The 57,671-nt window shown below is 56.5% G+C and carries 54 protein-coding genes (2 of these 54 cut by a window edge); 20 read left to right on the top strand and 34 right to left on the bottom strand.

What is annotated here, in order from left to right:
- From K5845_RS18875 to K5845_RS18860, 4 genes are all read left to right on the top strand, one after another.
- A protein-coding gene (locus K5845_RS18875; RefSeq protein ID WP_078527637.1) for an IS1380-like element IS1247 family transposase crosses the window boundary here: on the top strand, nt 1-1,122 show its 3' portion. The gene continues 234 nt to the left of window position 1, outside the view; 1,122 of the gene's 1,356 nt are visible here — the last part of the coding sequence; its start codon lies off the left edge, out of view; the stop codon is at nt 1,120-1,122.
- Between the two features lie 228 nt (nt 1,123-1,350).
- Nucleotides 1,351-2,253, top strand: a complete 903-nt coding sequence (gene aac(3) / locus K5845_RS18870) for an aminoglycoside 3-N-acetyltransferase (protein WP_099547404.1) — start codon at nt 1,351-1,353, stop codon at nt 2,251-2,253.
- A complete protein-coding gene (locus tag K5845_RS18865) occupies nt 2,250-2,828 on the top strand; it encodes an AAA family ATPase (RefSeq protein WP_099547403.1) in 579 nt (192 codons plus the stop codon). Before aac(3) ends, K5845_RS18865 begins: the two co-directional genes overlap by 4 nt.
- A gap of 746 nt (nt 2,829-3,574) precedes the next feature.
- Nucleotides 3,575-4,723, top strand: coding sequence for a GGDEF domain-containing protein (locus K5845_RS18860; RefSeq protein ID WP_046478557.1), 1,149 nt, complete (start codon nt 3,575-3,577; stop codon nt 4,721-4,723).
- 28 nt (nt 4,724-4,751) lie between these two features.
- On the opposite strand, the gene K5845_RS18855 is transcribed toward K5845_RS18860, so the two are convergent.
- The 5 genes from K5845_RS18855 to K5845_RS18835 are packed head-to-tail and all read right to left on the bottom strand — an operon-like array spanning nt 4,752 to nt 10,012.
- A complete protein-coding gene (locus K5845_RS18855) occupies nt 4,752-5,855 on the bottom strand; it encodes a glycosyltransferase family 4 protein (RefSeq protein WP_046478556.1) in 1,104 nt (367 codons plus the stop codon).
- The gene (locus K5845_RS18850; RefSeq protein WP_287959692.1) at nt 5,852-6,970 is read right to left on the bottom strand and encodes a glycosyltransferase family 4 protein; all 1,119 of its coding nucleotides are present in this window, start codon (nt 6,968-6,970) and stop codon (nt 5,852-5,854) included. Before K5845_RS18850 ends, K5845_RS18855 begins: the two co-directional genes overlap by 4 nt.
- 2 nt (nt 6,971-6,972) lie before the next feature.
- Complete coding sequence (locus tag K5845_RS18845; RefSeq protein ID WP_046478555.1) at nt 6,973-7,941, bottom strand: glycosyltransferase family 2 protein; 969 nt, start codon at nt 7,939-7,941, stop codon at nt 6,973-6,975.
- Complete coding sequence (locus tag K5845_RS18840; protein ID WP_046478554.1) at nt 7,938-8,909, bottom strand: glycosyltransferase family 2 protein; 972 nt, start codon at nt 8,907-8,909, stop codon at nt 7,938-7,940. Before K5845_RS18840 ends, K5845_RS18845 begins: the two co-directional genes overlap by 4 nt.
- Nucleotides 8,906-10,012 carry a glycosyltransferase gene (locus tag K5845_RS18835; RefSeq protein WP_287959691.1) on the bottom strand — a complete coding sequence of 369 codons (1,107 nt, stop codon included), beginning with the start codon at nt 10,010-10,012 and terminating at the stop codon, nt 8,906-8,908. Before K5845_RS18835 ends, K5845_RS18840 begins: the two co-directional genes overlap by 4 nt.
- A gap of 825 nt (nt 10,013-10,837) precedes the next feature.
- On the opposite strand from K5845_RS18835, the gene K5845_RS18830 reads away from it, so the two are divergent.
- Nucleotides 10,838-11,230 (top strand): sulfotransferase, encoded by a 393-nt coding sequence (locus K5845_RS18830; RefSeq protein ID WP_287959695.1) that lies wholly within the window; start codon nt 10,838-10,840, stop codon nt 11,228-11,230.
- A 58-nt stretch (nt 11,231-11,288) separates the two neighbouring features.
- Here K5845_RS18830 and K5845_RS18825 read toward each other — a convergent pair whose 3' ends face one another.
- From K5845_RS18825 to K5845_RS18780, 10 genes are all read right to left on the bottom strand, one after another.
- Nucleotides 11,289-12,197, bottom strand: coding sequence for a sulfotransferase (locus K5845_RS18825; protein WP_287959690.1), 909 nt, complete (start codon nt 12,195-12,197; stop codon nt 11,289-11,291).
- A 71-nt stretch (nt 12,198-12,268) separates the two neighbouring features.
- The gene (locus K5845_RS18820; RefSeq protein WP_287959689.1) at nt 12,269-13,192 is read right to left on the bottom strand and encodes a glycosyltransferase family 2 protein; all 924 of its coding nucleotides are present in this window, start codon (nt 13,190-13,192) and stop codon (nt 12,269-12,271) included.
- 3 nt (nt 13,193-13,195) lie between these two features.
- Nucleotides 13,196-13,891, bottom strand: a complete 696-nt coding sequence (locus K5845_RS18815; RefSeq protein WP_287959688.1) for a class I SAM-dependent methyltransferase — start codon at nt 13,889-13,891, stop codon at nt 13,196-13,198.
- Between the two features lie 22 nt (nt 13,892-13,913).
- Nucleotides 13,914-15,086, bottom strand: coding sequence for a hypothetical protein (locus tag K5845_RS18810; protein WP_287959687.1), 1,173 nt, complete (start codon nt 15,084-15,086; stop codon nt 13,914-13,916).
- Between the two features lie 55 nt (nt 15,087-15,141).
- Nucleotides 15,142-15,942 carry a sulfotransferase domain-containing protein gene (locus K5845_RS18805; protein WP_287959686.1) on the bottom strand — a complete coding sequence of 267 codons (801 nt, stop codon included), beginning with the start codon at nt 15,940-15,942 and terminating at the stop codon, nt 15,142-15,144.
- Between the two features lie 19 nt (nt 15,943-15,961).
- On the bottom strand, nt 15,962-17,749 hold the full coding sequence (locus K5845_RS18800; protein WP_287959685.1) for an ABC transporter ATP-binding protein: 1,788 nt from the start codon (nt 17,747-17,749) through the stop codon (nt 15,962-15,964).
- A 501-nt stretch (nt 17,750-18,250) separates the two neighbouring features.
- Nucleotides 18,251-18,634, bottom strand: coding sequence for a hypothetical protein (locus tag K5845_RS18795; protein ID WP_287959684.1), 384 nt, complete (start codon nt 18,632-18,634; stop codon nt 18,251-18,253).
- 23 nt (nt 18,635-18,657) lie between these two features.
- Nucleotides 18,658-21,774 carry an efflux RND transporter permease subunit gene (locus K5845_RS18790; RefSeq protein ID WP_287959683.1) on the bottom strand — a complete coding sequence of 1,039 codons (3,117 nt, stop codon included), beginning with the start codon at nt 21,772-21,774 and terminating at the stop codon, nt 18,658-18,660.
- A 12-nt stretch (nt 21,775-21,786) separates the two neighbouring features.
- Nucleotides 21,787-23,496 carry an efflux RND transporter periplasmic adaptor subunit gene (locus tag K5845_RS18785; protein ID WP_287959682.1) on the bottom strand — a complete coding sequence of 570 codons (1,710 nt, stop codon included), beginning with the start codon at nt 23,494-23,496 and terminating at the stop codon, nt 21,787-21,789.
- A 709-nt stretch (nt 23,497-24,205) separates the two neighbouring features.
- Nucleotides 24,206-24,481, bottom strand: coding sequence for a metal-sensitive transcriptional regulator (locus tag K5845_RS18780; RefSeq protein WP_287959681.1), 276 nt, complete (start codon nt 24,479-24,481; stop codon nt 24,206-24,208).
- A gap of 80 nt (nt 24,482-24,561) precedes the next feature.
- Between K5845_RS18780 and K5845_RS18775 the strand changes: the two genes are divergently transcribed.
- From K5845_RS18775 to K5845_RS18760, 4 genes are all read left to right on the top strand, one after another.
- Nucleotides 24,562-26,955 (top strand): heavy metal translocating P-type ATPase, encoded by a 2,394-nt coding sequence (locus tag K5845_RS18775; protein ID WP_287959680.1) that lies wholly within the window; start codon nt 24,562-24,564, stop codon nt 26,953-26,955.
- 617 nt (nt 26,956-27,572) lie between these two features.
- Nucleotides 27,573-27,953 carry a hypothetical protein gene (locus tag K5845_RS18770; RefSeq protein ID WP_287959679.1) on the top strand — a complete coding sequence of 127 codons (381 nt, stop codon included), beginning with the start codon at nt 27,573-27,575 and terminating at the stop codon, nt 27,951-27,953.
- Nucleotides 27,954-28,087: 134 nt separating this feature from the next.
- Nucleotides 28,088-29,107: an LAPAL motif-containing putative phage structural protein gene (locus K5845_RS18765; protein WP_287959678.1), complete on the top strand. Its 1,020-nt coding sequence runs from the start codon at nt 28,088-28,090 to the stop codon at nt 29,105-29,107.
- A 671-nt stretch (nt 29,108-29,778) separates the two neighbouring features.
- A complete protein-coding gene (locus K5845_RS18760) occupies nt 29,779-30,090 on the top strand; it encodes a GIY-YIG nuclease family protein (protein ID WP_046480405.1) in 312 nt (103 codons plus the stop codon).
- 476 nt (nt 30,091-30,566) lie between these two features.
- Here the strand turns inward: K5845_RS18760 and K5845_RS18755 are convergent, their stop codons facing one another.
- Entirely contained in the window at nt 30,567-31,187 is a 621-nt protein-coding gene (locus tag K5845_RS18755; protein WP_090230721.1) for a PRC-barrel domain-containing protein, read from the bottom strand.
- A gap of 213 nt (nt 31,188-31,400) precedes the next feature.
- On the opposite strand from K5845_RS18755, the gene K5845_RS18750 reads away from it, so the two are divergent.
- The 3 genes from K5845_RS18750 (at nt 31,401) to pip (ending at nt 33,205) form a co-directional block, all read left to right on the top strand.
- Nucleotides 31,401-31,778, top strand: a complete 378-nt coding sequence (locus K5845_RS18750; protein WP_046478540.1) for a VOC family protein — start codon at nt 31,401-31,403, stop codon at nt 31,776-31,778.
- A gap of 137 nt (nt 31,779-31,915) precedes the next feature.
- On the top strand, nt 31,916-32,125 hold the full coding sequence (locus K5845_RS18745; protein WP_287959677.1) for a hypothetical protein: 210 nt from the start codon (nt 31,916-31,918) through the stop codon (nt 32,123-32,125).
- A gap of 114 nt (nt 32,126-32,239) precedes the next feature.
- A complete protein-coding gene (pip, locus tag K5845_RS18740) occupies nt 32,240-33,205 on the top strand; it encodes a prolyl aminopeptidase (RefSeq protein WP_287959676.1) in 966 nt (321 codons plus the stop codon).
- 46 nt (nt 33,206-33,251) lie between these two features.
- Here pip and K5845_RS18735 read toward each other — a convergent pair whose 3' ends face one another.
- From K5845_RS18735 to arsH, 5 genes are all read right to left on the bottom strand, one after another.
- Nucleotides 33,252-33,806, bottom strand: a complete 555-nt coding sequence (locus tag K5845_RS18735) for a DUF1269 domain-containing protein (RefSeq protein WP_046478538.1) — start codon at nt 33,804-33,806, stop codon at nt 33,252-33,254.
- 89 nt (nt 33,807-33,895) lie between these two features.
- Nucleotides 33,896-35,110, bottom strand: coding sequence for an MFS transporter (locus tag K5845_RS18730; protein ID WP_287959675.1), 1,215 nt, complete (start codon nt 35,108-35,110; stop codon nt 33,896-33,898).
- 162 nt (nt 35,111-35,272) lie between these two features.
- On the bottom strand, nt 35,273-36,346 hold the full coding sequence (locus K5845_RS18725) for a helix-turn-helix domain-containing protein (RefSeq protein ID WP_287959674.1): 1,074 nt from the start codon (nt 36,344-36,346) through the stop codon (nt 35,273-35,275).
- An 11-nt stretch (nt 36,347-36,357) separates the two neighbouring features.
- Nucleotides 36,358-37,119, bottom strand: coding sequence for a hypothetical protein (locus K5845_RS18720; RefSeq protein WP_287959673.1), 762 nt, complete (start codon nt 37,117-37,119; stop codon nt 36,358-36,360).
- 7 nt (nt 37,120-37,126) lie between these two features.
- Nucleotides 37,127-37,819, bottom strand: a complete 693-nt coding sequence (gene arsH / locus K5845_RS18715; protein WP_287959694.1) for an arsenical resistance protein ArsH — start codon at nt 37,817-37,819, stop codon at nt 37,127-37,129.
- 367 nt (nt 37,820-38,186) lie between these two features.
- Here arsH and K5845_RS18710 point away from each other — a divergent pair, with 367 nt between their 5' ends.
- The 3 genes from K5845_RS18710 to K5845_RS18700 all read left to right on the top strand — a co-directional run bounded on the left by K5845_RS18710 (nt 38,187) and on the right by K5845_RS18700 (nt 40,458).
- Nucleotides 38,187-39,362, top strand: a complete 1,176-nt coding sequence (locus tag K5845_RS18710; protein ID WP_348270690.1) for an MFS transporter — start codon at nt 38,187-38,189, stop codon at nt 39,360-39,362.
- 110 nt (nt 39,363-39,472) lie between these two features.
- Nucleotides 39,473-40,024: a 2OG-Fe(II) oxygenase gene (locus K5845_RS18705; protein WP_287959672.1), complete on the top strand. Its 552-nt coding sequence runs from the start codon at nt 39,473-39,475 to the stop codon at nt 40,022-40,024.
- 74 nt (nt 40,025-40,098) lie between these two features.
- Entirely contained in the window at nt 40,099-40,458 is a 360-nt protein-coding gene (locus K5845_RS18700; protein WP_046478533.1) for an SPW repeat protein, read from the top strand.
- Nucleotides 40,459-40,506: 48 nt separating this feature from the next.
- On the opposite strand, the gene K5845_RS18695 is transcribed toward K5845_RS18700, so the two are convergent.
- Nucleotides 40,507-40,914, bottom strand: a complete 408-nt coding sequence (locus K5845_RS18695) for a response regulator (protein ID WP_052743969.1) — start codon at nt 40,912-40,914, stop codon at nt 40,507-40,509.
- Between the two features lie 434 nt (nt 40,915-41,348).
- The gene (locus K5845_RS18690) at nt 41,349-41,534 is read right to left on the bottom strand and encodes a DUF3008 family protein (RefSeq protein WP_046478532.1); all 186 of its coding nucleotides are present in this window, start codon (nt 41,532-41,534) and stop codon (nt 41,349-41,351) included.
- A 539-nt stretch (nt 41,535-42,073) separates the two neighbouring features.
- Here K5845_RS18690 and K5845_RS18685 point away from each other — a divergent pair.
- The gene (locus tag K5845_RS18685) at nt 42,074-42,316 is read left to right on the top strand and encodes a helix-turn-helix domain-containing protein (RefSeq protein ID WP_090230735.1); all 243 of its coding nucleotides are present in this window, start codon (nt 42,074-42,076) and stop codon (nt 42,314-42,316) included.
- Nucleotides 42,317-42,346: 30 nt separating this feature from the next.
- Here the strand turns inward: K5845_RS18685 and K5845_RS18680 are convergent, their stop codons facing one another.
- The 3 genes from K5845_RS18680 to K5845_RS18670 form a co-directional block, all read right to left on the bottom strand.
- Entirely contained in the window at nt 42,347-42,628 is a 282-nt protein-coding gene (locus tag K5845_RS18680) for a hypothetical protein (RefSeq protein ID WP_090230738.1), read from the bottom strand.
- A 19-nt stretch (nt 42,629-42,647) separates the two neighbouring features.
- Nucleotides 42,648-42,806: a hypothetical protein gene (locus K5845_RS18675; RefSeq protein WP_287959671.1), complete on the bottom strand. Its 159-nt coding sequence runs from the start codon at nt 42,804-42,806 to the stop codon at nt 42,648-42,650.
- A gap of 114 nt (nt 42,807-42,920) precedes the next feature.
- Entirely contained in the window at nt 42,921-43,373 is a 453-nt protein-coding gene (locus tag K5845_RS18670) for an MgtC/SapB family protein (protein ID WP_076605324.1), read from the bottom strand.
- 170 nt (nt 43,374-43,543) lie between these two features.
- Here K5845_RS18670 and K5845_RS18665 point away from each other — a divergent pair, with 170 nt between their 5' ends.
- Entirely contained in the window at nt 43,544-44,155 is a 612-nt protein-coding gene (locus K5845_RS18665) for a hypothetical protein (RefSeq protein ID WP_046478528.1), read from the top strand.
- Nucleotides 44,156-44,215: 60 nt separating this feature from the next.
- Here K5845_RS18665 and K5845_RS18660 read toward each other — a convergent pair whose 3' ends face one another.
- From K5845_RS18660 to K5845_RS18640, 5 genes are all read right to left on the bottom strand, one after another.
- Nucleotides 44,216-44,539 (bottom strand): hypothetical protein, encoded by a 324-nt coding sequence (locus K5845_RS18660; RefSeq protein WP_139165393.1) that lies wholly within the window; start codon nt 44,537-44,539, stop codon nt 44,216-44,218.
- Between the two features lie 111 nt (nt 44,540-44,650).
- On the bottom strand, nt 44,651-45,154 hold the full coding sequence (locus K5845_RS18655) for a DUF992 domain-containing protein (RefSeq protein ID WP_287959670.1): 504 nt from the start codon (nt 45,152-45,154) through the stop codon (nt 44,651-44,653).
- Between the two features lie 248 nt (nt 45,155-45,402).
- Nucleotides 45,403-46,620, bottom strand: coding sequence for a formate dehydrogenase subunit gamma (locus K5845_RS18650; RefSeq protein ID WP_090230740.1), 1,218 nt, complete (start codon nt 46,618-46,620; stop codon nt 45,403-45,405).
- Between the two features lie 11 nt (nt 46,621-46,631).
- Nucleotides 46,632-47,234: a formate dehydrogenase FDH3 subunit beta gene (gene fdh3B, locus K5845_RS18645; RefSeq protein ID WP_046478525.1), complete on the bottom strand. Its 603-nt coding sequence runs from the start codon at nt 47,232-47,234 to the stop codon at nt 46,632-46,634.
- A gap of 25 nt (nt 47,235-47,259) precedes the next feature.
- A complete protein-coding gene (locus K5845_RS18640) occupies nt 47,260-50,433 on the bottom strand; it encodes a formate dehydrogenase subunit alpha (protein ID WP_287959669.1) in 3,174 nt (1,057 codons plus the stop codon).
- A gap of 754 nt (nt 50,434-51,187) precedes the next feature.
- Here K5845_RS18640 and K5845_RS18635 point away from each other — a divergent pair.
- Together K5845_RS18635 and K5845_RS18630 are read left to right on the top strand one after the other, a co-directional pair.
- Entirely contained in the window at nt 51,188-51,619 is a 432-nt protein-coding gene (locus tag K5845_RS18635) for a hypothetical protein (protein WP_052743972.1), read from the top strand.
- Between the two features lie 191 nt (nt 51,620-51,810).
- Complete coding sequence (locus tag K5845_RS18630; RefSeq protein ID WP_046478524.1) at nt 51,811-52,065, top strand: hypothetical protein; 255 nt, start codon at nt 51,811-51,813, stop codon at nt 52,063-52,065.
- A 319-nt stretch (nt 52,066-52,384) separates the two neighbouring features.
- On the opposite strand, the gene K5845_RS18625 is transcribed toward K5845_RS18630, so the two are convergent.
- From K5845_RS18625 to K5845_RS18615, 3 genes are all read right to left on the bottom strand, one after another.
- Entirely contained in the window at nt 52,385-52,756 is a 372-nt protein-coding gene (locus tag K5845_RS18625) for a hypothetical protein (protein WP_139165394.1), read from the bottom strand.
- Nucleotides 52,757-53,058: 302 nt separating this feature from the next.
- Complete coding sequence (locus K5845_RS18620; protein WP_076605323.1) at nt 53,059-54,216, bottom strand: porin; 1,158 nt, start codon at nt 54,214-54,216, stop codon at nt 53,059-53,061.
- An 861-nt stretch (nt 54,217-55,077) separates the two neighbouring features.
- Complete coding sequence (locus K5845_RS18615) at nt 55,078-56,253, bottom strand: porin (protein WP_287959668.1); 1,176 nt, start codon at nt 56,251-56,253, stop codon at nt 55,078-55,080.
- Nucleotides 56,254-56,666: 413 nt separating this feature from the next.
- Between K5845_RS18615 and K5845_RS18610 the strand changes: the two genes are divergently transcribed.
- Nucleotides 56,667-57,671, top strand: the 5' portion of a protein-coding gene (locus tag K5845_RS18610) for an FAD-dependent monooxygenase (RefSeq protein WP_287959667.1). The gene runs 258 nt beyond the window's last position; 1,005 of the gene's 1,263 nt are visible here — the first part of the coding sequence; the start codon lies at nt 56,667-56,669; its stop codon lies off the right edge, out of view.

Raw genomic sequence — 57,671 nt, 5'->3', positions numbered from 1 at the left:
GGGCGGCTGGCCGGATACGAGGATGTCAACGACGCCAACCGTCTCGCCTGCGATCCGGTCATGCGCCAAGTTGTCGGCGGCAGAGCGGTCGATGCACAAGCGGCCTCGGCATCGCAGATGGGACGGTTCGAGACCGAGACGCTGGCTCTGGCCGGGAACCGTGCCGCGCTGGCCGACCTGAACGGGCAATGGATCGACCGGTTCCATGACCGTAACGGGCTGAAGTACATCGTTCTGGACATGGACAGCTCGGTCAGCCCGACCCATGGCGACCAGGAAGGGTCCGCCTGGAATGGCCATTTCGACTGTAGCTGCTATCACCCCAACTTTCTGTTCAACCAGTTCGGGATGCTGGAACGCTGCGCCCTGCGCCATGGCAACGTCCACAGCGCCGATGGCTGGCGTGATGTTCTCGACCCCGTCATTGCGCGCTACGCGGAGCGCGACCTTGGTGGCAGGTTCTTCCGGGCCGATGCTGCCTACGCGATCCCGGCGATCTATGAGCGATTGGAAGAAGCGCGGTTCTTCTACGCCATCCGGCTGCCCGCAAACGCGGTCCTCAAGGACAAGATCGCGCATCGGCTAACGCGCCCTGTCGGGCGGCCGTCACTGACCAAGGTCAAGCGGTTCTTCGAGGAATTCGAGTATCAGGCGGCGTCCTGGGACAAGGAACGCCGGGTGATCGCCAAGATCGAATGGCATCCGGGCGAACTGTTCCCGCGTGTCGGCTTCATCGTCACCAACCTGCCGATGGAGCCGGACTGGGTGGTGCGGTTCTACAACCAGCGCGGCACCGCCGAGCAGCACATCAAAGAGGGCAAATACGCCTTTCGCTGGACGCGGCTGTCGTGCCGGAAGTTCCGCGACAATGAGGTGCGGCTGCAACTGCACGCCCTGGCGTACAACCTGGCCACCTTCTTGCACTGCATCGAGCTGCCCGAGGCCATGGCCGACTGGTCGTTGACCAGCCTGCAACTGAAGCTGATCAAGATCGGGGCACGTGTGGTCCGTCACGCCCGCACCATCACCTTCCAGCTGGCCGAGGTCGCTGTCACCGGCACGATGGTACGCGCCATCCTCGCCGCTATCCGCCGATTGCGAGCGCCACCGCTATGCGCATGATCGCGATCCACGCTCAAACTGAACGAAAGCGGCTGGACAGATCTGTCCGCTGCGCTGAAAAACGCCGCCCCTGGGCAAGGAAACAGCGGCTTCGCGGTCTGATCCGTCCAGATCCAGCAGTCTGCGCGACCGCAGGTGCCGCTTGCGGCAGAAAATCCTTGTCTAGCGCTCGGATACAGGCGATCTTCACCTCAAACGACACGCCACTTGGGGAATGCAGGCTGAAACATGAAGAGCAGAGCCTCGGTCATCGCTGACCTTCACCGGATGGGCGTCCGGCCCGGCGACCTGTTGATGGTGCATGCGTCGCTGAAGGCACTGGGTCCTGTCGAGGGAGGGGCGGCAGGTCTCGTCGCTGCGCTGCTTGAGGCTGTGGGCCCGACAGGCACCCTGATGGGTTATGCCTCGTGGGACCGCTCCCCTTACGAAGAGACCCTGAACGGCGCGCACCTCAACGAGGAGAAGCGCCGCGCGTGGCCCGCTTTCGATCCGGACACGGCCGGCACCTACCGCGGCTTCGGCCTGCTCAACCAGGTCCTCGCCGACACTCCCGGTGCGCAGCGCAGCGCACATCCCGACGCCTCCATGGTTGCGCTCGGCGCCCGTGCGCGGGAACTGACCAAGCAGCATCCGCTGGGTCAGGCTCTGGGGCGCGGTTCGCCCTTGGAGCGTTTTGTTCATCTCGGTGGCAGAGTCCTGCTGCTGGGCGCTCCGCTCGATGCGGTCACTGTCCTGCACTATGCCGAGGCGATCGCGGACATTCCCGGCAAGCGTCGGGTGACCTATGAGATGCCGCTGCGTGGCCCGGACGGCGGGACTGTGTGGGTGAAAGTCGAGGACTTCGACAGCAATGGCATCCTCGACTGCTTTGCCATTGAAGGCCAACCCGATGCGGTCGAAACGATCGCCAAGGCCTATGTGGACCTGGGCCGCCATCGCGAAGGCCGGGTGGCAGAGGCGCATTGCCATCTGTTCGAGGCCCGCGAGATCGTCGCGTTCGGCGTGACCTACCTGGAGCAGCGCTTTGGCCACCAACCAGCCGTGCCCGCCCGGCGGCTGCCGGGAGGCGTCAGTATTTCTCGTGGTCCCGGGAATGGCGAGGCAGGCGGTGAGAGCGGAGGCACGCCATGATCCTCTGGCTGAACGGACCTTTCGGAGCTGGAAAGACCACGCTTGCCGACCGGCTCCGCCTGCGGAAACCGGACCTGCTGATGTTCGACCCCGAGGAGATCGGCTTTGTCGTGAAGGCGACGGTCCCGCCTGCGGCCAGCGGTGACTATCAGGATCTGCCTCTCTGGAGAGCCCTGACTATCGCCGCGCTGGCGGAGCTTCGCAGACATTACCCGCAGGACATTGTCGTGCCGATGACAGTGGTCCGGCCGGACTATCTGGATGAGCTATTGGGTGGCGCCCGGCGCATCGGCGATCAGCTGCTCCATGTGTTTCTCGATCTCGACGCCGATCTTTTGCGCGACCGCATCGAGCGGCAGGTGATGCACCCCGATCCTGCCCGCAATCGCGAGATACGCCAGTGGCGCCTGACGCAGATGGAACGCTGCCTGTCGGCACGGGAGCGTCTGCCGGATGGCACCCTGGTTCTCGACAGCGGCACTCACGACCCTCATACGCTTGCCACTATCGTGCTCGACAGGATGAACGCCGCCGGAGTCGCCGCCTCGAGCAGTCTGGATCGACCCTCGGAATGACGGCGACGTAAACGGGGCCGTCTGTCACCCCCCGGATGATCGGCGTGAGTGCAGCGGACTGTGGCTTCGGCCTCATGAGATCGGAACCGCATGCTGGCTGCAGTCTCCCGATGGATTCCGGCGCTGTTGCGCCTGCGGAGTGATGGGGGCGCGGCAGAGCGCCATAGGCTGCCTGTCGCCAACCGACGCTCCGCATGGTGGATGAGGATTTGTACGAATCGCAGGATAAAAATCCTCATTGCTTCAAGTAGTTAAATGTGATTTTCAGGTTTCATTTTGGAGGGGTATAGCGTAGGTGTAGTTCTCTGTTTCGTCGGCTTCGGCCCGCCACTACTCTATAATGTGGCGGCCTTTCTCGGCGCTTTCCACTTCCACGAATATACAGCCAATGCGCAATGTCTGCGATCCGGGCAAAGCGCGAACTCGCTGCAACTGCGCGAATGGCGGACGGGCCTACTCGCCCAGCATCAGTCTATTGATCTCCGAGGATCGGTTGGCAGAGGCCGGGAAACACCGATCTATCTTCCCCAATCTCATGGACGTCGAGAAACAGGCTGTCGCGGCCTTTTGCAAAGCGCAGGGCCATGATCCGTTTCAGACCAGGCTAGTCGAAAGTACCGACGTCCTGCCGCTTTGTAGGAGGTGGGCTCGAAGCCGTTCTCAACCTCAAAGAAATATTAGAAACTCGTGATCTCTTCCCCCAATTGACGCCGCTGCTCAGAGACGAAAGATAAGATTCGAAGAAAATGGATGCGGATCCGTTCACATTGTTTGGAGCCAACGCGGTCATTCTGATCGTAACTGCGTTTGCGTTCCTCGCAGCGTGGGAAAGCCACCCTCAAGAAGTCTACTGGAGCTCCTGGAGTTCCGCCAACATGACGCTCGCCCTCGCCGTAATTCTATTCATGATCGCACTCGGCGGGCAATCGCTCCTGCCGATGATATTGGCCAACTGTCTGCTTGTTCTGGGGTACGGTCTACGTTGGCAGGCCGCACGCCAGTTTAGCGGCCGTCCAAGCCCCCTTGCAGTGATTATCGTGCCTACGGTTCTGACGTTGGGTTTGTTTGCGTTACCGGCAATATTCGCATATCGCACCACCTACATCGCCGTAAATATCATCCTTGCCATCCAAACTATCGTGATCGCCTACGAATTCTGGCGTGATAGAGGTGATGGCTTGCCATCACGCTACGGACTTATGCTGGCTTACGGCTTGATCGCAGTATCGTTCTCCGCACGTGTCGGTCAGGGCATTCTGACAAGCAATGGCCTAACGAGCTACCTCCCGCAGGACGCTTGGCTCCAGATCCACCTCTTCGTAGCCTTGTTTCACACTACGGCGAGCGGCGCCTTTGCCCTTTCAATCGCTTATGAACGCAGCACAAGGGAACTACGTGATGCCGCACTACGAGACCCGCTAACCGGCATCCATAATCGCCGTGCATTCGAAGCAAGACTGCAGGAACATCTGGACAGTGGAGCCAGCACAAATCTCGCCGTGATATTTTTTGACATCGACTACTTTAAACGCATCAATGATCAATACGGTCATGCAGCAGGCGACGCGGCTCTACGCACATGCGCTGAAATCTGCACAAAGAATCTTCGTCCCACGGATTTTGTAGCGCGCATAGGTGGAGAAGAATTCGCCGTCATACTGCCGGACATATCACCACGTGCGGCCTTAGAGGCGACGGAGCGCATACGCCGAGCGGTAGAAAAAACTGTCATCACACACGATGCGAGGCTGTTCAAAGTTACGATGAGCGCCGGCCTCGTTCACTCATCAACGGTTTCCTGTGTCGACATCGACAAACTGATGAAGCAAGCCGATACCGGCCTCTACCGCGCTAAAAACAACGGGCGCAACAGAACGGAAAGCGTCGCTGCTTAATTGACATCGGCTACATCCGGAAGCTCACTCATCGGCGGCCATATTTTTCGAGCAGCACTTCCCACCGATCCACCACACGCTCAATGTCGCATTCCTCAGGAACTGCCGTTGACGGCGCGACCAAACGAACACGTGTATCGCTATCTTGCATGAGCGAACGCAGAACCTCCGCGAACGCACCAACTCTGTCTTTCCCCGAAACCAACGCACCGTTGAGGCCAGGCTTGATGAGGTCATTAACACCGGGACAATCAGCAAAACCCACGGATGGCAATCCGTGAGCCAGAGCCTCGATCACGACAAGTCCCAAGCTTTCATAAAGCGACGAAAGCGCAAACAACTGCGCATTCTCATACTCGACATAAATCTTGTCAGTAGCCCCAGGCAATTGTACGCGCTGGCCCAAATTCAGTTCATGGATCTGCTTTTCCAGATCCGAGCGTAGCTCGCCCTCGCCAACAATGCGCAGATCCCAGTCAGGCACATCCGACGCAATCTTCGCAAACGCCGCGATCAAAGTGCGGTGATCTTTCTGCGGAACCAATCGTCCCACAGACAGCAGAATTTTGCGCTTGCTCGCCTCCCCAACAACGTCAGCACGCGCCGTAATATTCAGCTGTACAGGGTTGGGAATAACCGTGATGTGTCGACGGTCCTTCTCAGAATACTGAGAAAGAATCTGATCGGAGACCACTGTCATCTGCCGGGCCAACCATGGCGTGAATTGCACCAAGACGCGCTGCATCGGCCGCGTATCATAGTGGGCTGGTGCGCTGTGCTCACTCGCAATCAACGGGATACGCGTGCCAACAAGCGAAACACCAAGCGGGACAAACATGCTGTGTAAAAAACCAACCACAACTGCCGGATCAAGCGACAGAATCGTACGTCGGAGAGCTCTAATACGCGCCAGAGTTTCTCCCATCGTAGAGGGTTCATCGATACGTCCGAGCCCCAGTCGCACCCATTCGATACGGGGATCAAGCTCATAGAACGAGCCCTGAGAGGGACGATCATATGAGATGATACCAACGTTGTGCCCGCGGGCCGTCAAGCCGTTTGCGACGTCGACGAGCACGCGCTCTGCTCCACCACCGGGCCTATCCAATCCTTTGATAGCGAAGAGCTTCATTGGCGCTTAGCACTCCTCGCAAACAAACTCTCCCAACGGTCCATGATGCCATCCGGCGCAAAAGTCTCTGTCAAATCACGCGCCGAAGAACCCATCCTGGACCGCAACGAAGGATCTCTCATCAGCGTGGCAAGCGCCGAAGCCAAGCTGGCACAATCTCCATTTCCCTGAGCCAACAGCCCATTTTTTTTAGTATCAATAAGTTCGTTCGTGCCTGCGCAATCTGCAAACCCGATAGCAGGAAGACCATGAGCTTGTGCTTCCGCCAGCGCATTGGGAAATCCTTCCCAGCGTGAAGCGAGACAAAAAAGGTGGGCGTTTGCATAGTGTGGATTGGGATCCGACACGGTCCCGGGCAAGAGAATGCGATCTGATAGACTTAAGGCCGCAATTTTGTCTTCCAGTTTCTCGCGCAGCTCACCATCACCTAGAATAACCAAATCCCATTTAGGGAACCCGTCGGCAACCTGCCCAAACGCATCAATCAGACATTCAGGGTTTTTCTGATAGCTCAACCGTCCAACCGAGAGCACCCGATATCGACCTGCTTTATCAGCACACTCAGGTTGAGCCCTAAGCACTGCAGGAGGCACAGGATTGGGAATCGTGACGATATGTTTATGCAGATAAGACGGATAACCGTGACGATACCCTTCGCATTGAACAACAACTGATTTTGCAAAACGAAACGCATTGAATACGATGAAACTTCGTCTTGCTCCTTGCCGGGTGTGCTCAAAACGCGTAGGCGCATTTCGCTCAGCAGCAATCACGGGAATTCCAAGTCCTATGCAATAGGACCACAAGGCGCGAAAAGGCCCGTCTTGGAACGCGACAATAACGTCTGGCCGCCGCTTGCTTAAAAGAGCACGCACGGTGGTGGCCCTTTTAACAACCATGGACAAATCAGCCTTGACCATGGGATCGCCGATGTTCAGTCGATGCCAGACAATCCGGGGATCCATCGCGTAGAAGGCCTTTGCTCCTTCAACGTCCCACGTGATCAATTCTACGTCGTGTCCACGGGCAACCATCGCATTCATGATCGTAATGATCATGCGCTCGACACCACCGGCCATCCGGTCAATGGCGCGCGCGGCAAACAATAACCGCACGTTTATCCCCCTCGCTTGATACGGTATTCATGAAGCAAACGTCGCGGCCCCGTTGAAAGAAGATGACGGGAAGCCGTGAGGGGATGACGAAGAAGCACATTCAAAAACTGAACGATAAATCTCCCGTACCGACGCTTGAAATGCCAATAGCGAAGCTTCGGCCAGTTCGCCGCGTAATGATACCGACCGATGGACTCTAGATACGGCCGGTGCTTTCCCACCAGCATCAGCTCTGATTCAAGGTTCCGCTCCGGCGACTTATCTTGCGCGCTAGTGGAATGCTGCACAAACAAAGGCTCTGCCGTGCCAATGAAATGCCCGCCCTTCAACGCCAGCCGCACCGCAAAATCGACGTCTTCAACGCGGCGTAAACCTGCATCAAAACCGCCAACTGCTTCAAACGTGCTACGCCGAGCCAGCAGCGAACACGAGGGTGTGCCGGTTCCAAAAAACCAACCAGTTTCTTTCCGGTAAAGCAGTAAGTAGTCAGCAACACCTCGCCCATGAGGTGCAACATCCCCGCGCGAACCAATGGCAGCCAGCTGCATTTCATATCCACTGGAGTATCGCCGCTTGCCGGATGCATAGCAGGCTACAAGTGAAGCACCTGTTCGCTGCTCATAATCCCGCAGATAATCAATTTGTTGCCGAACACGCTCTGGAAGTGCTTCGTCATCATCGTCAAAAAAAACCAAGAACGAGCCCTTCGCCGCACTGAGCAACGTGTTCCGGGCTGCCGCCGGCCCCGCATTCGTCTCATGACGGATAAGACGCGCATTTGGCCTGCCATCGATCACACGCGCAACAACTTCGGCGGAATTGTCTGTCGAAGCATCATCAACAATCAGGATTTCGACATTGGGCCAATCCTGCACGAAAGCACTCGTCAGGGCCCGCTCGATCGTATCCGCCGCATTGTAGCAAGTCAGCCCGATCGTCACCAAGCCGTCGTCGTGAACTGCCGCCGTCATTGCGGGTGCCGCGCGCTATGAAATTGGCGAAACGCCACATTGAGACCAACGTGCGGAACGGCCTGCATAAACCGCTGGCTCGTAAGCACCGGACGCGTAAGAGCTAGCCAAGACATAGCCCAGCCAAACGTCAAATAACGTCGTTCGAGCCAAGCCTGCTTGGCAGACATCCAGGACCGGCAGAATTCATATTGGCCCTGCTCTTCGATCACTTGCCGATGCTTTTCAATAATCCGAAGCAAGTTCTCATATTCTGCCGCAAGAGACTTATCTGACGTCGCCGTCATCGTTTGCTCAATAAGCGGCCGTGCGACACCGACGAAATGCCCCCCACTCAGCGCCAAACGCACATTAAAATCCGTATCCTCACTCCTCCGCAAAACCGGATCGAACCCCCCAATATGACGATATGTGGAGAGCCGCGCGCACTGGCTACAGGTTGCGCAAGCACCATACCCATTCTTTAGCGGCGTACCCATCAAGATACGATGGGCGACAGGCTTACCGGAGGGAGCTAAAGCGCCCTCTACCTCTCCCATCGTGCCTGCGATTTTTTCCGTGCCATCGGGATAAAGAACGCGCCGAGCGGCATGACAAATGACGGGCGCACCATCAGCAAAATCACGTTCGTAATCGACGATGCGCTCAATCTGAATTGCTAAACGCTCCGGAAGGCTTTCGTCATCGTCATCGAAGAACGCAACAAATTCCCCACGGGCCTCAGCGAGGATACGGTTACGCGCGACAGCAACACCGCCGTTTTCTTCGAGCCGGAACACCCGCACTTCTGGATGGACCTTCGCAAAGTTTTCAAGGACATGCACCGTATCATCGTCAGACGCGTCATCGACGACGACAACCTCCAGCGGCCGCCACGTCTGCGCCAGGACCGACATCAAGGCCCGCTCAATCGTCTCGGCAGCGTTAAAAGCCGTAACGCCACATGTCACCAAGGGCTGCTGCGTCATACTCTCTCCCCATCCAGACACGTCCGGATCAGGTTCTCCCACCTGTCATACTGAATTTCTGGCGAATAAGCGGCCATAGCAAGGCCTGCCTTGCTACCGCGACGCACCCGCTCACTGGCGTCCCCCATGGCGCGCGAAAGCTCCACAGCCAGCATTTGCGGGTCGTGGAGCCCTTCTGCCAGCCAACCGGAAGCACCGTCTTCTATGAGCTGAGCGACGCCATCAGCACCGCGATATCCGACGGCCGGCAGTCCATGGCTCATGGCCTCTGCCAAAACGTTCGGGAACCCCTCCCACAACGATGGAATAGCGAACAGGTGCGCTTCAGAATAAGCCTGAAAGATATCGAGCGTGGTCGCTTCCAACTTCACGCGGTCCTGCAAGCTGTGTTCCCTGATCAGCTTCCGGAGTTCGTCCTCCTGCGGCCCGCCTCCGACAATGCGTAAGTCCCAATCACGATGCCGCTCGGCGATCGCAGCAAACGCTTGCACGAGATGATCGAAGCGTTTCTGCAAAGGATCAAGCCGGCCTGCCGCCAACAGCGTGTAACGTCCATCTGCACTTGACACACCAGGACGCGCCAAAGTGTCAGCAGATCCGACCGGATTACCGATCACCTCCATGCGACGACGCAAACTGGCGGGATAACCGGCCATGTAGTCTTTGAATTGAACCGCAATGCGATCACACAAACGCAGGGACGCGAAGCTGATCCGCCGTTGCAATGCACTGTAGCGCAGCCGATACATCGAAGGACTGTTACGCTCGGCCGCGATCAGCCGCACACCGGATAACTTAGCCGCAGCGTAAACGGTTTTGTCGCCACTCATCACGAAACCAACCAGCGCCCGCGCACCGGCTTTGCGCAACACGGACGCGAGGGCCCGCGTCCGGCGCAATTTGTCCCTCGCTCCTGGGCGAAATCCAAGGCGATGCCAACTAACACTGGACCGAAGTGGATAAAACGTCTGCGCCCCCTCAGCGTCCCACGACACGAGGTGGACTGTGAAACCGCGCAAATCCAGCGCATTGGCAAGCTGGCAAATCATCCGCTCCGCCCCACCGGCATTGCTCAGCCCATAGAAGTAGAGCGCAACGACCATCCCCCTCCCCTATGACCATGACGTTTTCCGCTTCGTTCAAAAAGCACAAAAACAACATCAATCCAACGATTTACTGATGTTTATCGAAGGCAGAAGTGGCAGGAAGTATGGGCTCGCCGGCTAGGACTGCAGTGCCACACAGAAAGTAGCAACGGCGAGACATCGCAATCCATCATCACGTTCGTGAGCACCCTCATGCGCATGAAAGTGACAGCGCAAAGCTTTACGGACGTACTTCTACCATACGCTAGTGTCCCCGAGCGGCCTATTCTCTCGCTGGAAAGCGCTTGATGAGACCGTTGGATGTTCATCGCACCGCATTGATATACGCAACCGTCCCCAATATGCTAAGCGAAGCAAAAGGGGGCCCAATGTCACAAAAAGTTATTTATATCGCGGGCCGTGGCCATAGCGGGTCAACGCTACTGGACATGGTCATTGGATCGCACCCCAATGTAGAGAGTGTCGGAGAGGTAACAAAAAAATCTCTTAACTTGCTTTTCGGACACGATACGTCTCTACCATGCACATGCGGCCGAAATTTTTCCGATTGCGCTTACTGGAGTAAAATCCTCAAACTTTGGTCCAGTCGCGGCATCAGCACTCCCGAAGATCTCCTGACTCCGAAAGAGCCATCACTGACGAAAGACGCTATTTCTGATATTCTTTCAGCTACCAATCGATCAATCTATGCCGAAAGCACAAAATCAATCCCTCGCCTTGAAACCTTATTATCCACGCCCGGTCTCGACGTTCATGTTATCCATCTTATAAGGGACCCACGCGCCGTAGCTTTGAGTTTATACAAAAAAAACGGGAAATTACATAAACCATGTGCGCGGCTGGAATTTTATTCAAGACAAAATCGCGGAAATTATGCGCAAACACCCGCACCGGCTGCTGCGCATACGATACGAAGATTTCGTCGCAAATCCGGAGAACGAATTAAGAAAAATAATGGAATTTTGCGGAGAAAAGTTTAATCCGCAGCAAATACAGTTCTCAACCCGAGAACATCACAACATCTCCGGAAACAACATGCGATTCAGCGCCTCAGAAATAAAACCCAACACCAAATACCTGGAACAGGTAAATTTCCTCTCCTGGTACACCGCAACCAGCCTCACCTCAAATACCCTGAAGAAGTACGGATACACACTATCTAAAAACGGAATGAGAAAACAGCTATCGAGAAAAAATGCAATCTCTGCCCAATAAGAACAACCTTACCACATTGCGCTCAACACAGGCCACACACAACGGAAATAATAGCATACTAAACTACGTATTTTAATGATTCCAAGTCGTACCCAGTTCTTTCTTGTAATTTTCTATTATCCTCCTTATAGTATTCGCCAAGAACGCCATCAAGAAAGCGAATCATTTCCACTTTACGGCGCTTAACAAAGCGCCCGGACAAAAGCTTCCCTCCGCTCTCAAATGCCGCCTGCACGGCTGGATGACCTGAATTGAGTCTCGGCATTAGACTGATTGCAATAGCATGACTGACATTTCGAGCATTCTCCGGCCGAGACGAAAAGCTCTCAGGAGCCGTTAGATCTAACGCCGCAAAAATGGGCTCAACAAAAGATTCTGTGGATTTAGTAATAAGCTCGAACGGCACAACCACAACACGATCGCGACCGAATAATTCGTCATAATATCTGATGACATTCATGTAATTCAAATGGCTAAGCGTAAAAGATGGGCGGTGAAACCATTTTACAGGACGAATAAATTCGTCGAGCGTAAGATTCCCCCCCTCCTGCGTCAAAAAGTGAAGATAGGCCGACACGATCATATCCAACTGATTACGCACAATTATCAGTATCGTTGCCTCAGGCAGCACTGCGTAAATTCGATCTGAAAAAGCCTTTCCCGTAACCCCCCCGGCAAACGGGTGCCCACACCAACCTTCATTGGATAACACCGTCACCTGCGCGGCCGGATCGGTTAACGATTTTATCTTTTTTCGGACATCGACCGCATTAAAATTAAACACATTCAGAAAACACCCAAAATCATCGTGATCGTAAAACATTCCGCCGCCGGACTTCACGTAGGAGCGGTTCTTTTTCCCGCTGGCAAGCAAAGGACGCATTGAGGGAATTGTCCCAGAGAAAAGATGTGTCTGCAGCCATGTGCTTGCAGCTTTTGGGTAACCGATATGAACAAGATACTTCATCTGGGCTATAGCAAATCCAAATTTAGACACCAAGGTGCACTGGCATCAACTTACGCTGGCCATTGCACGGGTCAGATCTTCAGGCGACCGGCACTCGTTATTTTCCAGAAAAGAGACGGGCCAAGTAAAATAGCCCAAACTCGATAAGCCCGGCTCATCCACATTCTCCCCTTGCTTCCATGGAAGTTTGAGCGTGCAAGTGCGCGCGATGAAAAATAGAGCCCGCGTCTAGTAAGATAATCCCGGTTTTTCTCACGTAGCATTAGAGAATACTTAAGTGGTACTGACCCAGATTTATCTGCGCTTTTTGTTTTGTATTGGGTAATCAGAGGGCGATCGACGGCAATAAAATGCGCACCTATAAAGGCTGCACGCACAGCCATATCCCATTCTGCGCATCGTCGGAACTTTTGGTCAAACGGGCCAACCCTTAAAAACGAACATCGTCGCGCCATTAGCGTACAACTTCCAAACATACCCCAACAATAATCGCTCGTTGTAGAAATATCGAGTATAAAATCGGCAACTAAGTATCCATAAGGTTCCGGCGGGCGGCGTCCGATAGCCAGCGCCACATGATCTGGAGCAGTTTGCCCGCTTTTTACGACGTTGCGGTTAGAATAGCAAAAGACGAGCTTTGCACCCTGCTCGTGTTCATAAGCTATAATCCGCTCATACTGGGCCTTGAGCCGGTCAGGAGCGTTGTCGTCGTCATCATCAAAAATGGCGACGAATTCGCCGCGCGCTGCATTGACGATCGTATTTAGCGCGCCCGGATAGCCTTTGTTAGCCTCGTGCCTCAGTACTTTGATATTAGATTCACCTTGCGCCAACGCCTCTAGAATTTGCCACGATCCGTCCGTGGAGCAGTCGTCCACGATGATAACCTCGACGTTAGGCCAATTCTGTGCCAACGCGCTTTTCGCCGCCCGCGCGATCGTTTCGGCCGCGTTATGGCAAGTGATACCAATTGTGATAAGGGGAAAATCCGACACAGCTTATCGCGCCCGCTTAGCCCTGCGGCTGATCAACCAGCCTTGTAGAGCAGTCCTCCAATTAGAGTGGACAGCGTTACTCCCTGCAAAAGGCTCCGGCAGATGCGAAAACGAAGCGTCCGCGTAGTTTGGACTGAATGAAAAATGAGAACGCCACTGATCAGGATTCTTGGTTGCTATGCAAAACACGTAAACTGAAGACTGAAAATCGTTGTTGAACGAAAGATGAGCGACCTCAAAGCCCTCGTCTTCGAACATGCGGTGCAACGCTTGCGGTGTGAAACGCCAGTAATCCCCGTAGTCTGCATGCATTTGCTGCAGAAACGGAACCACCACTATGACCACATCCTTAGACATATCGCACAGATTTCGAAACGCCGTGCGAAATTCGTAAACGTGCTCTAAAGTTGTATGATTAAAAACAACATCAAATCGGGATTGCAATTCGCTTGGAAGAGATTTTTCTAGATTTAGAAAAATCTCACCATCGCCCCCTTGGAACCCGCGCTTGTCGGCGTCGAAATTCGTGACACTATACTCTGAGGCACCCGAAAAATAGTTGCGATAGGTACCTCCCTCTTTGTCCTCATCACGCCACGCGCTTACATTAACGATACTCATTCCTTTAAAAATGGGAGCAAACTTCCGCAATTCCCTATTTGACCACAAACGTGGCACTCGATGGATTTTATCGGTCATAACAATTCGCTATTTCAAATGATTATGAAGAACGTGCCGAGACACGCTTGCCCATCAAACGACGTCTAAACCTTTTTACTTGATGGAGGGCTGCATGCGCAGGCGGTACGCGCTTCCGCAAAAATTCAAGGATCGTATGTCGAAATGCGAGCAGCCGAGTACTTGGGCGACGGTACTCTCTGTCAAATGCTGACCTAGCTCTAGCCAGTGTCGCATCCCCCAACGGCTTCAACTCACCGCCGCGATAAGCAGCCTTCGCCACAAACAACTCTTGTCCATTTAAGTAAGTCCGAGATAGTCGAAGGTTATCCTCCGCTACGTAGCTTTCCAAATCCACCACCACCTCTGGATCAAGCCGGTAGGTTGTACCCAGATTACTCCGCCTTGATAATTTCTTCAGGCAATGAACGATCGCCCTCGCCTCAGAGTGACTCCGAGGAATAGAATTAAGATCTTTTTTTATCTCAAGATACTCACGAGACAATGATTCATTTGCCGACACCTCTGAAACACGCATGTCACGGAACATATCGCTCAGGCCACACCTAAAAAGGAAGTCAGAAACGCTGCTATTCTCAAACAACTTGTTTCGAACATAGGGAACAACAGCAAATTGCCTCGGCTGACAAACGTCCGACCAAATATCCAACTTATCGCAATACTTTAGTAAAAATTTGTACTTTTCATAGTAAGACCGATCGTCAACAAATATGTTGCTTTGATGGACCACACCACCAACGGCAATCGTCTGTGAAATATTCGAAGAAATCCAATCGACCTGAGGACGCAAATAAACAACTATTGAGACTTCATGCCCCTTCAAATGACGACAAAGAGATTCGACTTTCTGTCTATATCTTAAAAAATACTCAGCTTCAGACGAAACATTCCACGGACGTGGCTGCCCTCCAAAAAAATGCTCGGCGCTAATTATCATCATCTTCGCGTTTATTCGCCTGGCGCTAGCAAAAAATTGAGAGAAATACTCGTCGGCCGTCAGATAGGGATACCGAACAACACCAGCCAGAGAGTCCGCTAAGGGATTATGATTCCCGAAATCGATGGGGAGTCCGTGGACACGGGGCGAAGGATAGAGAATTCCTCTTTCTGCTAATTGCTTTCGATGGCGCGTCAGAAAATCTTGAATCGCCGACGTCCCGGTCTTTGACTGGCCGATGTGTAGAATAATTTTCACGTTCGACGTGCCCCGTCTTCATAACTCGCTTGCGCCGTGCCCTCGTAGATTAACGTCAAAGGTAATTGCACCCTTCCGGATATACGACAGAAAACACTTCTGCTTTTAGGGACGAGTTCATGATCCAATGCACTCTCTGGGCAAGGTCATCGGTCAACATCTCGTCATCCGGAACAATCTTCGCCTTTCGAACTCGCGACGGGCCAGTTTCTCTTGATCTGGAACGAAGTTGGTCTGGCTCGCAGGATTTTATTGCCCAGAGAAGCGCCGAAACATCAATCTTTCCAAAATGATGCGAAAGCAATGTCTCGAAGGCTTCCTCACGGCCGGATGAAGCAGAATGCAACTGCTCGTAACGCACCACTTGAGCTCTCGGGTTGCGCAGCAGTGGCGGCATAACATCGTTGTAGTATCGAGCGAGTGCCTCCGCACCCCAAGGCCCAAGTGCAAAATCCGCAAATCCTCCGTCAAATTTAACGGATTTCGAAGGGCGACGAAGATGGTGATAGTAGCTGACAATAACGCTGACAGGGTTTCGAACCAGCAGAGTTGTTTTTAGGGCTCGAAGGTCAGTCGCCCTTATAGAGGGCCGCGCACCGGCCCTCATCGCGCCCAGCTTACCGCCATGTGTGAAATTAATCCCTGTAGAACGAGCAAAGCGTCTTGCAGGCTCACTCTGGGTGCTCAGTACAAACGGCAGCGGATTGTCCGCTTGCTGATCGCAACGCCACCAGTAGTTCATGAACACATTCAAAAGCCAGGTGCGACCGCACTTCGGGTACGATAGCACGATGCTCCGCCCGCTAAGGTGCTTTGCCATGGTAACCACTGGATCGAGTGGCAGTGCTTTAAACATCTATCTTGCCAGTATCTCTTTACGTCGCTCCCAAGACCCGGGCCGCATTCCCTAGTTCACCCAGTTCCCCTTGACCGGCAACCCTCACAGCTCCCCTCTCCACCATAAAGATCGCGTCGCACCCACTGACAGTCGTCAGCCGGTGGGCGATCATGATGATGGTCTTGCGATGAGCCAGATTGTTTACGGCGTCCATGACTGCTTTCTCAGTCCTATTATCAAGCGCACTTGTCGCCTCATCCAAAACCAACACGTCCGGATCGTGATACAAGGCGCGCGCGATTCCGACACGCTGGCGCTGTCCACCTGAAAGACGTACCCCTCTTTCACCAACCTCGGTCGCATACCCGTGCGGCAACTCGCTCATGACAAAATCATGCAATTTCGCCATCCGCGCTGCGCGCTCGACGGCCGATTGATCAATTTTATCAAGTGGAACCCCAAAGGCGATATTGGCCGCAATGCTCTCGTCCGCCAAGAATATATGCTGTGGCACATAACCCACGGAGCGCTGCCATGCCCTCACGTTCGAACGCTCGATAGGTACGTCATCCACGCGCAATCGCCCATTTTGCGGTTCAAGCAGACCGAGGATGATATCAACGAGCGTCGACTTCCCAGCCCCCGTCTCTCCAACAATCCCGACAGACGTGTGAACGGGTATTCTGAGCGAAACGTCCCTGAGCGCAGGTCGCCCGGCCTGTGGATAGGAAAAGTCTACATGATCAAGCTCGATCTGGCTTCGCAAAGGCAGCGGAACCACATTAGTCCAATCCGATGCTTGACCATCAGCCTCGCAAAGCTCTCGGTGTAGTGCATCCAACGCAGGGCCGCCAAAACGCAATGCCACCAAGCTCTGATAGATCGTCTGAACAGCCGGCAAAAGTCGCAATCCCGCAAAGGCATAAAGCGCGATAATTGGCAATGCAGTCTTGAGGTTGCCATCAGCGCGAAAGAGCAGCACGAGAATGACAACAAGAACACCACCGATTGCCACCAACTCCAACAGATGTCGCGGAACTTCACGCACCAGCTGAAAACGGCTTCTAAGACGTGCGAAATGCTGCGACGCCTTTGAAAAGCGGCGCACGTAGCCCGGCTCAAGCCCTCCGATCTTAACTTCCTTGACGCCCCCCAACACTTCCTGCGCGATCTGATACCGTGCACGGTTAGCCGCCACGCGTTCCTTCCCCAGACGGCGTAGATACGTACTAACCGCCAGGAACACGAGACCGTAAGCCAACGAGACGCCAACCAGCACGCCAATAGCAACGACAGGTTCGATAACCACGACCAAGCCGGTTATGAAAAGGGTAATGATGAGCCGGGATACGAGCTGCAAACACGGCATCAAGCTTTCGTTGACAACCTGTTCGACCTCAGAGAGCACCGACTTGCCCATGTCCGCGCTATGGCGGTTCAGAAACCACGCGTAGGGACGGCGAAGGTAAGACGTGAGTAACTTCACGCTCAGGGCATGGCTCCGCATTTGTGCGTAGCGCAGCACTCCATAACTCGTAACAGCAGTGACCCCCGTGCGCACGACAATGACGAGAAAAACCAACGCAGCGAGGACGATAAGAAAGCTGTTTACGCTAGAAAACCCGAGCGCCTCATACGCCCAGCGAAGATAGGGGTTCGTTTGAATAATGCTCGGATCCGAAAGAACTGCGATCAACGGGAGGATTGACGCAACCCCCACCATTTCGACCAATCCCAAAGCGAGCATCAGCACAAGCAATAGCAACGCCTGCCACTTTTCGCGCCGGTCAAGAAGATCGCTTAGTTTGGAAATTGTCTCTCGCATGCAAACCCGTGGGCTCCCCAAGCATCCGCGCTATATATCACTCAGCACCGCTTTAGGCACATCATAACGCGACACGGTGCGCAAATTTGGCCCATAAGTGCGCTCGGAGCCAACGGTTCCCTATCCCGCGCTCCAAAAAGTCGCAGCGTGAGTCACCACCCAAATTCCGACACAATTCCGCATCTGCGCCCCAACCAACGGATCAGGCTGCCCGCATCAGCTCATCGAGCGATCACGGGTGGAACCATGGCGTGCAATTGCCAACAATGATGAGAAAGGCAGACCTAGCCGCCGGCACCGTTATCGATGTGCTCCTCCCGGGGCTGAACACCGCTCAGCGGCACTACCCACGCCCTCTTTCTGTCACGGCCACGTTACTCAACAGTACAATTACTACTTGATTTGGTTTCGGCTGTGTTTAGCGCACTTTCGAAATCCAAGAGCCAGTAGAACTCTTTGCTGAGGTGAGAAGCGGCGACGCACGCCACCGCCCCCATCAACCTAATCGAGCTTGACGCGTGCCTGCTCCGGTTTGTGGCCATCCATTGCTAGCGTCACGATGATAGTGGCGCCTTTAGACGCTTTGAACGCACCGGCCCCTTTCAGCACACCATCTGATGCCGAAGAGAGCGGAACATCAACCTTCTTGCCATCTGACAAGATAGTCGCCTTCGCTTTGGCTCCGGTAACATCCTCCGGCTTGCCATCCTCGCCAATGACATGAATTTCTAGCGTTCCATCTTTGGCGACGACTTCAAGGTGATGGTGGCCACTCTCAACCATCACTCCTCCGTGCTTGCTCTTATGGTGCTCGTCCTCATGAGCCTGCAGCGGCGCGACCGTGATGACGGCGAGAGCGAGCACTGCCAAGAGTTGCTTGACCATATATTCCTCCGTTTTCTCTAGGTTTAGAAGGCTTCGGCGTGAACCAGCGTGTCCTCATTGACCATCAACCGTTCCAGGGCTTTTTGCCCAAACCGCAGAAACAGCACCGGCGTGAGGAAAGCGTCGAGGAGCGTGGCTGAGATCAGCCCCCCAAAAATCGTCACTGCCACGGGATTGAGTATCTCTTTCCCAGGCTCGCCTGCACCAATCATCAAAGGCACAAGCGCAATACCCGCGGCAAAGGCCGTCATAAGGACTGGCGTCAATCGCTCTAGCGTTCCGCGGATCACCATCTTCCGCCCGAACTGCTCCCCTTCGAACAGCACGAGATTGATGTAGTGGCTGATCTTCAAAATGCCGTTCCGCGTCGCGATGCCGGCAAGGGTGATAAATCCAATCGCGCTCGCAACCGAGAATGGCTGCCCGGCAATCCACAACGCAGCCACACTGCCAATGAACGCAAGCGGCACGTTGCCCATAATGATCAGAGCCAACACCCCGGAACGATAACGAGAATAGAGCACGACGAAGATCATGAGCAGCGATAACATCGACAGGGCTGCGATAAGCCGCGATGCTTCTTCCTGCGCTTGAAACTGCCCTTCTAGGCTAGTGAAATAGCCCTGCGGGAAATCTGACCTCGCAACCTCGGCACGAATATCCTCCACGATTTTGGCCATGTCGGAACCATCAGTATTGGCGAGTACCGCGATTCGTCGGCGACCGTTTTCCCGCAGAACCTGATTGGGCCCATCCGTCTCGAGAACTTCCGCAACCGCGTTCAGAGGAATACGACCAGCGGGGCTTTCGATCAGCATTTCACCCAGCGCGCGCGTACTGCGGTCTTCGTCGCTCAGACGTAAGACGACATCGAACCGCTTTGACTGATCGATAATCTGTGAAACGACGCGGCCATTTGAGAGAGTTTCCAGCGCTTCCGTAATTACACTCGGATTGAGACCATAGCGCTTTGCCTTCTCATAATCGACGCGCACCTGCAGCTGCGGAATACGCACCTGCTTTTCTGTCTGGAGATCGACGATGCCCGGTATACTCTCAAGCCTTTTTTCCAGATCCGTCGCTAGACTACGAAGCGTGTCGTAATCATCACCGTAAATCTTAAGCGCGATCTGCGCCCGCACCCCAGAAAGCATGTGGTCAAGACGGTGCGCGATCGGCTGTCCCACCGTGATGCTGGCGGGAAGCACCGACAAGCGACTGCGAATGTCAGCGAGAACCTCTTCACGGCTACGATCGGATTGCCTCAGATCGACATCCAACTCACTCGTGTGGACGCCTTCCGCATGCTCATCGAGCTCGGCTCGCCCCGTGCGTCGGCCCACGGAATGCACTTCTGGCACCTGCGTCACAATCTTTTCGGCCAAACGGCCAATACGGTCAGACTCCGCCAGACTGATTCCAGGTTGCAGTGTAACGCTGACCAGGACCGTACCTTCGTTAAATGCTGGCAAGAAGGCGCGCGGGAGTAGCGACCCTGCGAAAATCGCCGCCAATACCGCAACAGCTGGGATACCCAGTACGAAAGTGGGGCGATCAAAGCACCACTCAAGCCCTCGCTTCTGCCAGCGCTTAAGAACATGCACTAACGGGCTCTCGCGCTCGCCAAGGTGCCGCATCCGCGGAAGTATCCAGTACGACAACACCGGGGTAACAGTCATCGAGACGATCAAGCTCGCTACGATCGACACGATGAATGCGATACCCAGCGGGGTAAACAAACGCCCTTCGATGCCCGACAAAGCGAACAGAGGAATGAACACCAGCACGATGATTGCGGTGGCGTAGAGAATGCCTGATCGCACCTCAATCGAAGCCTCTGCCACCACCTCCTGGATACTACGTTGGTCGCGCCCTCCGGAGGCACGGTGTAATCCAAGACGCCGATAGATGTTTTCAACATCAACAACCGCGTCGTCGACCAAAGCACCGATGGCAATCGCCAAGCCACCTAGCGTCATCGTATTGATGGAAAGGCCCATGATCTGAAAGACAATGACGCTCGTCAGCACCGAGAGCGGAATAGCCACCAGAGAAATGAACGTCGTTTGCCAGTTCACCAAAAATGCAAACAACACGATCGCCACGACCACGAGCGCTTCAACCAACACCGTCATCACATTCTTGATCGAAGTCTCGATGAACGTTGCTTGACGGAATTGCACATCGGTCACACGCACGCCTTCGGGCATCACGCGCTGGAGTTCAGGCAGCATTTCTTCGATGCCACGAGTGATCGTGACCGTATCGGCCGCCGGTTGCTTTTGGACTGCCAGGATTACTGCGGGCTTTGCATTGAACCCGGCATCGCCGCGCTTAGTACGCGCCGCGAAATCGACCTTTGCCACCTGACTAAGCGAGATCACACGGCCATCGCGGTAAGCCACCACCAAATCCTGGAGATCTTCGATCTTCGTGGTCCGGCCAATATTCCGAATCAAAAATTCACGTGCCTTGAGGTCAACAAAGCCGCCACCCGTGTTACCGCCAAACTGTTGAATCGCCTTCTCGATAGCCTCAAAGCTGATATCAACCGCCGCCATACGCCGGGGGTCCGGAATAACCCGATATTGGCGCACCTCCCCCCCAATGGGGATGACCTGAGATACTCCAGGAACCGTGAGAAGTTGCGGACGCACCGTAAAGTCTGCAAGCTCGCGAAGCGTCATCGGATCAGCCGTCGTACTCGACATGGCGATCAGCATTATTTCGCCCATCACCGACGAGATGGGGCCCATTTGCGCCGTGATGTTGCTCGGCAATTGTTCGCGAACCAATTGCAGTCGCTCAGAGACTTGCTGTCGCGCACGATAGATCTCCGTCGACCAGTCAAATTCAATGTAGACGACTGACAAACCAACGCCGGATACCGAGCGCACACGCGTAACACCGGGCATTCCGTTCATCGCCGTCTCAATTGGAAACGTGACGAGGAGTTCAACTTCTTCTGGCGCCAAGCCCTCGGATTCCGCCATCAGCGTGACGGTAGGCCGGTTGAGATCAGGGAAAACATCGACAGGAAGTTGTCTAAGTGTCATCAAGCCGTAGAGCATGATGACGACGCCGGCGACCAACACAAACAACCGGTTCGCGAGGCTACCGCGCACGATGGCATTAAACATCTCTGGGTCACCCTAACGGATCTGATTGATAAGTTCGGAGCCTTCCACGACAACACGACTCTCCGCGTCGAGCCCCTTTGAAACCAGAACTCGCGAACCATCGAGCGCAATAGTTGTCACGGTTATTGGCTCGAACTTTTCCGGAGCAACCTTGACCCAGACCTGAGCCATACCATTGAGCGCGCGAACAACCGCGGCCTGCGGAAGCACAATCCCACGTGCTTCCTTCTCGCCTTGCATGATGACCCTAAGTGTCGAACCAATAGTCAGAGCCTCATGCGTGTCTTCAACTTTGAAGAGGATTGGCAGCGATTGCTGACGAAGTGTCGGTGATCGGCCAACATATGAAAGCGCGATACTGTGGCCTTCGGCATCAATCGCGTAAGCCGCCTGAATTTTCATCTCGTCATGGCCGCCAATACCGATCGCTTCGACCCAAAGCCGTTGCGGATCCACGATTTCAAAAAGCGTATCGCGTGCACTAACGACTTGTCCGGCCTTGACGTTTGCAATTGAAATTACGCCAGCCACCGGCGCTGTCAACTTCAGCTTCTCGGCTGATTTCGGAGCCAGCACGCGTTGTTGTTCGCGCAATGCTTCAAGCTCCGTTTGGGTATCTTCAATTTCCCTTTGTGCAACGACGCCGGCGATCCGCGTCAGGCGTGCCAGTTTTTGCTCTGCAATGCGCAGTTTGCCTTCGACCTCGGCAGTCAATTGCTGCAGCGATCCCCGGTCCGCCACTGGGATCGTTGGCGAAAGCATCGCCAGAACCTCGCCTCGCCCGACGCGCTGGCCGACAAAGGCAATCCCTCGGTCCGTGAGTTCGATCTGCCCATCCATCGGCGCCTGAACATGTCCGGAAGCAGAAGGTTCTGAGATGACCACGCCGATTAATTCGCGGCCTTCCGCTGCGTCTGTGATCTCGGTGACTGTCGTCCGCACACGCAATAGCCGTTGCGAATTTTTCGGAACGAAGACTGTTCCGTCCGGAAGCTTACGAGGCGCGTTCCCTCCCGTGGGTGTCGCCGCGGGCTCTCCGTGATCATGGCCCGGCCCCGCGTGCACATCGGACGCCTGGGCCAACACGCTAACGATAGCCACCAACACAGCGGCCGCCGCCTTGCTACCCTGCTTCGCGACTGTATCGGAGTGAGGAACAGCACTGGCCGCAGGTTCACCCGGCAACCGCGCAGGACGAAACGCGAAGGAAAAGAAGAAACCAAACAAGGCTGCGAGACCGCCGATCGCCCACACCATAGGCTGAGCCAAAAGATCGGACCAGGAATTTGCAGCATCCTGTTTTGGCGCTTCAGGACCAAGGATATCGAGCGTGCCATTCAATAAATCCATGGTGTCGCCCGCGCTCACCATAAAGATCAGTGCGTACGTCCCAGGATGGTCGAGCCACTCACCCTCAATCTCATAGACACCCTCCCCAACCGGGGACGCCGTAACCGTAGGGATACTATCACCGGAAACCTCGATCGTTGCGCCTTCTACAGGCTCATTGGTCGCGAACCGGTCTAGATAGATCGTAAGCGTATGACCTTCCGCTGTTGCCACCAGCTCAAGATCGGAACTGGAGCTCTGAAGCCGAGGGATTTCAGGAGCGGCAATCTCAGATTGAGCACCATGATCGTGTCCGTGATCATGTCCGGGCCCCGCAAGAACGGGGTGCGCGAGCGTAAACGCCCATAGAATGACGGCAAAGAGCCAATGCATGCGTCGAACCTTTTATTCGCTTTAAGTTCGGCACCGGCTCTTGCCCGCGTAACGCTCGCGCAGAAGGGGCAGGCGATTCCGCCATACCCAACATGTCGAGCGTCATTAATTTGAGCGTAAAGAAGCCGCGCCGATCATACCAAGCGACACGGAAAGACGCCGTGCCGCCGCGGATCACGCGGCGAAACTGGGGGGGCGCTGGGGCAAGTAAGATGGTTGCCTCAACGGTACAGCCGATCCCAGATCAAAAGGCGACGTGCGGCCTTGGGCCTCAAATGTGAACGGTGTCTCGATTGCCGCTAGTGCCAAAGTACCGCAACAATTTACGTGGGCATGCGGGCAACCGTAATGATCGGCCCCGTGTTCGTCGCAATCGTGAGCACCGCAAACTTCACCCACATAAACAGTCGCGTGGGCGAGTTCCAAGGGCACCGTGTGAGCATCTGTGATCGCAGCAACATGCCTACCGCCACCTACGCAGGTGACAGCAATCATCAGTATGGTCAACAGTCGTAGCAATAGCCCTCGCATACGCGGACATGAGCAGCAATTCTCCCGATCAGTCAAGCACACAAGCTTGTCAGATCCACCGTCAACATGAACTTCATCTCACCAACGGTCAGTAACAACTCAAACCACAAAATCCGGCAGTTCGGGGGCAAGCCCCACATCCTCGGCCTCAGATGCAACGAGTCTCAGCTTCGGGCGTTCACCGATTTGTCCGGGCGAGCACTTCCATCAACTCAGCCACCTTCGTCCGCTGCTCGTCCGCATCGCCACTCGTAATCGCATGCTCGACGCAATGGCTCACGTGATCTTTGAGAACCGCCTCTTCGACACGCCGAAGGGCCGCGCGGGCGGCCGCGATCTGCGTGATGATGTCGATGCAGTAGCGGTCCTCCTCAACCATCCTGGAGATGCCGCGGACCTGGCCTTCGATTTTGCTCAGACGTTTAAGGCACGTCGACGCCGTTTCGGGTTCCATGCTTGACGCATACCCCTACCGGGTATAAGTGTCAACGACTATACCCCCCAGGGGTTTAAAATTCCAAATCCGAGGACACCATGAGCCATCCACCACAAGGGCCGAAATCCGAAGACCACAAGAGCCATGGAAGCTGCTGCTCAGGCCACGACCACCGCCACGACGCCGGCGCTGAAACCACACCGGCCGCTGGCACCACAGTCAAAGACCCCGTCTGCGGCATGGATGTCGATCCGCATACCGCAAAGCACCGCGCCGACTATCGAGGCCGCACCTACTATTTCTGCGCCGCGGGCTGCCGGAGCAAATTCCTTACCGATCCGGAGCGCTACCTCGGCGACCGCGTTGAGGAACCCGTCCCCGAAGGCGCGATCTACACGTGCCCCATGCACCCTGAGATCCGGCAAGTCGGCCCCGGCTCATGCCCCATATGCGGCATGGCCCTGGAGCCCGAATTGGTCAGCCTCGACTCGGAACCCAATCCCGAACTGATCGACATGACCCGCCGCTTCTGGATCGGGCTAGCCCTCACTCTCCCTGTCTTCATCTTGGAAATGGGCAGCCACCTTGTAGGCTGGCACTTCTTCGACCAGCAGACATCCAACTGGATTCAGATGTTCCTGGCGACCCCGGTCGTCCTCTGGGCGGGCTGGCCCTTCTTTGAACGCGGATGGCAATCGCTCGTCACCCGCAATCTCAACATGTTCACCCTGATCGCCATCGGAACGGGAACGGCGTGGGTCTATAGTATGCTCGCCACGCTCACCCCGGGTATATTTCCGCCGGCCTTCCGTGCTGCCGATGGCTCCGTGGCGGTCTATTTTGAAGCTGCCGCGGTGATCACGGTTCTCGTCCTGCTTGGTCAGGTCCTCGAGTTGCGGGCACGCGAAAGCACGAGTGGCGCCATCCGTGCCCTCCTCGATCTCGCACCCAAGACCGCGCGACGCATCCAGAGCGATGGTACAGAGGAAGAAGTCCAACTCGATGACATCCAGGTCGGCGACCATCTCCGCGTCCGACCGGGCGAAAAAGTCCCGGTTGATGGCGAGGTGATAGAAGGCCGTAGCGCCGTCGATGAATCCATGGTGACCGGCGAATCGATGCCCGTCACGAAGGAAGCTGGCAGCCAAGCGATTGGCGGCACGATGAACCAATCCGGCGGCCTCGTCATAGAGGCTCAAAAAGTCGGACGCGACACGATGCTGTCGCAGATCGTCCAACTCGTCGCCGAAGCCCAGCGCAGCCGCGCGCCAATCCAGCGTCTCGCCGACCAGGTCTCGGGCTGGTTCGTGCCCGCCGTCATCCTCGCGGCCATCGTAGCCTTCGCCGCGTGGGCGATCTGGGGGCCTGAGCCGCGTTTTTCCTTCGGCCTCCTAGCTGCCGTCTCCGTTCTCATCATCGCGTGCCCGTGTGCACTGGGCCTCGCCACGCCCATGTCCATCATGGTCGGCGTCGGCCGCGGCGCCCACGCCGGCGTCTTGATCAAGAATGCCGAAGCACTGGAGCGCATGGAGAAGGTCGACACCCTCGTCGTCGACAAAACCGGCACCCTCACCGAGGGCAAACCCGCCGTCACCGCCATCATACCCTCCCAAGGCTTGACGGAACCCGAAGCCCTCCGTCTTGCCGCCAGTGTCGAACGGGCCAGCGAGCATCCTCTGGCGAACGCCATTGTACGCGCAGCTGAAGATAGGGGGATGCCAACGGCATCGGTTACCGGTTTCGACTCGCCGACGGGCAAAGGCGCCCTGGGCACTGTCGAAGGACGACGGATCGTCCTGGGCAACAGCGCGTTCTTGTCCGAGCAAGGCATCGACGTTGGTCCGCTCAGCACAGAAGCCGACCGCCTGCGCCAGGATGGAGCGACCGCCATCTTCATGGGTGTCGATGGCCAGCCCGCCGCCATCTTCGCCATAGCCGACCCCGTGAAGGCATCGACGCCGGAAGCCCTGAAGGCCCTGCAGGACGAAGGCATTCACGTCGTCATGCTGACCGGAGACAATTGGACGACGGCAAAGGCTGTCGCCCGGCAACTCGGCATCGACGAAGTGGAAGCCGAAGTGCTGCCCGACCAGAAAAGCGCCGTCGTCGCACGGCATAAGAGTTCGGGCCGCGTGGTCGCCATGGCCGGAGACGGCGTGAACGATGCGCCCGCTCTCGCCGCCGCCGATGTCGGCATCGCCATGGGCACCGGCACCGACGTCGCCATGGAAAGCGCGGGCATCACACTCCTCAAGGGCGACCTCAACGGCATCGTCCGCGCCCGACGCCTGTCGGAAGCGGTCATGAGCAACATCCGGCAGAACCTGTTCTTCGCGTTCATTTATAACGCGCTGGGCGTGCCCATCGCGGCGGGCATCCTTTATCCCGCGTTCGGCATCCTGTTGTCACCGATGATCGCGGCCGCCGCCATGTCGCTCTCATCGGTGAGCGTCATCGCCAACGCCGCGCGCCTGCGCGGGGTCAAGCTCTGAAGCGACGGACATGGCCGGTGCGACGTGCGCCGGCCCACCCCGAATTGCCCCGCGCGCCGGACGGCGCCGAGGTGATGGCGGAGGTGAAGCCCTCGCGAAATTCCGAGGGGTGCGGAGCGGCGTCAAAGCCGCGAGATTATGTTTGGTACGGCCTTGACGCCGCCCCGCGAGCTACCGATCCGAACATGATCGGACAAGGCCACCGATCCGGTTTCCCCTGGACGTTGCGGCGGGCGGCCACGGCCGACGCAAGGGACCCAGGTGGTGATGCATGCGGGTGGCACCGTCAGAGGCATCACGTCCGCCCGGCCGGCCCGCAGTTCACAGGGCTTGGCTAAGCCCCGTTGTTTTGAACGACTTGCTCCCCCGCGCCTGCCTTCAGGTCAGCCTCCGGACGGCACCCCTCGGAAACGCGGTTGCACGCAGGATAAAAGCACTTCCGCGGCACGGGGGTAAGTTTGCGCAGGCGATAGAGCGTTGCGCGCTGACGTCAGGCTCCAAGTTTTCGACAAAAACGCTAGCGTTTACGCCGGTCTTCGACGCCTAAGCTGGATTGCAGAAGGGACACATTTGAGGGCACACTGACGGTTCGGTCGTCCAGGATAGGGGGAGATATCATGGGACCCGATCTGTCGTTGTCCGACAAAATCAAACTTGCGATCGTCGCGGTGGGCACACTCGCCGGCGCCGTCCTCTGCTTTATCGGTCCCCCGGAACTGCGGGAGGACGTGCCCTACCACCGCGAACTGGGGCTCGGCTTCGGCGCCTTCGGCGTCTTGATCTTCCTCGCGCTCTTCAGCCTGCGCGCCAAAGCCTTCCTGATCTTCATCGTCGTGACCGCCATCACCATCGGCGAAGCCGTCGTCACCATGACCTTCCCCTTCCCCAGTTGGCAATTCATCGGCCTCGGCGTCGTGACGTTATTGACCGCCTGCTACGCGGTGTTCTGCCTGATCGATGCCGTGCAGGGGAGAGATCCGAGTGGGGTGGATGGGTGAGTAAAAATAAATATTCACTCAAGGCTTCAGAAGCTTCGCGGAAATACCACCCTTAAAATTAGCAACCACCCACCACTATTAGAAATTTCAGGCAAGCTCCGTAGAATTGAAGCTTATGACCCAGGACCCCAAGAATGGACAAAATTGATTTTCGACGGTTCAGCGATAATGGTTTCGCGCTCCGTCTTGATGGACCCCCTGGCTTTATTTCCGTCGATACTCTAAGTGAATCCACCTTAGGGCTCACAAAGGCGATAAAAGAAATAAATAAGTTAGTTAATCCAGAGTATGCACTAGAAGTTTACGTCGGCAGCGTATCCCCCGGCAGCATAACAATTAACTTAAAACTAAAGAAAGCGGCCTTGGCAATTGGGCTTTTGGGAGGCGTGGCGCTTGCACCACTCAGCAAGGATATCGTCGTAGCTCTTCTAAGCAACTACCTCTACGACAAGCTTACAGAAGAGCCGTGTCTAGTCGACATCCGCGGAAACCGCGTAAGGATAAAAGGAGACAATTGCGACATAACTATTTCAAAAGATACCTACGATATGAAGCAAGAAGTAGACGCCAACGTGAAAGTCGCTGACGGTGTCAAACGCTCCATCCAAGCGCTTAAGAAAGACCATGCTGTAGAATCTATTGCGGTGATAGGTGATGGGAACAAGCCGCCGACCGTGAAGATCCCTAGACATAAATTCGATTATGTTGAACACAGACTAAATTATCCATTCATACCCTCACCTAGATTAATGGAAACCGTCGATCGCTCCATACTTCCGACTCCTCCGCCACAAACGAGAACCATCATAAAGCGAGTCAATCTGATTATAATAAAAGCCGTTCTCAAAAGAAGCAAAAGAAAGTGGCAGTTCAACTGGAATGGACTCACCATATCTGCAGAAATATCTGATCAAGAGTTTTTTGACTCACTCGAAAAAAGGGATATCGCATTACATCAAGGAGATGGGCTTGATGCAGAACTGGCAATCATTCAGCGGTATCTCCAACCCGCCAGAGTTTGGGAAAATACATCTTATGCTGTTAATCGGGTTTACGCGGTAACGCTAGGTGAGCATCAAACAAAAATGGAATTCAACCATTATGGCGATGGCCACACGCCAAAGCCGCAGCACTCGCCGAGACCTGATTACTGAACCCACACGATTATCAAAACTGCACCTTAGATCCCGGCAATAAATGCCGGAATGACGGTTGATGAGTGTGGGACGTGCGGAGACTGATGAACAAAGGCTAGGATGACTGGCTGACGGTCGCGGAGTGGAGGGCGTGACGCCTGAGCAGCGAAGGCAGTCAATCGTGGTGGAGGGGGTTCCCCCTAAATAAATCCACCTGTCATCCCGGGGCTTGTCCCCGTGATCTAAGGTTCGGCAATCGCCGCCGCAAAGAGCGAAGCACGACCTCGCAACGGGTTCCCCAGCGGAGAGTTAGATCCCGGCAATGAATGCCGGGATGACGGTTGAAGAGTGGGGGACGTGCGGAGGCTGGCAACCAAAGGCTAAGATGACAGGCTGACGGTCGCGCATGTGGAGGGCGTGACGCCTGAGCCGACAAGGCCGTCGTTCGTGGCGGAGGGAGTCCTTGCAAACAACTCCACCTGTCATCCCGGGGCTTGTCCCCGGGATCCAAGGTTCAGCGATTCCCAGCGCGAAGGGGGTAGCAGAACCGGGCAACGGTCTCCCCAACGGCACGTTAGATCCCGGCAACCCCGGCAATGAATGCCGGGGCAAGCAAATGCCGGGATGACGGTGGCGGGCGTTGAAAGATAGCCAGGGCACGGCATACTCCGATGATGCAGGAGATCCGCATGCGCCGATTTTGGGTTTACATTCTCGCCAGCAGTCCACGCGGAACTCTGTACATCGGCATGACGAACGGTTTGGTCCGGCGCGTGGAAGAGCATCGCGACGGAACCGGCTCGGTGTTCACGCGACGGTATGCCATTCATCGCCTCGTGTGGTTTGAGGAACTCCCCAATGTGCAGCAGGCGATCCAGCGCGAAAAGACGCTGAAGGAATGGCCGCGCGATTGGAAGCTGAACCTCATCGAGCGAGACAATCCGAATTGGATTGATCTTTATCCTTCGTTGCCGGGTGTCGCGCCGCTCAGGAAGCTTTAGCTTCACCTCAACCGTCATCCCGGGGCTCCAAGGTTCAGTGCCGACGCGAGGGGTGAAGCACGACCTCGCAACGAACACCCCAGCCGAGAGTTGGATCCCGGCAATGAATGCCGGGATGACCGTGGTGGGTGTTGAGGGCGTGAAGCGTATGCAGTGAACGCAAGCGTTCGTGGCTGGCAAGACCCGAGAAAAACATCTCATCCGTCATCCCGGGGCTTGTCCCCGGGATCCAAGGATCAGCGGTTGCCGACGCGACGGGTGAAGCAAAACCGCGCAACGGACACCCCAGCCGAGGGTTGGATCCCGGCAATAAATGCCGGGATGACGGTAGTGGGTGCGTGAACGCATGCGCGTACCCTCTCCGCACGAGGCAGTCGCCGCGCACGCGCTAGCGCCAAACACAAAAACGCACCGGCGCATGTCTGCAACCGGTGCGTCCTCGCTCGTCGTTAGGCCCGATACGCGGGGTTCGGATCCTACTTCTTCTTGAACTGCTCGGCCTCTTTGCTCGTGACGGAGGCGGTCAGCTTGTCGCCGTCCTTGCTGATCTTGTCGATCGGCAGAACGTAGGTCGTCGCGAAGAAGCCCGAGCCCAGAATGCCAGAGGTCTCAACCTCCACGCTGGAAACCTTACCATCGGCCTCGTTCACACCGACAACCCTGCCGAGTTCCTTCCCTGCAGAGTCAACGACGTTCAGACCGTCGACATCCGACGCCGTAAGGGCCGGAGCCGCAGGAGGTGTCTCGGCCTTTTCAGCCGGCGCCTCGGCTGGAGCCGGTTCAGACGGCGTTGCCGCAGGGTCCTCTGCCTTCTCAGCAGGTTCGCTCGGAGCCGCCTCTTCTGCCGGGGCAGCAGCCGGCTCTGATGGCGTGGCGGCAGGCTCCGCAGCCTTCTCGGCTGGTTCGGTCGGAGCGGGTTCTTCCGCAGGTGCTGCAGCCGGTTCAGACGGAGCCGCAGCCGGCGCCTGCTCTTGTGTCTGTGCCGGGGTGGTGTCCGGCTCCGGGTACTGCGCGAAGGCAGATGATCCCATTAAACCCGTCACGAGGATCGTCGAGAGAGTCATCGCAAGATATCGCATCAATTTTGTATCCCCCATTGAATCGATCTTCGGGCGAGGACCAAGCCTCGCCTGCGCGTTCTATGACATACTCAGGCTCGCTGACCAAATTTCGACGCGCTCGCACATCTGATTGCGAGGGCTCGCAATCTGGCATGCCAAATGCCTCCAATCCGGCGCAAAGAAAGTTCGTGAGCGGCCGACAGTGTTTATGGGAAACCACGTGCCACATCACTCAAGAAAGGCGGCGCAATGATCGATCATGTCTCGGTGGCCGTGCGCGACTTGGAGCTCAGCGGCAAAGTCTATGAAGGCATGCTCGCCCCACTCGGGCTGACGCGGCTCGTCACCCGCGAAACGGCTATCGGCTTCGGCAAGCGCTATCCCGAACTCTGGCTCAATCAACGGCCCACCCTCGTTGGCGTGCCCGCCGATACCGGCTTCCACATCTGCCTGCGCGCACCGACCGAAGACGCCGTGCGCGCCTTTTTCGATATCGCACTCGCGGAAGGCTGCATCAGCGCTGGAGCACCGGGCCCGCGCCAAGCCGCGATGACGCCCTACTTCGCCGCGTTCGTCTACGATCCCGACGGCAACAAGATCGAAGCCGCGAATTTCCCCAGCGCGTGAGCTGCGAACCATACCGCCCGACACACCGCCATCTGGTCAAGGCAAGCCCCTGCGCCGCCGGCCGCACGAAACCAAGTGCGGCTTCCGCGCATTTCAAAGTTGCATACGCCAAAGACTGACCATCGATGGAGTAAACCATGCCCAATTCACACACAGCCGCTTGCGAGAGCTGCCGCTTTTATGACGACCACAAACTCAACGACGCGACCGCCCAGGACGAACACGGTCTATGCCGCTTCAACCCGCCGGTGAACCAGCCCGATCCGCTCGGCCACGGCTTATGGCCGGTTGTGGCGGCCGAAGACTGGTGCGGACACTTTTCGCCCGAGCAACTCGCGGCGGAATGAACGAGAGCCTGCTCTGAACGTTTTAAGCGAACGCCGGCAGCACTGGAGCACCGGCGCGAAGTCGTGCAGTCTGCGCGGATGACATCAACTGAACCGCGAGGCCGCACGCCCCTTATGACTGAAGCCGCAGAAAAGAAACCCGAGATCCGCCCCGCGCAGATCCGTCCCTATGACGCGATCATGCTGGATGTCGGCGACGGGCATTGGCTCTACGTCGAGGAGGTAGGCAACCGCGACGGAGTCCCCGCCCTGTTCCTGCACGGCGGGCCGGGCAGCGGCGCCCAGCACACGAGCCGCAACGTGTTCGATCCCGAACGCCACCGCGCCATCCTGTTCGATCAGCGCGGCGCAGGCCGCAGCCATCCCTACCTCGCGCGCAACGCTAACACGACAGCGCACCTCATCGATGACATCGAGCGCATCCGCACACACTTCCGGATCGAGAAGTGGCTTGTGGTCGGCGGCTCGTGGGGCTCGACCCTCGCGCTCGCCTATGCCGAAGCCCACCCGAAGCGCGTCGCGGGCATGGTGCTGCGCGCCATCTTCCTGGGAACGCGTGCCGAGGTCGAATGGGCGTTCATCGAAGGCCCAAAACGCTTTCGCCCCGAACTCTACGACGCCTTCGTCGCGTTCCTGGATAAGCGGGAGCGCGACGATCCGCTCAAAGCCTATCTTGCCCGGCTCAACAATCCCGATCCGGCCGTCTACGCCCCCGCCGCGCACATGTGGAACGCCTACGAACGCGCGCTGTCGCAGCTTGCGCCGCGCAATGCCAAACTTCCAACGAGCTTCGATAAAAAAGCGCGCCTGCCGCCAACACCGCTGATGGAAGCCCACTACATCGCCAGCGACTTCTTCCTGCAGGACGGCCAGTTACTCACCAACGCGCACGCGCTCGCACGCATCCCCGGAACCATCGTGCAAGGCCGCTACGATTTGTTGTGCCCGCCCTCGGCAGCCTACGCCCTCGCCCAGCGCTGGCCGCATGCCAAGCTCGAACTCGTCGATGGCGCGGGCCACGACGTCAACGAGCCGGGCATTCTGCCGGCGATGCAAAAAGCGTTGCTGGAATTGACCTAACGGGGATCAGCGGGAGAGGAGCGACAGGCCTCTCTCCCGCCTGCGCTTACGATGCCTTGGATTGAGGTGCGGCCGCTGCATCGTTGGCCGCCGTGTGTTTCGACAGCGCCTCCTGCAGCCGTGCCTCCTGCTCCGGTGACAGCGACGAGCGCAGCACGCGGCCGGGGAACTTCGAGAGTTCGGCCAAGACTTTCTCAGGTTGCGCTTTCCGCACCAGAACGAACAGCGCGGAGCTGTCGTTGGGGAGCGTTTGCGCCAGAGATTCGATGAACTTGTCGTCGATACCGTAGTCGACGAGCGTGCCCGACAGAGCACCGCCGCCGGCACCCGCGAGCCCGCCAATCGCGAAACCTGCGAGCGGGTTGAGGAACAACAGCCCGACCAGCGTGCCCCAGAGCGCGCCGGTCAATCCGCCGGTCGCCGCGCCCATGCGGACCATATTCACACTTTGCTTGAGCTGTATCTTGCCGTCGGGCTGTCTAATCACAACAACGGCGTCTTCAAGATCAACCAGATACTCTTTTTGCATCCGGCGGAGGTCGGTCAGAACTTGATCGGCTTCCTGCGGGTTATCAAAACCAATTGCAACCATTTCTGCCATTGGGGAACCTCAAAATCATACATGGGGGGTCAATGTACGTTTTGAGAACCGCGCCGGATGAACTTCGTTCCATTCGCCCCTGATCACACTCATGTTTTTGCCGGAGACGGCGTCCGCTTGCGGCCCGTAAGCTGGCGTAATCGCGACATCGAGAAGACGCCGAACACCGGCCCCAGCCCCAGAATGATAAGAACGACGGGCCAGCCGGTCGTCTCCGCCAGTAAGGGCGCCAGCTGCACGGTGAGGATGGTTAAGGCGAAACCCAGCGCCGTCTGCAGCGTCATGAGGCTGCCCGCGTTCTCCGCCACCGCCGTATCCGCCACAATCGCGGAGAATTGCGGAGAATCCGGCACGATGCTGATACCCCACAGCAGGATCAGAACGAACGTCAGCCACGCCGGACCACCGAACGTCAGCGCGGTCCCGACAGCGCACGCCCCACTCACCACCATCGCGATGATCGTGACTTCTGGCTTACCGATCTTGTCCGCAAAGAGCCCGCCGATCACACACGCCACACCGCCGAGCCCGATCGCGAGAAACGCCGTGAGCTTGGCAAACTCCACCGCCTCGTTGTTCGGCATCGTCGCGCTATAGGACGTCGCCGCCACCACGCCGATCCACGCCCACATGGCGTAAAGCTCCCACATGTGGCCGAGATAGCCGCCATAAGCGAGCCGGATGCGCCGGTCCGTCCAGGCGACCTTGATGCAGTTGATGTCGAAGCGCTTGGCCCGGGCGTGATACGGCCCAAGACCGCTTGCGAGAACGAGAAACCCGCCGAGGATAGCTGCAACGGATGTGATACTCACCGCCGTCCGCCAGTCCGCGCCGCCGAGCAGCGAGGCCAGATGCGGTGAAGCCGACCCTAGCGTTACCGCGCCGACGAGAAGACCGATCAGCAGCCCGCGATCTTTCGTGCCCCACCCAGCCGCGATCTTCATGCCGACGGGATAAGCCCCCGCCAGCAGCGCGCCGGTCACGAACCTCATGGAGATCGCCAGCACGCCGCCGATAGGAGCCAGGAGCAGAACGGCGTTGGCCAATCCGGCTGTGACCGCACACACCATGAAGACGCGGCGCGGATCGAACCGGTCCGCCAGCCCGAGGAACGCCGATATCAGCGCGCCGACGACAAACCCGGCTTGCACAGCGCTGGAAAGAAGCGCCTGGCGCACGGGCGACATCTGACTTTCCGCCACCATCTCCGGCAGCACCGCCGCGGAGATGAACCAGAGGCTCAATGTCAGAATTTCAGCAACGACCAGAACCGCGATGGATTGAAATTTGTTCCCCTGCGCCACCTTTAGCAATCCACCCCGTGCTTCAGCCTTGTCCGTCTTCGCGAACCCTCAGCATTCTCACGATCTTGTACGGAAGGGAAGATCTTGGTGGTGGGGGCTTTGGCAGGAAGCCCGAATAACTAGGTTCCGTTCATACTCCTAATGCGTGACGAGCTAGGTTCACTACACAATATTCAGTCGCCGTGTTTGCGGCGGACGCGCGGGAGGGGCTGCGCCCGCCAAGCCCCAGACAAGTCCTTCCAATTCATCCAAAGGAATGTGAAGCGCCCGCGCAATCTCATTCTTGGAAGTGCGCTCGTTCCATAACTGCGAAAGCACTTTCTTCCATACAATCGACGTTTCCCGTTCAATCCCATCGGGCTCACCGGTCCTATATCCTCTCTTCCCGAGTTCAATACAGATTGACTTATACCGCCACTCCGAAAGCAGCCCCAAGGAATGCAACCGATGAGCCATCGCCACCGCAGATACGCGCCATCTGGTCTTCGCCTTGATGACGACCTTCACGTCTATGAATCTAGGCATCCTTGCGCGCACATCATTGGCAGGCATAAGAAAGGCGGAAGCAAAAGCATTAGCCTCACGCTCAGCAGCACGCGACTGATCTCGCGGACCGCCATGTCTGTGCAAAACAAGGTGCCCAAGCTCATGAGCGGAGTCAAAAATGCTCCGTTCGGCGGTCTTAAAATTGTTCAGGAAAATATATGGACGATCATCCCGCCAGAATGAGAAGGCATCTACCGTTTTAGTATTTTCGGATAAAGAAAACACGCGCACGCCGTGCGTCTCAAGCAACCCGATCATGTTCCCTACAGACTTCTCACCAAGCCCCCAATATTGTCGGAGAGAACGAGCCGCTGCCTCCGGATTTGTCTCATAGCTTAGGTCAAGGAGATTTGGCGTCGGTAGAGAAAAACGCGTCTCTACCCAATCACTTAATTGCAGCCCGAGAGACCCAGCAGCGATTGCGGCATCACGTTCTTTCGCGCCCATCTTCGACAAGCTCCGAAAACTGACCGCGTCGGTATTGAGATCCTCTGGGTCATCTGCAAAGAAGAACTCGTCTGGGAAGCCGAGCGCTACTGCAAGCCGCGATACAGTATTGATATCCGGTTGGTTTTCGCCCTTCTCTAGCCTCGTAATTGTCATGGCGGAAAGGCTAGTTAATTCGGCGAGTCCCTTTGCTGTCAGCCGCCGCCGTTTTCGGGCGAGGCCGAGTCTTTTACCGTTAAACATGTCGTTACCCGCTATTTTCGAGCAACTTGCGGATCAAAATCGTCCGCACGATCTCCGTCATCTAGCGAGAAAATGTCGGTAACCATGTCGTTTCCATCAGAAATATAGATGCGCTCGACATAAGCGCTAAATGTTCTGCCCTTTACCACGGGTCTCGTCAATTCCACCGCCCCGCGCTCATCAACCATAAGATAATAAGTAGCGATGCTTTTCGACTGAGCAGGAGCAAATTCAGGCAGGTCAGATCCGAATAGGTTCCCCATACACGCACGTTCAGCTCCTGCACCCTTGGGCGATCGTGGCTTTGGCTTGAGTTCATCATCACAAGCTACGTCAACATTTGAGAATATTACTCTAAGCCCGAGCCTTTCATTCTTGATTGCTTCAACGCCATTAGAACGGTCTACTGACCACCGCTCTCCAACATGGCGATCTCGTAGTGCCCACGAGCCATCCTGATAAGCGAAGGTACCAGCAGCATTAGTGGGATGGAACGGCGTAGCGTTAGCCGCCGACGCACGCGCGATGTTGCGCACTTCCAAAAGCTCGGCGCGACTCAAATCCATCTCTGCAAGCCGCCGATCCACATCCCACGGCTCCCGCCACACCTTGGCTTCTATCATCATGTCGAGCAATCCATGTTGATTTTTCCAACCTACATGTAGGTGAAAAAAATCAACATGGCAAGAAGTGTTTTCAACCGTCTTGCTCTGTTCCGCGACACCATTTCGTCGACACGCTCTTTGCTCGCAGCCCACCAGAAACAAGCGCACTGCCCCCTCAAATCTTATCCTGATTGACCCGCGCTGAGAGAGCTTCCGCGCTCTCGACGCGCTCGCTGTAACGGTCGGTGAGGTAGGCGGACACATCGCGCGTCAGCAGCGTGAACTTCACCAGTTCTTCCATCACATCGACGATGCGGTTGTAGTAGGCGGAGGGACGCATGCGGCCCGCGTCATCGAACTCGTTGAACGCACGCGCGACAGAAGATTGATTGGGGATCGTCAGCATCCGCATCCAGCGGCCCAACACACGCATCTGATTGACGGCGTTGAATGACTGTGAGCCGCCGCACACCTGCATCACTGCAAGCGTCTTGCCCTGCGTCGGACGCACCGCGCCTTTCGAGAGCGGAATCCAATCGATCTGCGTTTTCATGGTGCCGCTCATCGAGCCATGACGCTCGGGCGAACACCAGACCTGCCCTTCGGACCAGATCATCAGATCCATAAGCTCCTGCACCTTCTCATGCGACGTCGGCGTATCGTCCGGCAACGGCAAACCGTTGGCGTGAAAGATGCGGACCTCCGCACCAAGCCGCTCCAGAATCCGCGCCGCCTCCAACGTCGCAAAGCGGCTGTAGGAGCGCTCTCGCAACGATCCGTAAAGCATGAGAATGCGCGGCGGATGCGTCGAGCGCTTAAGCGGAAAGAGCCGCTCGACATCGAGCGGATGCAGATGTTCCGCGTTCAGTGCGGGAAAAGTCCGATCGTCCTGCGTCACGGCATCATCCTAAGTATGAGACGTTTTGCCTTCAGGGGCAGCCACACTCTTTGCTATGATTAATTGCTGCACTGCGTCGTTCCCGTTCAACGGAGGGGAAAAACAAGGAACGACACCCAGCGGCAACCCGCCTTATTTCGACAGTTCCGGACGTATCATTGACTCTTCGTCAGAGCAACGCACAGCCATGGCCCATGAAACGCGACGGCACAGCCGCCCGTCCTAAAGCCTTAGGCAACCCGACACGGCGGGCCGAACACAGCGTCGCGCCGGCAATGCCGTCCCTCCATTCTCAGGACGCCGGTCGCTGTCGATCAGGGCGACCAAGGACAATCACGTGACTGACGCTTCTCAAAAATCCCGGGTCGGTATCACTGTCGCGCTCGGCTTCGCCCAAATGCTCGCCTGGGCGTCAAGCTATTACCTTATCGCCATCCTCGGCGACCCGATGGCCAAGAGCTTGAATATTAGCTCAACGATGGTCTTCGCCGCTTTCTCCGTGGCGCTTCTCGTCTCCGGCCTCGTCGGGCCCAAGGTCGGCCGCACCATAGATTTGATAGGGGGACGGGGCGTCCTGGCCGGCTCCAACCTTGTCTACGCCGCCGCGCTCGTCACCCTTGCCTGTGCCTATGACCCCATCACGTTGTGGGCAGGATGGCTTTTGCTCGGGATCGGCATGGGCCTCGGGCTCTATGACGCCGCCTTTGCCACACTCAGCCGCATCTACGGTCTGTCCGCACGCCGCGCCATCACCGGCATTACGCTTCTCGGCGGACTGGCAAGCACCGTCGGTTGGCCGCTCTCCGCCTGGGGCGTTGATGCCATCGGCTGGCGCTGGACGTGCCTCGCCTGGGCGGCAGCGCAGATCTGCATCGGTTTGCCCCTCAATCTGCTCGCCATACCAAAAACACCGCGACACGAAGTGAAGACGGAGACGCACGCCGCAAAGCCGCACGTCCCCATCGACCGTACGATGATGCTGCTCGGGTTCGCCTTCGCTGTCGGGTGGATGGTTTCGGCAGGCATGGCCGCACACCTGCCGCGTCTGCTCGAAGCCGCGGGCGCAACGGCATCACAAGCGCTCATCGCAGCCTCCCTCATCGGCCCGGCTCAGGTCATCGCCCGGTTGGCCGAAGCCGCGATCTTCAGCCAGTACAATCCCCTGATCAGTGCGCGCATCGCGATGATGCTTCACCCGATAGGGGCGGGATTGGTCGCCATCGGAGGCGGAGCCCTCGCGCTGCCCTTCACATTTCTGCACGGCGCCGGCAACGGCATCCTCACGATTGCCCGCGGCACGGTGCCCCTCGCAGTCTTTGGACCGGACAACTACGGCTACCGCGTCGGCCTGATCAATGCGCCAACACGCATCGGCCAAGCGGCCGCTCCGCTGGCGTTCGGGTTGCTCATCGAAGCCTATGGGGCGGGGACACTCGTTGTTTCAAGCCTGATGTGCCTCAGCGCCGTGCTGGCCTTCTCCTGCGTCCGCCGCGCACCACACAACCTATCCTGAGGAGCCGTATGCCGATAAAGGGAGGCTCGCATCCATTGCAGGATGCATCGGGCCAACCCACTTGATGGGTCTTATTGATCCCATCATCCCTTAGCTAGGCACACCGCTCCATGCTTTTGCCGATCGAAGTTGCCAACGTATTTTCTCCCGACGAATGTAAAAAGATTATCTCCACCACCGATGAAAAAGCCTATGCCGACGCGCGCCTGATCGACGGAGCCCGGCAAGACAATACGCGCCGCGCCCGCATCACATGGCTGGATGATACCGACAAAGATGAGTGGGTCTTCCGACGGTTGCTCGACACCGTTTCGGAAGCCAACAGGCATCACTTCAAGTTCGGGCTTGAGGAATTCTCCGAACGGATGCAGGTCGCCTATTACGGCGCCGAGACGGAAGCCTTCTTCGACTGGCACATCGACATCGGCGACGGCCAGTTCGCCCGTCACCGCAAGCTGACAATCGTCACGCAACTGAGTGAGGACGACAGCTATACGGGCGGAGATCTTGAGACTAATGCCGACGGAAACGTGCGGCGCGCCTCGCGGGCATGCGGAACGGCTATGCTCCTTCCGAGCTTTGTCCTGCACAGGGTGACGCCCGTGACCCATAACGCCCGCTATTCACTAACCCTCTGGGCCCATGGACCCGAGTTCCGCTAACGGGCGTTATGTTTGGGTATCCTCTCCATCGCTCCTATCTCAGATGTCAGAGGTTTGCTCATTTGGAGGTCAAGATGCCCGCATCGTTCCACGTTCCGAAGCATTGGCAGGATTGGGTCAGTTGGATTCTCGGCTTCTGGCTGTTGCTCTCACCGTGGACACTGCACTACTCCGATGACTCACCGGCGCTACGCAATGCCGTCATCGTCGGATTCCTTTTGATCTTTGCGGAAGTGGTGACGCTCTCGGCATTCCGGCCGTGGGAAGAGTGGGCAACGATTCTCATCGGAGCATGGCTGATCGTCTCTCCGTTCGTCCTGGAATTCATCCACCCGATGGGCACAGCGAACGCCATCATCATCGGCGCAATTGTCCTGCTGCTCTCATCCTATGAGCTCTGGCGTGTCAGCACGGGAAGAAAAATAGAATCCTGACGACGCGGTGGCCTGGCCTCACACAGCCGAATTGTATCCGCGAGGTTGTTAGGCGACCTGCGCCTTTAGGTACATGGTCTGCACACAATTCAGCAGGTCTGCGGCGACAAAGGGCTTCCCGACTGTTGGAACATCGCAATATGCCTTGGGAAGCGCATCTCGACTGAGGCCAGTGACAAATGCAAAGGGGACCGCATTTTCCATGAGCCGTTCGACGACGTCATGCGCATCGCCGTCTGTCAGCAAGTAATCAATCAAAGCGCAATCGACGTCCTGCGTTCCAATCAATTCCAAAGCTTCCGACACCGACGCAGCCGGCCCGATAACCTGAAAGCCAACCGCAGCAAGGATGGATTCAATATCCATCCCGACGATCGGCTCATCCTCCACGACGAGCACACGCGCGGTAAATTGCATCGGCTCGCCGCTGATGGATGCCAGGTTTTGGCTCCCCATAAATTCACCTGACTGAAACGCTCTACACACAATCGATCGTTAGCACATCCCCAGCCAGTCACAAGTTTTTCTTGATAGCTACGAGTAAAAAAACAGCAGCAGAAGCCTGTCGGTAAAATTTGCATCACAACAATACTATTAAGACGCTGGCATCCCAATAAAAACGCCAAAGATATTAAACATGCCCAATGGCAGAGCTTCCCGTGAAATGGCGGGTCAGCTACCTGAAAAGTCGAGCCGACGGTTCCAAGCTAGAAGTATTTCAATAATATTTTCTCAGAACTCATCTCAGATAAATGATATAGAATAAGAAAACCAGCGCGATACGACACCACCTTCACAGGACACCTCATCTCGCAGGCTGTTCTGTGCCGAATAGAACTGACTTCAAGCTGCGAAAACCTCAGAAATGCAACGTGGGCGAGTATTATTATTCATTCGCTTTTCTTTTCCGGGAGGCCCTTGCGCTTAGTGGAGGCGAACTCCTCCAGTTCCTTCTCCGTCATGGAGTCGTACATCTCCCGCGATGCGCCCTTAAGCTCTGACACCTTGGCCTCGCCGCGCTTGGCCGCTAGCGCGGCTCCTGCGGCCATCTGCTGGGCTTTTGATTGCGCTGGCATGTCACAAACCCTTCCAGTTAATTAGGATCCCGCCAAGGCAATCCTCAGCGGCGGCTTCCTTAAAAACTGGCCCGGCGCGCGCCCAGTTCCGCATCAATGTTGCACAAGCATTCACCTGTGACCGGGCCGTTCTTTGGTTCGGACCCAAAAAGTCGAAAGCGAACGAAAAAAATTCGAACCCCCACGGAACCGCATGCCGAACTGATGCATTGGGATGGGTAAGTTGGAGCCACGGTCGCAAGTTTCCCCCCCTCCCCCTCCCCCTGCTTGCACCAGCTCCCATGGCCCGCGGCGTCGCTCCCCTTCGCCGCGGGCAACTTTTTTGTGGGGGCGCTCTGCATCATGCCATCGGAACCGGTGAAGCTGAGGGGGCGTTTCAGTTCACGCACTCCACAGCGTCCGCGATGGACCGCACAAATCGAAACGTGGAGCGTAATCAGGTCGTGAGCTCGCACCCGGAGTTGCAAAGGCAGCAGATGCGTCCCGCATGATGCACAACGCCTCGTCTTCCCTGGGCCAGCACAATGAGGAGGACCTAAATGGACCTCACATCAAGTGAAATTGAAATCCTGAAAGCGATCGAGAAGAGCGGCAACGACCGCGGCGACTACACGAGCTTTCGCCGTATGATTGGTGCCATCGCCGATCCCACGCTCACCATCGATGACGCCGAAATCCACGAAGCTCTCGATAAGCTCAAAGAAAAATCATTCATTGAGATCGAAAGAGGCAGAGCCGTGAAGCTCACCGAAAGCGGCATCGTGGCTCTGCGCGCCCTGTAGGGGCAAGGCGCGAATGTGACAGCAGATTGATTAGGTCTCTTCTTCCGGGACATCACCCGCAATCAACGCGCTGCGAGAACTTTCGATCTTGCGCAACAGTTCAGCGTCAGCCGCCTCCTGCGCGCCTGAAACGGGCATTCCTTCATCGCCGGAAGCAAGCCGCCGGTTGACGAGAAAAGCCCAGCGCTTCAACGCGGCAATCTTCTCACCACGCGTCAAACCTTCTGACGCCATGAGATCATCAGGAGTCTGAAATTGAGATTCAGGTTCCGCCTTGGCGGCTTCCCGGTCAATCTTCAGCCGTTCGCCCATACGAGACATCCTTCGTGAATTACCCAGCAAAAACGCCCGGCCAATAGACGCCGATACCAAATCCCACTGCCAATGCGAGCAGCAACGAGATAGCAAGGACCCAAATCAGTCCGGTTCTCTTCGCCTGACGCGCCTCGTTCGTCGTCAGAACTGGCCCGCTTTGGGATTCTCTATTCATGATCATTCCTCCTCTTTGCGCAGAGTCCAGTCATGGCAGGCGAATGGGTAAAACGCCTCTAAACGAGTGAGGTTCCGCCACGGGGCGTCCTTGAAACACCCTCGCGGAGCAATCTCAGGCCTCGTCATTGTTCTTAGGATCTAACGGCGGCTCGGGCGGAAAAATTCGATCTTCCAGCCGCTTAACGAATGCCAAAATCACGATGGATATGACGACCGCGACGATGGCAACGTAGTAATATCCGCCACCGCAAGCTAACCCGATGGCACCAGCAAGCCACATCCCCGCGCCAGTCGTCAGCCCCTGAATTTTCCGACCACTGACGATGATCGAGCCGGCGGCCAGAAAAGCGACGCCGGCCGTCACCGCCTCGATGATACGGATCGGATCAACGTTCCCGCTCGGAAACTCTCCGCGAACTTGATAGAAAATCTCGAAAGTGATGATGGTAAAGAGCGCCGCCGCCAGCGAGACCATCATATGCGTTCGCAAACCGGCCGGCCTGTCCTTCAGCTCACGATCAATTCCGATCACTCCGCCAAGCCCTGCAGCAAGCAGCAACCGCATTGTGATCTCCAGTTCCGGCACATGTGTCCGTGAAACCACTGATATGTCGAACAGGTCCACTCGCTTCCCAGTGCTTGTCATTGTAAAGACGCGGCAACAACAAAACCAAAGGTCGTCTCAATCCGTTCCGTAAGTGAGAGGCGACGCCGAAAGCTGATCGAGAGTTGCAGATGAACGAAACAACGAGCGCAGTCTCACCGGCCCGATACGAGTTTCGCATCTTCACGACCAACGGTGCCAATCTGATAGAACGCCTACGTGCGTTGCCCGGCGCAAAAAAACCGGAGCGCGATCAGGGTGCACAGACCTATATCGTCCGGCACAACTACGATCATATCAGCATCAAGCTGCGCGAGGACCGGTTAGAGGTCAAAGAGCGGTTCGGCCAGCTAGATTGCCTCGAACGCTGGCGATATCGCTTCGTTGCACCACTCCCCGTCACGGCAGATCAAGTCGAAGAGCACCTCTTTGCTCCACTCGGCCTTTCTGTTTCGCTCAAGGCAGGCACACGTTTCTCGGCCCATGCACTCATCGAACTTGTACAAGCTCATTGCCCTCCGTTGGCCCTCATCGAACTCAACAAGGATCGAGTGAAATGGTCCCTCGGAGCTTGCAATGCAGAATACGTGAGCCTCGACGCTGACGGTCATTCTCTATGTAGTATCGCGTTAGAATCGACTGACCCTAACGCGCTGCGGCAGCTCATAGGAACGCTGCAGCTCGATCACTATGAAAACCAGAGCTACATCGCGTTCTTGAATAGTTCGGAAAAGAATGGCTGAGACGCACACTCGATAACCGAGTGAACGTCTCGCGAACCGCTGCGCCCTCCAGGCAGGGAGTTATTTTGTCTTATCCGATTTCATGTCCGGCACAGCTTCGCCCACACGGTTTGTCGGCGCGTGTTGGGTTTCGTCCTTTTTGTGCGTAGAAGACCCACTCTGCTGAGTGTCAGCCTTAGGCTCAGCCTTCATCGTTGGGACGCTCTCACCGACGCGATTTGTCGGGGCGTGCACATCTTCCTGAGCCTTACCGCTCGAACCGCCAGTTTGACTTTGAGCAAGCTGACCGCCTCGCTCAGATGATAGCTGCGCACTATTGCCGGCAAGCAACGGCGAGGACGCAAACACAGCGATAGCAGCGAGGCCTAAAACTTCCCTTCTCATGATATCCTCCTTTATAGCGGCCGTTGATCGGCCATATCGGAGGAAAACGTTGGCGCCGAAGGTCTGTTCCAAGTCATTTCCGCACGGGTACAGTTGGTTCAACGATCAGTGCTACGCCTTTATGGAATGAAGCGCCAACTCCAAAACGGAGATTGCGGGCTCCGAAGAAGGTGAGAGCGGATCACTCACGGGACGCAATTCGATCGTGTCGTTAGCGCCTCCACGCAAGCCAGCGGCCGTACCATCGGGCGACGAAGATGTAGAATTCAACGTCCCCATATACTGTCCTTCCAGATCCTTGAGCTCAACGTCCGGCGTAGGAGCCAGCACCGCCCAGGACAGGATAACCTTCGGTTCAGCCTCCTTGTCGCTGCTGATCCGCTTGATGACACCGTCAAAGCGCCCGCCAGGCCCACTAAGGGCTTCGTAATCACATGAAAGAGCCGTCGCCCCTTCAGGCAACTTTCGCTGCGCTTCTGCATCTGCTGGAATCGTGCAAGTCAACGTCCCCGCATTCGCCGGCGGAGGTGGCGTGTCTGCAAAGGCCGACGTTGTTACACTCAATCCCAGTAACAAAACGCAAACCGCTAGCTTGAACGGTGAAATCGAATCCATCGTTATACCTCCTGAAGAGGCCAACGATGTCGGCACCAACGAAGTTCCCCTGACGCCCGTTTGGCAAGCCGTTATCCGTGATGTGGACCCAATCGGGTGTCTCCATGCCACAGTGCTCCCTGCACCACAGAAATGTGTGTCCGGTCCAACGCTACCCACGCCAGCGACCCGATGAGCACGGTGATGGCCAGCCCGGTCAGGAATGTCTTCATGTTGGCAAACCTCATTATTGTGTTGCGAAATTCTTCTTACTCGGCAGCCTTTGGGTGGTGGTGATGCGTGGAAGACGTTTGCTCGGTCCCAGTCCCGTCCGGGTCGCGCCAGTTGCCACTGATATCGCGATACCAAAGACTGTGGTGCTCTTTCGCCCAATTGCGATCGACGCGCCCTGACCACATCGCATCGATCGCGCCTTCCATACCGACGGTGCCGATGTATATGTGGCCGATGATCAGAGCGATCATCAGTAGCGCGATAACGGCATGAGCAAGCTGAGCCCACTGCATCCCATCAAAGCCGAGCCACGCAAACGGAAACATCAGCGTGACACCGGAAATAAGCGCCGCCAGCCCACCAAGCGTAACACCCCAAAAGACAATCTTCTGACCCGCATTGAATTTACGCGCTGGCGGATTGTGACGACCGTCAGAAAGAAAACCGCCACCCTCTTTGAGCCACTCCACATCAAGACGTGATGGCAAATTCTCCCGCAACCAAAGCCAGGCCATCGCCACCACACCAATGGCAAACGCTACCGACGCCGCCATGTGGAGCCACGCACTGATCGAAGCCACCTCATGAAATGCTGATGGACTTATGAACGGAAGCAGAAGCGGTTTTCCGTAAAGAACGACGAGCCCCGTAAGAGCCAGCACAACAAACGCCGTCGCCGTCATCCAATGATTGGCACGTTCAACCTGATTGAACCTCTCGACCGTGCCGCTGCTCCGGCCTTCCGCAATACGAATACGCCCGCGTGCGAATAGAAAAAGCGCCAGTGCCAAGGAAACTCCAAGGATCAACCAACCGCCCGTATAGACGACCGTACCGTTCCGGGCTCTCCGCCAGTCGCGACCCTGCGGCTGCTCCAGCAGGTTCGTATTGCGATAAGGAAGTGACGTTGTTCCAGTGCGCTTCTCCGGAGTAATCAGGATCTGGCTGTCCGCTTTATCCAGCTTCCAGCTCTGCACAATTTGCTTTGGATTGGACACCGAACCGCCAGCCTGGGTACCACCGGCCACGACATCCTCTTGCGGACGAGCAACCGCTGGTAGCGTCTCTGCCGCATTCCGGTCGGACAGCAGTTTCGAACGATCGACCCAGACGGTTCGTTCACCAGGTTCGCCCCCGATCTGGACACTCGGCAGCACCATGGGCTTGGGCGCTGCGGCATACGTCGCCATCCATATCAACAAGGCCGCCAATAAAGCTGCAGCGAGACCACCGGCAACGCGATACGCAGACATCACCTGCCTCCTTATCCTTGTACTGCTTGTGAACTGTAATAGGCCGTAGACCAGCCCCAAGCACCGGCGCCATAACCGCGCCTGACGATACGCTCTCTATAAATTTGCGAGACGATATCTCCGTCGCCAGCCAACAGCGCGCGCGTCGAACAAACCTCAGCGCAAAGGGGCAATTTTCCTTCGGCGATGCGGTTACGCCCATACTTCTTGTATTCCGCTTCCGAACCCGGCTTTTCAGGACCGCCCGCGCAATACGTGCATTTGTCCATCTTGCCGCGGGAACCGAAATTCGACGCCTGCGGATACTGCGGCGCACCGAACGGACACGCGTAGAAGCAATACCCACACCCGATGCAGATATCCTTGTTGTGCAGCACGATGCCGATGTCGGTTTGATAAATGCAGTTGACCGGACACACCGCGATGCAAGGCGCATCCGTGCAATGCATGCAGGACGTAGCTATAGATTTTTCACCCGGCCCACCATCGTTGATCGTCACGACCCGACGCCGAAGTATGCCCCACGGCACCCCATGTTCGTTCTTGCAAACGGTGGAGCACGCGTTGCACTCGATGCAGCGATCGGAGTCACATAGGAACTTCATCCGTGCCATGATTTACTAACCTCCGATCGGTCTCTCACGCTTTTTCGACGCGGCAGATCGTTGCCTTCGTCTCCTGCATGAAGGTCACCACGTCGTAGCCGTATGTCGTTGCTGTATTGGCGGCCTCACCGATAACGTAAGGCACTGTGCCTTCGGGATAGCGGTCGGATCGGTCCTCGCCCTGCCACATGCCGGCGAAGTGAAACGGCATAAACACCGCCCCCTTTCCGATGCGCTTCGTAACCTGGGCCGTCACGCGCACACGTGCTTTCTCAGGCGTAGCAATCCAGATCATCGAGCCGTCTTGGATGCCGAGCGCAGTAGCATCCTCGGGATTGATTTCCGCAAACATCCGCTGCTGAAATTCCGCCAACCAGATATTCGCCCGCGTTTCATCGCCTCCGCCCTCAAACTCAACGAGACGTCCGGAGGTCAGGATCATTGGAAAGTCTTTTGAAACGTCGTTCTTCTGGATCGACCAGTAGAGCGTCGGCAAACGGAAATCTTTACGGTCTTCATAGGTCTTGTAACGGGGCAGGAGATCGCGCCGCACGGTGTAGAGAGGCTCCCGATGGACAGGAATGCCATCCGGGAAGTTCCAAACCAGCGCACGCGCCTTGCCGTTACCGAAAGGCGCCAAGCCATTGGCCACCGCTACGCGCTGAACGCCACCCGAGAGGTCCGTCTTCCAGTTGATCTTCAGGATTTTTTCGATCACGTCCGTATCGGGCTCGACCATGCCTTGGTCGCGCGCCGCCGTTTCGCCACTACTCGACTGCGAACCGCCATCGCCCTGCTTCGATGCACCGTTGGTCTTGTTCGGATGATGCGCAAGATACCCTTCAATGGCCGCCCGCGCGTTCGGCGCGAACGCACGCAAACCGAGTTGCTGCGCTTTGGCTGCACCTTCTGCATCGTTGGCACTCGGTGGCATCGCCGCACCACCCCCCCCCTCTTTCATGAGCTGCGCGGCTTCATCGTCCGTTATCTTAAGAAGGCGCGGGTGATAATCACCCAACGCAATCGCCGCGATGATGAAATTTTCGCGCGGCGTCAATTGATCCACGAAGCCCAACTTATCGAGCACCGCGACGGTAATTTCCGGATATCCATCCTTGATAGGAGAACCTTCGGGATAAGAGTTCTCGGCAAGCAGGTTTACGCCCTCATGCTCAACACCCCACGCCGCGCGGAACGGAAGGCCACCCTGCGCCACAGTCTTGGTAAGATCGTAGAGCAGCGGCGTACCGGGATGCTTCATCTCCGGCGTTCCCCAACAGGGCCACGGGAGCCCGTAGTACTCACCCTTCACGGGCCCGCTCATGCCGAGCAACGTCGTTGGATCAAACAGGCTTTGGTTCGCCATGTGCACTTTCAGTCGCTCCGGGCTTTGCCCGGTGTAACCGATCGTCCAGCATCCGCGCGTCAATTCGCGAAGGAGATCCTCCGCAACCGGCGCGTTGTCCTTCACTTCAACCTGGTTGAACATCTTGTCGGCGAAGCCGAATTTCTGAGCGAGCAGATAAGCAATCTCGTAATCGCTCTTGGCCTCGAACATCGGTGCTATAACCTGCTCCCGCCACTGCAGGGATCGGTTCGAATTCGTGACCGAGCCTGACGTCTCCATCGTAGAGCCCGCCGGCAATAGGTACACCCCGTCCTGCCGGTCGCCGATAACGGCTGAACTCGTCGGCACCGGGTCAATGATGACCAGCAGGTCGAGTTTCTCCATTCCCTTTTTGAGATCTGGCCCGCGCGTTTGCGAATTCGGCGCATGCCCCCAGTAGATCATGGCGCCGATCGTGTTCGGCTGATCGATGTTCTTGGCATCTTCGAGAACACCATCGAACCAGCGGGACACCGGCATGCCTTTGCGTTCCATCAGATCTTTGGAAGCAAACCGCCCCTTGAGCCACTCATAATCGACACCCCACACACGTGCCCAGTGCTTCCAAGCTCCTTCGCTAAGTCCGTAGTATGCTGGGAGGCTGTCACAGGTAACACCGAGGTCTGTGGCGCCTTGCACGTTGTCGTGGCCGCGGAAAATATTGGCACCGCCACCAGGCTTCCCGATGTTTCCAAGCGCGAGCTGGATGATGGAGGCCGCCCGCACCTTGTTGTTGCCGATGGTCGACTGCGTCAGCCCCATGCACCAGATGAGAGCGCCAGGTCGGTTCTCCGAAATCAATTTCGCCACACGCTCAATCTGAACGGGCGGAACGCCGGTGATGTTGGCAACAACGTCCGGCGGATAGTTTTTCACTTCCTTACGGACATCTTCGAAGCGGAACACCCGCTGATTTATGTAATCCTTGTCCTCCCAACCATTCGCGAGGATGTACCACAACACACCCCACATGAAGGCAACATCGCTTCCGGGCCTCAATCGCACGTATTCGTCGGCATGGGCTGCGGTCCGCGTAAAGCGGGGATCAACAACGATGAACTTGCATCCGTTCTCTCTCGCACGCAGCACATGTTGCATGGCGACCGGGTGCGCTTCCGCCGGATTAGCTCCAAGCAAAAAGATCGACTTGGAATTATGCATGTCGTTGAACGTATTCGTCATCGCCCCGTAGCCATACGTGTTGGCCACACCGGCAACGGTGGTCGAGTGACAGATACGCGCTTGGTGATCCGTATTGTTCGTGCCCCAGAACGCCGCAAACTTCCGGTGCAGATATGCCATCTCGTTAGAGAACTTGGCCGAACCGAGCCAATAAACGCTGTCAGGTCCTTTGGCGTCGCGCACCTTGAGAATCTTATCGCCGACCTCGTCGATTGCGACGTCCCAGGGAATTCTCTTCCACTTCCCACCTTCGAGCTTCATCGGATACTTAAGCCGGCGATCGCCGATAGCGAGTTCGCGCGTCGCCGCGCCTTTCGCACAATGCGTTCCAAGGTTGATAGGACTCTCGAAGGCAGGCTCCTGCCCAATCCACACCCCGTTTTGGACTTCCGCCCAGATGGAACAACCCACCGCGCAGAAGGGACAGATTGTCTTCTTAAACTGGATGTCAGTGGGAGAGGTGGGAGCCGGACGAGGCTGCGCGCGAACTCGACGCGTCTTCAGCGTGGCTGCGCCCACAAACGCGGCTGATGCAAATCCTGACGCCTCTAAGAAATGACGCCGCGACATGCCGCTCGTTCTGGCGAAATCCGACAGAACTGCAGTCCCGGCTTCACCGGAACGCTTCTTCTTGAGCATCTATTCGGCTCCTGCACGTTTATGCCGTTGCGCGGCAAGGCAGGATTATCGTCGGGCGAGCGCGTAAAACGTCCGGATATGAGGAGTTTCCCGATACTCTGGCGCACGGGGATCTGATCGTTGACCGGTGGACATCTCGGCCTCAGCCGTAAATGCCACTCCGGCACCCAATGCCAAAGCTGGGAGCCCCGTCAGCAATGCACGCCGCGACGAAACAAACGGCACGGGGTCATGGTGGGGACGAGGATCTCGGGTCGATGGCGGATGTTGCATGCTCGCTTTCTCTACCAAGAGCGCAACGACGATGACGGCTGAACGCCGCCCCTCTCTAAAGGTTCCATAATTTCTTTGAAAAAACCGAGACTTCCACTCCATTAGCTCACGGAGCGGTGATCCTGCACGGACCTATTGTTCACCACCAGAGCACTCATGCGGTCGCAGTCCAATGCACAAATGCGATCAGCTTTCGACAGTCTAAGGTTTCACGTGAATCCACGCCGTAAATCTGGCTCGGCCCGCATCTCGCAGCACGCACAGCGCTTCCCCCTCTCATCCGTTGCCGCTCTACTCCGGACACCAACATAGGAAGAAACTTCGGGGTGAATTGCTATGGCGTATTAGAATGCGTTCCCCATATTGTTTGCCAGACGTTACGGGTTATAACCGGAACGTTATTTCGCAACGGCCGTAAACTAAAGTGCACAATTGAAGACTTACGGCCCAATACAGAACGCGCTAGGGAAGGGTGTAATATATGCGACTTCAAGTTCTAGCCGCCGTCGCCGCATTGGTTTTGACGGCTGTGGCTTTTGGCAATGAGGCAAGCGCACAATCGGGATTGCTCGGCAAGGCGGTTCGTTTAGATCCGATTACCCTCTCAGCCGGAAAGCCACTCGCTGATAAGCCCTACGAACTCGAATCTGGAAAATACTACAAACTCACGATCAAGGCGGATGGATCTCAGGAGCTAGCCATTGAAGGACCTGAGTTTTTCCGCAACATCTGGATCAACGAAATCGTCATCAACGATATCGAAGTCCGCCCTCTCGGCGTATCATCATTAGAATTTGACGGAGAAGGCGAAGCGGTCATTAGCTTCGTCACAATTCGCCCCGGATCTTTTTACTTGAAGATCCCAAACACAACGGGCGAAACGCAACGCGCAATATTCAATGTAAAGGGATAAAGTCCAGAATTCTGGGATTCAAATGCGCTAGGGATATTTTCCCGAATTAATGGGGGAATATTTCCCGAAAACATACGGGCAATGGGCCGCATTTTAGGAACGGAACGAACACGTCATAAATGCGTAGTGCATCTGCGTTGTACGAAGTGTTCGCTCCGTTCGATGCAGTTAAATTAGAGGAGGTATGTATAATGAAGCGCTTTGTCGTGGCTTTCGCCGCGTTGACTCTCGGCAGCTCCCTGGCTTTCGCCGACGAAAAACCAAGCGATGCCGAAGCCGCCAAGATCAAAGAGACTATCTCAGCTTGGGGCTGCAGTGGCGGTGAATACGAAAAAGAATCCGAAGGAACCGGCGTTTTCGAAGTTGACGATGCAAAGTGCAAAGATGGTCAATACGACTTCAAGCTGGACAAGGATTTCAAGATCCTCAGCGTGACGCGCGACTAAGATTTGCAGCTGGTCACAGGGCGATACCTTTGCAAACCTTCTCGGCTCCTGCTTCCCCCGAGGCACAGTGAGACGAGGAAACGGGCTCTAGGTATCACCGTGCCCCGCTATTGACGGGCCGGTACTTTTGTACCGGCCCGTTTCGCATTCCGGTCCGTCCAAGCTCGCCAAACCGACATAACGCTTAGCCATGTGCAATAGCGCCCATTTTGCCGCCTGCCCTGAACTCAGGAATCAGCAAGGCTGATCATCGATTTCGTAAAAGCAAAGGGGCGCAAAAGCGCCCCAGAACATTCAGATCCAAAAAGATCTACGCGATTCAGAAACGGTGCTTGACCGACCCGCGAATGCGTAAGTCATCCGTTTCTGGTCCTGGATCATTCTCCATCTTGTCCTGCTGCCCATTCGCTCCGTAGAGCAACTCCAAACCAAAATCCATCTTGGGCAACACGCCGAGCTTACCGAGGCCAGGAATGCTGACTTCGGTACCACGATCCGCCTCACTGGCTGCGTTAGGAGCAGAAAAATCAGCAGCGGGCGGAGCCACGTCTGCAGCCGGTGCGGAGGGCGCAGCAGCTGCAGGAGGCGGCGTAGAAGCGCTGCCACCTTGCTGTTCCTGGAAGGCGAACGCGGGCAGGCTGGCAAGTCCAACCAACATCACCCCGGCCCCCAGAGTCTTTACCCATTTCATAGTATTCATCAAACCCCGCAATGCACGGACTCCGGCACTGGAGTGAACATGAGTGCCAGTCCCGCGAAACACAAGCATGTTTCCATCGTAGTTAAGCCCCAGTGAACGTTTCTTGAAATGCCTGTGTTCCTGATGCCATGTGACCAGCTGACCACAACAATCGATATTGAGCCAGAAAGCCTTTTTGTTGCCTAAACCTGCATAATGCCACCACAAATCGTGACCAACGCGTGTCAACGAAAAGGCAGAAAAAAGGGGCCGTTTTAGAGCGGCCCCTCTGCTATCAGATCTTATGAGATCGATCAGAACTTGATGCGTGCGCCACCGACAACGGTGTCGAACGTGTCTTGGTTAGGATCAGCGAGACCATTCACACCACCGTCTAGCTCGTAGTGGCGGTAGCTGATGTAAAGATCCATCGCCGCCGCATCGATCTTCTGGACAGCACCCAGACCCCAATAGTGAGCTGTGGCCTCGTCATCATCTTCGTACTCGCCGCCCATGCCGAACAGCGTTGTAGCACCGATCGTGAACCATTTACGTTCAAGACCGCTGCTCACGAACCAGAACCACTCTTCCGTGTCCCAATTATCGCGGTCCCGTTGACCGGCAGACGTCGTTACAAACAAGCCCGTCGGCATATGCATGATCGACAAGCCACCGTTTACGACTTCGATAACCGGGTCCGCGACACCACTGCCGCCGTTGCTGGTATCCGTGTTCTCACCGTAGGCGATACCTGCGGCAATCTTGAAGCCGCGGAGCTCACCGGCATAGCGCAGAGCGACGTCCCACATGTCGTCTTCACCCCAAGCAGCCGACAACACAAAGCCGGCGTATGTTGGCGTGTCGTAACGAACGACATTCCTACGGTTGAACTCGAAGTTATCGAGGTTCGGACCACCCATATCGAGGAATATTATGTCGTGACCAGCCTGCGAGGACGACATACCGTCAGCAACGCTGGCGTTCGACAAGTCGATTTCCGCGATACCCGAGTTCGCCGTGTCGGCGAAACCGACGCGAACTTTACCCCAGGTATTGCTCTTGATGTACCAGTGCGCCTGACGGAACTCGGGGACGTCCTCGCCCTCGTCGTTGTCTTCGCGCACCTTCGTAGCGTCAGCAGTCTGCCAAGCCAGCTCGATGTTATAACCGGCTTCCAGGTCGGAATTGATCGCCGCTTTACCGCGGAACCCAAAACGGGTGTTAGAGGTCTGCGGATCAACGACGTAGACGTTGTCCTCAAAGCCATCATCCCACCACATGACAGCGGTCGTGACTTGGCCATAAACCTCCAGGCTTACCTTGCGGTTGCCCTTACGAGCCGTCGTTGCCTCGAGCTCCGCAACGCGCTCCTCAAGGTCTGCGCAGCAATCGCCACCAAGGTCGGCGGCCGAAGCATTCGTCGCATATGCCGCCATGAGGGCGAACATCGCAACGCCAGTCATCAGTTTCATTGGTGTCCCCCAACAGTCTTGAATGTCGTATCGTGAATTCGCACTGACAACGGAGCACACGCGACGCGCACACCCCATAACGGCTCGGGCAGGGGGCAGACTGCGCGCAAAGATGCACAGCATTGACCAACCCCGAAACTCAACCGAACTCTGAAAGCTTACAAACGCTACAGGAACAAAACCGCGGGAACCGCACTGCGGCCGACTTGCAAAGCCCTTGCACCCGCGTCTCGACGCACGACACGCGTCGATGAACTGCACGCCATAATCGCCATTCTCTGGCGAAACTGCTGACGATTCGTGTCAGCGACTTGACGCTACGCTCTTAGCACCCCGGTTTCAAACATATCCGCAGATGCAACAAGCCATAGGCACACATGAGTGGCCAAACTGCCACCGTGTTAATGGCCTGCAATGATAGTCCGAAATGAGGCCTAAAGAACCGTAAACATCGCTCTTTATGAACAGCCCATCTGAGGGATGTTGCCTGATTACTACAGAGTAGTGTCACCGATCAGTCTCTCTTTCGGAAGCGATCTCCGCAGAATTTCCATGCGAATCCTGATCGTTAAATGCAACGGCTCACACTACTCAAATCGTCACTTATCAATCATCGATACAGCAATGAGCAGACACAGACGCACAGCTGATGCAAGACGCCTTGGCACGCACCAGCAACTGAGTTGCGCCTATAGCCCACGGTCGCTCAGCAAGTCTTATCCACAATAATTGGGGCTCTACTTCGCGGTTTGTGAGGGCATCCAGCCTGAACAAGCCAACCTGCTGCGCCCCTTCAGACTTCAAAAAACAAAAAGGGCCGCCGAAGCGACCCTTTCCGTAATCTGCCAATCGTGAGATCGATCAGAACTTGATGCGTGCGCCACCGACAACGGTGTCGAACTGATCTTCAGGACCGAACAGGCCAACTGTACCGCCATCCAGTTCGTAGTGACGGTAGCTGACGAAGAGATCCATAGCCGCAGCATCGATCTTCTGAACAACACCGAGACCCCAGAAGGTCGCCGTGCGATCAAGCCGATCCTCCTGCTCGCCGCCCATACCGAACAGCGTGGTCTTGCCGAGCGAGTTCCACTTCTGCTCGATACCGCCGCTCACGAACCAGAAGTGCTCTTCATCGGCGAAGTCATCGGCATCACGCGTACCGGCCGAACCCGTAACGAAGAGACCCGTTGGCGAGTGCATGATGGACAAACCACCGTTCAGCACTTCAACAGCCGGATCATCCGAAGGGCCAGCGCCGTTGTTGCGGTCTGTGTTCTCACCGTAGGCGATACCTGCAGCAATCTTGAAGCCACCCCACTCACCGGCGTAGCGGACAGCAACGTCCCAAAGGTCATCTTCACCCCAGGCCGCAGACACCACGAAACCACCAAAGGTCGGCGTGTCGTAGCGAACGACGTTGGCGCGGTTGAACTCGTAGTTGCCGAATGCCGGGCCGCCCATGTCGTTCTGCATGATGGCCGAGCCAGCCTGCGAGGACGACATACCGTCAGCAACGCTGGCGTTCGACAGGTCGATTTCTGCGATGCCCGAGTTTGCCGTGTCGGCAAAACCGACGCGAACTTTACCCCAGGTCTCGCTCTTGATGTACCAGTGCGCCTGACGGAACTCGGGCATATCCTCGCCCTCGTCGTTGTCTTCGCGCACCTTCGTGGCGTCAGCTTGCTGCCAAGCCAGCTCGATCTGGTAACCAGCGGAAATATCCGGGGTAACACGAGCAGAACCTCTGAAGCCGAAGCGCGTGTTCGACGTCTGCGGATCGACAACGTAAACGTTGTCTTCGTAGCCATCGTCCCACCACATCACAGCGGTCGTCACCTGGCCATAGACTTCCAGGCTTACCTTGCGGTTGCCCTTACGAGCCGTCGTTGCTTCAAGTTCTGCAACGCGCTCCTCAAGGTCTGCGCAGCAATCGCCACCAAGGTCTGCAGCCTTAGCGGATACGCCGCTCACCATAAGACCAGCAACAGCCGCAAGCGCTAGCGTGCTGGTGGTCTTGAAGAGTCCCCCGATCATAACTGAACATCTCCGTTTACTAACACTTGTGGCACTCAAGCCGTTAGACTGGGCACCGCGAATTGACTCTGTGCCAAGTCCCTTCTCATCTCAGCGGGAATTTTACGTCCCAGCCTCGGCTTGGCTTCACAAGTGGTATCCCAATGCCGGATCGCCCGTAAACCTCATTCGACCGTGTGACCCGAATCAGCTGTGATTCGTGGCAGTAACGCCACAATAAATAGCATCTGCTACTATCACCAATTCCACCAGCTGATTTGCGTACAACCTCCGCAATACGGGCCGCAGAGCCACCTTGTCCTTTCTGCGAGACCATGTGCATAAGATCTGAACATCTCCAAACGACCTGCTCGCTGAAATATAGCTCGGCTCGACCAAGAACCGGCGCATGCACAAAAAGTCCATTTAAAGCAATGCGAAATTCTTCCGATTACGACGCCATCATCGTCGGTGCAGGCCCGACAGGGCTCGCCGCCGCTCTCGCTGTTGCCCAATCCGACCTACGCGTCGCTCTTATCGCCGCGCCCCACAATCCCGCCGCTGCCGGCGCCGACACACGGACTGCGGCGCTCTTTAAAAATTCCTTGACACTATTGTCGAACATCGGCGCCTGGACGGCCTGTGAGCCTGCAAGCGCGCCATTGAATGCCATCAGGCTGATTGATGATACGGGCGCGCTGCTGCGAGCACCTGAGGTCGTTTTCCAGGCATCCGAAATTGGCCATGACCTGTTTGGCTACAACGTGCCTCAACAGGCCCTTGTTGCTGCGCTCAGACAGGCTGCGGCCGGGTTTGGCCACGGATTGACGGTGATCGAAAGCGCTGGCGCGCAGGATATTGCGGTAGATGCGGACCGCGCATCTCTTACTCTTGCGGAAGGTCAAACCCTTACCACGCAACTAATTATCGGGGCTGATGGCCGTCGGTCTATTTGCCGGCACGCCGCCGGTATCGCCACGGCCTCACACACCTACAATCAGGCCGCGTTGGCATGCACGTTCAAGCATGCTGTGCCGCACCATGGGATTTCGACAGAATTCCACCGTCGTGCAGGCCCCATGACCACCGTTCCAATGCCAGGGCGCGCCTCAAGCCTCATTTGGGTTGAACACCCAGATGTTGCTCATCGCCTCGCCTCAATCAGCGCAGCAGACTTCTTGCACACGCTAGAGGACAATCTGCAGGGCTTGCTTGGAAAACTGAGCGATTTAGGCCCTCGCGTCGTGTTTCCACTTTCTATGATGTCTTCAGAAAGCATGGGCCGAAAGCGAATTGCCCTCGTAGGGGAAGCCGCACACGTCGCCCCGCCGATAGGTGCACAAGGATTGAACTTGAGCTTCAGGGACATCGCCACTCTTGCCGACATTCTTCGCACCGCCAAGCTGGAAAAGCAGGACCTGGGTGGTGATGATCTCCTG

It is taken from the genome of Filomicrobium sp. (assembly GCF_025698805.1).
GTDB lineage: Bacteria > Pseudomonadota > Alphaproteobacteria > Rhizobiales > Hyphomicrobiaceae > Filomicrobium > Filomicrobium insigne.
Note: the sequence above shows the minus strand (reverse complement) of the source record. Positions and strands in the feature narration are given on the sequence as shown.

Excerpts from the sequence above, each read along its gene's own strand:
- K5845_RS18800 (WP_287959685.1), bottom strand. The coding sequence starts at position 17,749 with ATGCGAGAGACAATTTCCAAACTAAGCGATCTTCTTGACCGGCGCGAA.
- K5845_RS18625 (WP_139165394.1), bottom strand. The coding sequence starts at position 52,756 with ATGAAATGGGTAAAGACTCTGGGGGCCGGGGTGATGTTGGTTGGACTT.
- K5845_RS18685 (WP_090230735.1), top strand. The coding sequence starts at position 42,074 with ATGGACCTCACATCAAGTGAAATTGAAATCCTGAAAGCGATCGAGAAG.
- K5845_RS18750 (WP_046478540.1), top strand. The coding sequence starts at position 31,401 with ATGATCGATCATGTCTCGGTGGCCGTGCGCGACTTGGAGCTCAGCGGC.
- pip (WP_287959676.1), top strand. The coding sequence starts at position 32,240 with ATGACTGAAGCCGCAGAAAAGAAACCCGAGATCCGCCCCGCGCAGATC.
- K5845_RS18835 (WP_287959691.1), bottom strand. The coding sequence starts at position 10,012 with ATGGTCGTTGCGCTCTACTTCTATGGGCTGAGCAATGCCGGTGGGGCG.
- K5845_RS18630 (WP_046478524.1), top strand. The coding sequence starts at position 51,811 with ATGAAGCGCTTTGTCGTGGCTTTCGCCGCGTTGACTCTCGGCAGCTCC.
- K5845_RS18760 (WP_046480405.1), top strand. The coding sequence starts at position 29,779 with ATGCGCCGATTTTGGGTTTACATTCTCGCCAGCAGTCCACGCGGAACT.
- K5845_RS18735 (WP_046478538.1), bottom strand. The coding sequence starts at position 33,806 with ATGGCAGAAATGGTTGCAATTGGTTTTGATAACCCGCAGGAAGCCGAT.
- K5845_RS18785 (WP_287959682.1), bottom strand. The coding sequence starts at position 23,496 with ATGCATTGGCTCTTTGCCGTCATTCTATGGGCGTTTACGCTCGCGCAC.
- K5845_RS18860 (WP_046478557.1), top strand. The coding sequence starts at position 3,575 with ATGGATGCGGATCCGTTCACATTGTTTGGAGCCAACGCGGTCATTCTG.
- fdh3B (WP_046478525.1), bottom strand. The coding sequence starts at position 47,234 with ATGGCACGGATGAAGTTCCTATGTGACTCCGATCGCTGCATCGAGTGC.
- K5845_RS18620 (WP_076605323.1), bottom strand. The coding sequence starts at position 54,216 with ATGAAACTGATGACTGGCGTTGCGATGTTCGCCCTCATGGCGGCATAT.
- K5845_RS18640 (WP_287959669.1), bottom strand. The coding sequence starts at position 50,433 with ATGCTCAAGAAGAAGCGTTCCGGTGAAGCCGGGACTGCAGTTCTGTCG.
- K5845_RS18855 (WP_046478556.1), bottom strand. The coding sequence starts at position 5,855 with ATGAAGCTCTTCGCTATCAAAGGATTGGATAGGCCCGGTGGTGGAGCA.
- K5845_RS18695 (WP_052743969.1), bottom strand. The coding sequence starts at position 40,914 with ATGGGGAGCCAAAACCTGGCATCCATCAGCGGCGAGCCGATGCAATTT.
- K5845_RS18680 (WP_090230738.1), bottom strand. The coding sequence starts at position 42,628 with ATGGGCGAACGGCTGAAGATTGACCGGGAAGCCGCCAAGGCGGAACCT.
- K5845_RS18815 (WP_287959688.1), bottom strand. The coding sequence starts at position 13,891 with ATGACCGATAAAATCCATCGAGTGCCACGTTTGTGGTCAAATAGGGAA.
- K5845_RS18865 (WP_099547403.1), top strand. The coding sequence starts at position 2,250 with ATGATCCTCTGGCTGAACGGACCTTTCGGAGCTGGAAAGACCACGCTT.
- K5845_RS18725 (WP_287959674.1), bottom strand. The coding sequence starts at position 36,346 with ATGTTTAACGGTAAAAGACTCGGCCTCGCCCGAAAACGGCGGCGGCTG.
- K5845_RS18675 (WP_287959671.1), bottom strand. The coding sequence starts at position 42,806 with ATGAATAGAGAATCCCAAAGCGGGCCAGTTCTGACGACGAACGAGGCG.
- K5845_RS18755 (WP_090230721.1), bottom strand. The coding sequence starts at position 31,187 with ATGGGGGATACAAAATTGATGCGATATCTTGCGATGACTCTCTCGACG.
- K5845_RS18765 (WP_287959678.1), top strand. The coding sequence starts at position 28,088 with ATGGACAAAATTGATTTTCGACGGTTCAGCGATAATGGTTTCGCGCTC.
- K5845_RS18635 (WP_052743972.1), top strand. The coding sequence starts at position 51,188 with ATGCGACTTCAAGTTCTAGCCGCCGTCGCCGCATTGGTTTTGACGGCT.
- K5845_RS18845 (WP_046478555.1), bottom strand. The coding sequence starts at position 7,941 with ATGACGGCGGCAGTTCACGACGACGGCTTGGTGACGATCGGGCTGACT.
- K5845_RS18805 (WP_287959686.1), bottom strand. The coding sequence starts at position 15,942 with ATGTTTAAAGCACTGCCACTCGATCCAGTGGTTACCATGGCAAAGCAC.
- K5845_RS18780 (WP_287959681.1), bottom strand. The coding sequence starts at position 24,481 with ATGGAACCCGAAACGGCGTCGACGTGCCTTAAACGTCTGAGCAAAATC.
- K5845_RS18705 (WP_287959672.1), top strand. The coding sequence starts at position 39,473 with ATGCTTTTGCCGATCGAAGTTGCCAACGTATTTTCTCCCGACGAATGT.
- K5845_RS18650 (WP_090230740.1), bottom strand. The coding sequence starts at position 46,620 with ATGTCTGCGTATCGCGTTGCCGGTGGTCTCGCTGCAGCTTTATTGGCG.
- K5845_RS18670 (WP_076605324.1), bottom strand. The coding sequence starts at position 43,373 with ATGCGGTTGCTGCTTGCTGCAGGGCTTGGCGGAGTGATCGGAATTGAT.
- K5845_RS18655 (WP_287959670.1), bottom strand. The coding sequence starts at position 45,154 with ATGGATTCGATTTCACCGTTCAAGCTAGCGGTTTGCGTTTTGTTACTG.
- K5845_RS18795 (WP_287959684.1), bottom strand. The coding sequence starts at position 18,634 with ATGGTCAAGCAACTCTTGGCAGTGCTCGCTCTCGCCGTCATCACGGTC.
- K5845_RS18615 (WP_287959668.1), bottom strand. The coding sequence starts at position 56,253 with ATGATCGGGGGACTCTTCAAGACCACCAGCACGCTAGCGCTTGCGGCT.
- K5845_RS18825 (WP_287959690.1), bottom strand. The coding sequence starts at position 12,197 with ATGAAGTATCTTGTTCATATCGGTTACCCAAAAGCTGCAAGCACATGG.
- K5845_RS18690 (WP_046478532.1), bottom strand. The coding sequence starts at position 41,534 with ATGCCAGCGCAATCAAAAGCCCAGCAGATGGCCGCAGGAGCCGCGCTA.
- K5845_RS18700 (WP_046478533.1), top strand. The coding sequence starts at position 40,099 with ATGCCCGCATCGTTCCACGTTCCGAAGCATTGGCAGGATTGGGTCAGT.
- K5845_RS18790 (WP_287959683.1), bottom strand. The coding sequence starts at position 21,774 with ATGTTTAATGCCATCGTGCGCGGTAGCCTCGCGAACCGGTTGTTTGTG.
- K5845_RS18660 (WP_139165393.1), bottom strand. The coding sequence starts at position 44,539 with ATGAGAAGGGAAGTTTTAGGCCTCGCTGCTATCGCTGTGTTTGCGTCC.
- K5845_RS18770 (WP_287959679.1), top strand. The coding sequence starts at position 27,573 with ATGGGACCCGATCTGTCGTTGTCCGACAAAATCAAACTTGCGATCGTC.
- K5845_RS18665 (WP_046478528.1), top strand. The coding sequence starts at position 43,544 with ATGAACGAAACAACGAGCGCAGTCTCACCGGCCCGATACGAGTTTCGC.
- K5845_RS18745 (WP_287959677.1), top strand. The coding sequence starts at position 31,916 with ATGCCCAATTCACACACAGCCGCTTGCGAGAGCTGCCGCTTTTATGAC.
- K5845_RS18840 (WP_046478554.1), bottom strand. The coding sequence starts at position 8,909 with ATGACGCAGCAGCCCTTGGTGACATGTGGCGTTACGGCTTTTAACGCT.
- K5845_RS18775 (WP_287959680.1), top strand. The coding sequence starts at position 24,562 with ATGAGCCATCCACCACAAGGGCCGAAATCCGAAGACCACAAGAGCCAT.